Raw genomic sequence first — 57671 nt, forward strand, 5'->3', positions numbered from 1 at the left:
GCGGGCGAATCAGTAGTCGAAGCGATCCACCGCGCGCCGCCGCTCGTTGTCATCGCGCCGGTCATAACTGGCAGTCGTCTGGATATTGGCATGGTGCGCAAGCTTCTGCGCAATCGACAGATCATGCTCTTCGATAACCCGGGTGATGAATGCCCGGCGAAAGTCATGGGGCATGATCTTAACCCCCACCTGGGCACCCCGCTGGCGGGCGATGTAGTAGATCGCATGCTTGGTGATGCGCGCCCGGGTGATGTGGTTGCCGCGGCGGATGCGGTTGAACAGGAACAGGTCATCCGACGCCCCTTCGGGCAGCGACTGCCGGCGCAGGTCCAGCCAGGCCTGCAACTTCTCGAACGCCCAGGCTGGGGCGTACTTGATCAGCTGCCGGTTACCCTTGCCGGTGACCTGCAGGCTGCGCGCCTCGAAGTCGACCTGGCTGAGGTCGATATCCACCGACTCCGACTTGCGCATGCCGGTGCCGTAGAGCAAGGCGATGATCGCCGCATCGCGCACGCCCTGCGGCCGTGGGTCGGCCTCGCACAGGTCCATCAGTTCGCGAATCAGGCTGCGCCGCAGGTTGCGCCCAGGCGGCAGGCGGCTGCCGGACGCCGGCTTCACTTCACGAATACGCAACAGCTGCTCGTGGTCGATCAGGCCCTGGCGCCACGCCTCGTTCATCACCCCGCGCACGGCGTTGACGTAGAGCGAAGAGCTGTTCGGCGCATAACCATCGGCGCGCAATGCCGCCACCAGCGCAATCACATGGCCAGGATCGAGCCGGTGCCACGGCACATCGACGAGGTTGCAATCGACGAAACCGAGCCGGTCGGCGGCGTCCTGGAGGATGTAGCGCATGGTCTGCTGGCTGGAGGGTGCCAGCCGGGCCAGGTATTGCAGCAGTGGATTTTGCGAGAGGTCGGACAAAACGTGAATCCTGAAGCGAATCGAAGCAACGGCGCGCAATGGTACCGTAAACCAGGCGAGTTGATCGAACTCATGCCTTGGCAGGTGATCTGTGGTCTAGAGTGCAGACCAGACATTCACCCGCGAGCGCCCATGGTATTCCACCGCCTGACCCGTACCCACCCCCGTCTGAGCATTGCCGCGCTGGTCGGCCTGCTCGGCGCCTGGCTGATCCCCGCCGACGACATCGTCCAGCGCATCCTCGCGGGCTGGAACCTTGGCGTCTGGCTGTACCTGCTGCTGGTCCTGTGGCTGACCTGGCGCGCCACCCCTGACAAGGTGCGCAAAGTCGCCCGGATCGAGGACGAAAACGCCGGCCTGGTGCTTTTCACCGTCTGTATTGCCGCCATCGCCAGCCTGGCCGCGGTGACCTTGCAACTGGTTTCCAGCCGCGGCCTGCAAGGCAGCGCGCTGGCCCTGCACTACCTGTACACGGGGCTGACGGTGGCCGGCTCGTGGCTGCTGATCGGCTGCATTTTCAGCCTGCACTACGCCCGCCTGTTCTACACCGGCGGGCGCAATGCACCGGCGTTGCGCTTCCCCGACGGTGAGTGCAACCCGGATTATTGGGACTTTCACTACTTCTCGTTCACCATCAGCGTTGCCGTGCAGACCTCCGACGTCGGCGTCGGCGGGCGCGGCATGCGCCGAGTGGTGCTGGCGCACTCACTGGTAGGCTTTGTGTTCAACACGGCGATTCTGGGCTTCACCATCAATATTGCGGCAGGCCTGCTCGGCTAGCACACGCCCGGCACAGGCGGCGATGCGCCGGCAGGCGAGCTCCAGGCGTTCGGCATCGAGCACAAGCCCCATGCGCACATGGCCCGCCGCACTGGGGCCGAAGGCATCACCAGGCAAAACTGATACGCCTTCCTCGAGCAGCAGGCGCTGGGCGAAGGCCTGGGCGCTGAGCCCGGTGGCACGAATATCGAGCATGACGAACATGCCACCTGCCGGCCGATGGGCGAGCAGCCCGGGGCAGCCCGCCAGGGCTGCGCAAACCCTGTCGCGCCGCTGCCGGTAGGCTTCGCGCATCTCGCGCACGGCCGGCAAGTCCTGCTCCAGCGCCACGCAGACAGCGGCCATGACGAACTCCGGCAGGCCGAACAGCATCACCGTGGCAAGCGTGGCCAGGTGTGCAATCAATGGTGGCGGGCCCACCACCCACCCCACGCGCCAGCCGCTCATGGCGTGGGACTTGGACACGCTGTCGATCAGCACGCAGCGCTCGACCATACCCGGCAAACTGAGCGGGTCTGCTGGCTCGCCGTCGAACAGCAGGCCGCTGTACACCTGATCGCACACTAACCACAGGTCATGCGCCCGGCACAGCTGCGCCAGCTGCGCCATGTCCTGCGGCGAAATGGCAGCACCTGTCGGGTTATGCGGGGTATTGAGCAGCAGGCCGCGGGTACGCGAGGTAATTGCCCGGGCCACTGCCATCGGGTCAAGGCGAAAGCCCTGATCCGCGCTGACAGGCACCTGCACGGACTTCGCCCCGCAGGCACCCAGCACGCCTTGATAGGTGACATACATGGGCTCGGCAATGATGACCTCGTCACCGCCTTCGAACAGGCACTGGCAAACCGCGTACAGCGCACACTGGGCACCGGCCAGGACCATCACCTGGTCGGCCGATACCTGCGCACCCGTGCGCCGGGCAATTGCCTGGCGCAGTGCCAGGCTGCCATGTACGTCGCTGTAATGGGTTTCGCCGCGCTGCAGGCTGGCTATCGCGGCATCGACTACCGGCACTGGCGTATCGAAGTCCGGGTCGCCCACCGTCAGCAGCAAGATCTCGCGTCCCTCGCGGCGCATTGCCTGGGCCTGATAGTGAATGTCCCACGCTGTAACGGCTTCGCCGGCGATGCGTTGGGTGAGCATGGAATAGCGCATGACTGTCTCCCTGTCTGCCCAGCTCGCACCGCTCGTCCGAAAACACTGTGCGCCGAATGGGGTCAAAAATAGCAGAGCAAATCAGCAACTCTGCAGGCATCGCGCGGCGTAAACGTTTGCGTGGCCGTTTGCTGCCAAACGGGTGGCACGACAGCGGTGTGATCGCTGTCATGCATTCATATTTTTGTCGTGTTTTACCCCGAACATGGGCGGTGACAGGTGCTATGGTTAGGTTCCCGGCGGCCGAGCGAACGGCTTCCGATCACCGCGTCCAGGCAAGGACAAGGAGGCTGGCATGAACAAGATGACGTTCCCAAACGCCTGCCAGGTGATGCGCTGGCACTTTCATCCGCTGGGCTTTGAAGCCAGCATGGATGCACCACGCAGCATGGTTGCACGGCTGTTCGACCGGGCTACCGGCCAGACCCTGCTGGCCATCGCCGGCATCCCCTGCACGGCGATCATGGCGGCGGCGGATGTCGAACGCATCATCGAGGCTGTGGAGGCCGAGATGGACGCCTTTGCACCGGCCTTCGCCCTGCGCGACGCAGGCTAGACAGCCGCCTCGCTTACTTCGCGCAATGTCTGCAACTTGCCCATGAACTGCTCGGCCGGCACCGGTTGGCCCAGCAGATAGCCCTGCAGCGAGTCACAGCCCAGGCGGGTCAGGAAGTCCTGTTGGCGGTCGGTTTCCACCCCTTCGGCAACGATGCGCAGGCCCAGCGCCTGGCCCAGGGCGACGATTGCCGAGACAATCGCCGCGTCATCGCTGTCCTGCTCCAGGTCACGCACGAAACCGCGGTCGATCTTCAGCTCGTTGGCCGGCAGGCGCTTGAGGTACATCAGGCTCGAGTAGCCAGTACCGAAGTCGTCGATGGACAAGTCCACGCCCATGTCCGAAAGCCGCTGCAGCACCATCAGGCTCGCATCGGCATCGTGCATGGCGGTGGTTTCGGTGATTTCCAGGGTCAGACGGTTGGCCGGCAGGCCGTTCTGCTGCAGGGCACGGGCGACACTGTCGACCAGGCCGGCATGGCAGAACTGGATGGCCGACAGGTTGACCGCCACGCGCCAGTCGCTGTGCCCTTGTTCAAGCCAATGGCGCATCTGCCGGCAGGCTTCATCCAGTACCCATTCGCCGATCGGGATGATCAGGCCGGTTTTTTCCGCCAGGCCGATGAAGCGGTCCGGCAGCATCAGGCCATGGTGTGGGTGCTCCCAGCGCAGCAAGGCTTCGGCGCCTATAGGCGTACAAGCCTGCGCGTCGAATTTGGGCTGGTAGTGCAGGCGGAACTGGCCCTGCTCCAGGGCCGTGCGCAAATCCTGTAACAGCTGCAACTGCTGGCGCGCGTTGCAGTTCATCGAGGCGTCGAAGAAGCTGTAACCGTTCTTGCCGACGCTCTTGGCGTGGTACATGGCGGCGTCGGCGTTGCGCAGCAGTTCAAGCTGGTCCTGGCCGTTGCCGGGGTACAGCACGATACCCAGGCTGGCGGTCAGTTGCAGGTCATGCTCAGCAACCCGGAAAGCGCGCGACACCAGGTTGACCTGCTTGGCCGCCACGTCCATGGCGTCGTCCGGCTCTTCCAGCTCCACCAGCAACACGAACTCGTCACCGCCGATCCGCGCCAGGGTGTCCTGGCTATGCAGGTGGCCGCGCAGGCGCGCCGCCACGGCCTTGAGCAGCAGGTCGCCGACATGGTGGCCAAAGGCGTCGTTGACCGGCTTGAAGCCATCCAGGTCGATGAACATCAGCGCAAAGCAGCCGCCCTGCTCCGCCACCTTGCCAATGGCCTGCTCGATTCGGTCGGACAACAGCGAGCGGTTGGGCAGCCCGGTCAAGGTGTCGTGCAAGGCCAGTTGGGTCAGCTCCTGGTTGGCCAAGGTCAGCGAGTGGGCCAACGCTGCCGTGCGGGCTTCAAGGCGTGCATCCAGCACCGAGGTGAGCAATGCCACGGCCAGCACCGCCAGGGTGGTGATCAGTACCAGGTAGACCAGGCCGTCGCCCCGCAGGCCGCTCATCAGCGCGCCGCAGTAACTGCCTTCGGGGAAGTTCGCCGCGGCCATGCCGGTGTAGTGCATGCCGACGATGGCAACGCCCATCACCATGGCTGCCAGGCCACGGACCTGGCGCACGTATGGCGTTTGCTGACGCAGGCGGAAAGCGATCCACAGGGCGGCGGCCGAAGCGCCTACGGCGATGGCCAGCGAGGCGCCGAACAAGGCCGGGTCATAATCGATGCCGGGCAGCATGCGCATCGCGGCCATGCCGGTGTAGTGCATGCAGGCGATGCCGGTCCCCATGATCAGGGCGCCGAACGCCAGCTGCAGCCGGGGCAGGCTTGGCTGGCTCACCAGCCACAGGGCAAAGCCGGAAGACAGCACGGCAATCAGCAGCGAAAACGCGGTCAGGCCGATGTCGAAGCCCAGGGCGATGGGCAGGCTGAAGGCGAGCATGCCGATGAAGTGCATCGACCAGACGCCGATGCCCATGGCCAGCGCTCCCCCGCCCATCCACAGGTGCACGGCACGGCCCTTGGCCGTCGCGATACGGCCAGTCAGGTCGAGGGCGGTGTAAGAGGCAAGGATGGCTACGCAGAGTGAGATCAGCACCAGCGCGGAGGAGTAACTACCGGTCAGCATGGGAAATCCAGCTCGGGACAGGGGGGCCCGAAAAAACTGACGATTGTACTCAAGCTTTAGCGAAACGCACGGGGTTTGTGCGAATGGGAATGGATCCAACTACTTGCAAACGCCCTCGGAATGCTTGAGTTAGAGCATTTTCATCACTAAATGAAGGCATATTGCCATTTGTCGGCTGACTCGGTCGGTGTAGGAGCGGCCTTGTGTCGCGAAAGGGCTGCAAAGCAGCCCCAGCAATTCATGCTGCGAAGCTGAAAACCTGGGGGCGCTTCGCACCCCTTTCGCGACACAAGGCCGCTCCTACAATGACCGCGCAAGCCTGTTATTCCTGCTGGGCAAACGCCTGCTCGGCATCCCAGCCACCACCCAGCGCGGCAATCAGCTGTACGCTGGCCACCAGGCGACCTTCCAGCAGGGTCAATGCACTGCGCTCGTTGCTCAGTGCGGTGGTCTGCACGTTGACCACATCGAGGTAGCCGATCAGGCCGGCGCGGTACTGGTTCTCGGTCAGGCGCAACGATTCGCGGGCCGCTTCCAGCGCCTCCTGGCGCACCACGGCTTCGTCGGCGTACACCTTCAACTGCACCAGAAAGTTCTCCACTTCCTTGAAGCCATCGAGCACGGTCTGGCGGTACTGCGCCACGGTCTGGTCATACACCGCCCGGGTGCGGTCGACCTCGGCACTGCGCTTGCCAGCGTCGAACAGCGTCATCGCCAGTTGTGGCCCCACCGACCAGTAGCGGTTGGGCAATTCGATCCAGTTGCTGAAGCTGCTGCTGGAATACCCGCCGCTCATGCTCAGGCTCAAGTCCGGGAAGTAAGCGGCGCGGGCCACACCGATATTGGCGTTGGCGGCCATCACGTTGCGCTCGGCCGAGGCAATGTCGGGGCGGCGTTCGAGCAGTTGCGACGGCAGCGTCACCGGGATCTGCGGCAGCGCTGGAATGCGCTTGCTGTCGGCCAGGGAGAAATCGGCCGGCGCCTTGCCCAGCAACACGGCGATGGCGTTCTCGAACTGCGCACGCTGCCAGATCAGGTCAATCAGGTCGGCCTGGGTGGACTTCAGCTGGGTACGTGCCTGGGCCACCGCGTCTGGGCCGGCGACACCGGCGCGGTACTGGTTTTCGTTCATCTGCAGCGAACGCTGGTAGGCAGCGACAGTCGCCTCCAGCAAGCGCTTCTGCTCGTCGATCACCCGCAGCTGCAGGTAGTTCTGCACCAGTTCGGACTGCTGGCTGAGGCGAATCGCGGCCAGGTCGGCGAAGCTGGCCTCGGCACTGGCCTCGTTGGCGTTCAGGGTCTCGCGCAGCTTGCCCCACAGGTCGATTTCCCAACTGACGCCGAGCTGTGTGTTGTAGGTGTTGCGGATACCGCTGCTGTTGTTGGACAGGCTCGAACTGGAACTGCCGGTGCCTTGCGCCGAGCGGTTCTTGCTGGCGCTCAAGTCCAGGCTGGGGAACAGCGACGCACGGCTGCTGCGCACCAAGGCCTGGGCCTGGCGGTATTGGGCTTCGGATTGCGCAACGGTCTGGTTGCTGCGGTTGAGTTCTTCGACCAGTGCGTTCAACCCGGCATCGCCGTAGATTTCCCACCAGGCGCCACGGGCGATGGCATCGGACGGGTTGGCTTGGGACCAGCCTTCAGCCTGCTTGTACTGCGCCGGCGTGCTCAGCTCCGGGCGATGGTAGTCGGGGCTCAGGGTACAGGCACTGAGCATGGCCACGCACAACCCGGCGCCGACCAGGCGTGAGCCACGCCCACGGGTCAGCAGCTGCAGGGCACGGTGAAGTGGAGTCTGGGCGAAGTTCATAGCGGCGTGTCCAGGGCGGCGTCGGTGCGTACACCGCGCCAGTGGTTGAATCGGTGACGCAGGCGGTCCAGGTACAGGTACACCACCGGCGTCGTATAAAGGGTCAGCAGCTGGCTGACGACCAGGCCGCCGATGATGGTCAGGCCCAGCGGCTGGCGCATCTCTGCCCCTTCGGCGCGGCTGAGCAGCAGCGGCAAGGCACCCAGGATGGCTGCCAGGGTGGTCATCAGGATCGGCCGCAGGCGCAACAGGCAGGCGCGGCGGATCGACTCCTCCGGGCTCAGGCCTTGATGGCGCTCCAGCTGCAGGGCCAGGTCGATCATCAGGATGGCGTTCTTCTTCACCACGCCAATCAGCAGGAACAGGCCCAGCAGCGAGATCAGGCTGAACTCGCCGCCGGTGGCGTACAGCGCGAGCAAGCCGCCGACACCGGCCGAGGGCAAGGTCGACAGGATGGTCAGCGGATGGATGTAGCTTTCATAGAGAATGCCCAGCACCAGGTACACCAGCACCAGGGCACCGAGGATCATGAACGGCTGGCCTTCCTGGGTCTTGGCGAACGCACTGGCCGTGCCGCCGAGCTTGGCGATCACTTCCTCGGGCAAGCCCAGCTTGGCCACCTCCCGCTCGACCGCAGCCATGGCCTGGTCGGGGCTGTAGCCTTCGGCAACGTCGAAGGCGATGTCTTCAGAGGCAAACTGGCCTTCGTGGCTGACCCGGTCATTGGCCAGGCTGTTCTCGTAGTGGGCAATGGTCGACAGCGGTACCCGCGCACCGTCAGCGGTGATGACCTGCACCTGTTCCAGCGTGCTCGGGTCCCAGGCATATTTCGGGTTGACCTCCAGCACCACCTGGTACTGGTTGAGGCTGTCGTAGATGGTCGAGATCTGCCGCTGGCTGTAGGCGTTGTTCAACACTGCGGTGACCATGTCCATGTCGATGCCCAGGCGCTTGGCCTGGTCGCGGTCGACCACCAGGGTCACCTGCTGGGTGCCGGAGCCATCACGGGCGTCGATGGCCGTCAGCTCGGGCAACGCACGCAGCGCCGCGACCACCTTCGGGAACCACTGGCGCAAAGCTGCCAGGTCGCCACTTTGCAGGGTATACAGGTACTGCGAAGAAGTCTGGTCGCGGCCACCGCCGCCCAGCTGCAGGTCCTGGTCGGCCATCAGGAACAGCCGCCCGCCCGGCACCTTGGGCATTTCCTTGCGCAGCCGTTCAATGACCTTCTGCGCATCGAGCTTGCGTTCGGCGATCGGTTTCAGGCGTACCAGCACGAAGGCGTTGTTGGTGCCGCTGTTGCCGCCGATGAAACCGGCCACGCTTTCTACCGCGGGGTCGGCGAGCAAGGCGCGGCGATAGGTCTCCATCTTCGGCTGCATCACGTTGAACGACAGGCCATCGTCGCCCCGGATAAAACCCTGCAACTGGCCGGTGTCCTGTTGCGGCATCAGGGTCTTGGGCACTACCACGTACAGGGCAATGTTCAGGCCGATGGTCGCCAGCAGGCTGATCAACGTCAGGCGCTTGTGGCGCAGGGCCCAGCCGAGGCTGCGATCGTAGACATCGACCATGCGCTGGTGCGCCTTGTCGCTCCAGCGTTGCAGGCGTGTCGGCTCGGCGCGGTGAGGCTTGAGCCAACGGGCACAGAGCATCGGTGTAAGGGTCAGCGACACCACCAGCGAGACGATGATCGCCGCCGCCAGGGTGATCGAGAACTCCTGGAACAGGTTGCGCACGATGCCGCCCATGAACAGGATCGAGACGAACACCGCCACCAGCGAGACGTTCATCGACAGCAAGGTGAAACCAACTTCCTTGGCGCCGAGAAACGCCGCACGCATCGGCGGCTGGCCGTCCTCGATGTGCCGGGAGATGTTCTCCAGCACCACGATGGCATCGTCAACCACCAGGCCGGTGGCGAGGATCAGCGCCATCAGCGACAGGTTGTTCAGCGAGAACCCACACAGGTACATCACCGCGAAGGTGCCCACCAGCGACACCGGCACCGCCAGGCTGGGGATCAGCGAGGCACGCAAGCTACCGAGGAACAGGTAGACCACGAGGATCACCAGCACCACGGCAATCAGCAAGGTGTGCTCGGCCTCCTTCAGGGTGGCCTTGATCACTGGCGAACGGTCCATGGCCACGTTCAGTTGCACGTTGGCCGGCAGCAGTGACTGCAGGGCCGGTAGCTGTGCCTTGATCTGGTCGACGGTCTGGATGATGTTGGCGCCGGTCTGGCGGTTGACCACCAGCAACACCGCAGCCTGGTCGTTGAAGAAGCCGCTGTTGTAGCGGTTCTCGACGCCATCGGTGACGGTGGCCACGTCGGACAGGCGCAGGATGGTGCCATTCGACTGGCGGATCACGATCGGCTCGTAGTCCTTGGCCGTTTCCAGCTGGTCGTTGGCCCGCACCTGCCAGTTGCGCTCGGCATCCTCGACAAAGCCCATGGGCCGGCGCTGGTTGGCGTTGGACACTGCCGTGCGCACCTCGTCCAGCGACAGGCTGTACTGGTTGAGCAACTGCGGCTCGACGGCGATGCGCACCGCCGGCAGCGAACTGCCACCGATCTGCACTTCCCCTACCCCGCTGACCTGGGCCAGGCTCTGGGACAGGATGGTGTCGGCCAGGTCGTACAGCTGGCCCTTCTGCAACACGCTGGAGGTCAGCGAGAGCACCATGATCGGCGCCTGGGACGGGTTGATCTTCTTGTAGGTGGGCATGCTGCGCATGCCGCTGGGCAGCAGGTTGCGCGTGGCGTTGATCGCCGCCTGCACCTCGCGCGCGGCACCGTCGATGTCGCGGCCCATCTCGAAGCCGATGATCACCCGCGTCGAGCCCTGGTTGGAGCTGCTGGTCAGGGTGGTGACACCGGCAATGCTGCCGAGCTTGCGCTCCAGCGGCGTGGCCACGGTGGCGGCCATGACCTCGGGGCTGGCGCCGGACAGGTTGGCCTGCACCACGATCACCGGGAAGTCCATCTGCGGCAGCGGTGACACCGGCAGCAGGCCGAAGCTGACGCCGCCGAGCAGCATGATCGCCAGGCTCAGCAGCATGGTCGCCACGGGCCGGCGGATGAAAGGTGCGGACAGGTTCATGCGTCGGCCTGCTGTGCGTCAGCGGCCGGGCGCCAGCGACGCGCCAGGCGGTCGAAATACAGGTAGATGACCGGCGTGGTGAACAACGTCAGCACTTGGCTGACCAGCAGGCCGCCGACCATCACCAGGCCCAGCGGCTGGCGCAGCTCGGCACCGGAGCCGGTGGCCAGCATCAGCGGCACGGCGCCGAACAGCGCGGCCAGGGTGGTCATCAGGATTGGCCGGAAGCGCAGCAGCGCCGCCTGGTAGATCGCATCCTGCGGGCTCATGCCCTGGTGTCGCTCGGCCTCCAGGGCGAAGTCGATCATCATGATCGCGTTCTTCTTGACGATGCCGATCAGCAGGATAATGCCGATGATGGCGATCATGCCCAGGTCGTTGCCACTGAGGATCAGCGCCAGCAAGGCACCGACCGCCGCCGACGGCAAGGTCGAGAGGATGGTCACCGGGTGGACGTAACTCTCGTAGAGCACGCCGAGCACGATGTACATGGTCACCACGGCCGCCAGGATCAGCAGCAAGGTGCTCGACAGCGAGGCCTGGAAGGCTTCGGCGGCGCCCTGGAAGCGGGTCTGCACGCCTAGCGGCATGCCGATGTCCTGCTGCACCTGCTCGATCACCTTGACCGCCTCGCCCAGCGACGCACCCTGGGCCAGGTTGAACGACAGGGTCACCGCCGGGAACTGGCCGATGTGCGAGATGGCCAGCTGCGCCTGGCGCTGCTCGATGCGTGCCAGCGCCGACAGCCGCACCTGGCCACCGTCGGTGGCCTTGACGTGGATCGACTCCAGCGCCGACGGGCCGATGCTCGCCGCGTCTTGCGATTGCAGCACCACGCGGTACTGGCTGGCCTGGGTGTAGATGGTCGAGATCTGCCGCTGGCCGAAGGCGTCGTACAGCGCGTTGGTGATCTGCGCCACGGTGATGCCCAGGCGGCTGGCCATGTCACGGTCGATCACCAGGTACACCTGCAGGCCCTTGTCCTGCAGGTCACTGGCAACGTCCTGCAGCTCCGGGCGTTCCTGCAGGGCATGCACCAGCTTGCCGCTCCACTGCGCCAGCAAGTCGGCATCGGGCGACGACAGGCTGAACTGGTACTGGGTACGGCTGACCCGGTCTTCGATGCTCAGGTCCTGCACCGGCTGCATGAACAGGCGGATGCCGACCAGCTTGTCGAGTTGCGGCTGCAGGCGGCTGATCACTTCACCGGCGGTGACATCACGCTCGCCATGGGGCTTGAGGTTGATCAGCAACCGGCCACTGTTGAGCGTCGCGTTGTCGCCGTCGACACCGATGTAGGACGACAGGCTCTGCACCGCCGGGTCCTGCAGGATAACCTTGCTCAAGGCTTGCTGGCGCTCGCTCATGGCGGCGAACGAGGTCGACTGCGGCGCCTCGGAAATGCCCTGGATTACCCCGGTGTCCTGCACCGGGAAGAAGCCCTTGGGCACCACCATGTACAGCAGCACGGTGAGTGCCAGGGTGGCCACCGCCACCAGCAGGGTCAGCGGCTGGTGCTTGAGCACCCACTGCAGGCCACGGCCGTAGTGCTCGATCAGCCAGTCGATCCAGGCACCGCTGGCGCGGTAAAAGCGGCCCTGCTCTTCTTCCTTGGGCTCGCGCTTGAGCAGGCGGGCGCACATCATCGGTGTCAGGGTCAGTGACACCACCAGGGAAATCAGGATGGCTACCGCCAGGGTGATGGCGAATTCGCGGAACAGGCGGCCGACCACGTCGGCCATGAACAGCAGCGGGATCAGTACGGCAATCAGCGAGAAGGTCAGCGAGATCAGGGTGAAGCCGATCTGCTTCGCGCCCTTGAGTGCCGCCTGCAGCGGCGTCTCGCCCTCCTCGATGTGCCGCGAGATGTTCTCGAGCATGACGATGGCGTCATCGACCACGAAGCCGGTGGCAATGGTCAGTGCCATCAGCGTCAGGTTGTTGACCGAAAAACCGGCCAGGTACATCACGCCGAAGGTGCCGATCAACGACAGCGGTACGGCGATCGAGGGAATGAGGGTGGCGCTGAAGCGGCGCAGGAACACAAAGGTGACCATCACCACCAGCACGATGGCAATCAGCAGCTCATGCTGCACATCCTTGACCGCAGCGCGGATGGTCTGCGTACGGTCGGTGAGCACCGACACGTCGAGGCCGGCCGGCAGGTTGTCGGTGATCGAAGGCAACAATTCCTTGATGCGGTCGACCACCTCGATGACGTTGGCACCCGGCTGGCGCTGGATATTCAGCAGCACGGCCTGGTTCTGGTTGGCCCAGGCGGCCAGGCGCTCGTTCTCTGCACCGTCGACGATCTCGGCGACGTCTTTCAGGCGCAGCGGCGCGCCATTGTTGTAGGCGAGGATGAGGTTGCCGTATTCCTCGGGGGAGCGCAGCTGGTCGTTGGCGTCGAGCATAGACACCCGGGTCGGACCGTCGAAGTTGCCCTTGGGCTGGTTGACGTTGGACGCGCCGATCAGGGTGCGCACGTCGTCGAGGTTGAGACCGTTGGCGGCCAACGCATCGACATTGACTTTGATTCGCACCGCCTGGCGCTGGCCACCGGCGATGCTGACCATGCCGACGCCGCTGATCTGCGCGAGCTTTTGCGCCACGCGGGTGTCGACCAGGTCGTTGAGCTTGGGCAGCGGCAGGGTCTTGCTGGAGATGGCCAAGGTCAGCACCGGGGTGTCGGCCGGGTTGACCTTGTTGTACACCGGCGGCGCCGGCAGGTCGCTGGGCAGCAGGTTGCTGGCGGCGTTGATCGCGGCCTGCACCTGTTGCTCGGCAACGTCCATGTTCATGTCCAGGCTGAAGCGCAGGGTCAGCACCGAGGCGCCACCGGAGCTGGTCGACGCCATCTGCTCAAGGCCCGGCATCTGGCCGAACTGGCGCTCCAGCGGGGCGGTGACCGCGCTGGTCATCACCTGCGGGCTGGCGCCTGGATACAGGGTCATGACCCGGATGGTCGGGTAGTCGACCTGGGGCAAGGCCGACACTGGCAGCAGCTTGTAGGCAATCAGGCCGGCCAGGACAATGGCCAGCATGGTCAGCGTGGTGGCGACCGGGCGGAGGATGAACAGGCGTGACAGGTTCATGCGCCCGCCTTGACTGCCGCTTTGCCGGACGGTGCGTCATCGGCCTGGGCCGAGCCCTTGGCGTCCTGGCCCTGCAGGTGCTGGCCCGGGGTGGTCGGCACTTGCGAGCTGTCTTCGACCACCTCGACCTTGGTGCCTTCACGCAGGCGGTCGGTGCCTTCAAGGACCAGGCGGTCACCGGCCTTGAGGCCGTCGAGAATAACGCTGTTCTGACCGTCGCTGGCGCCGACCTTGAGCTTGCGGATATTCACCGTGCTCTGGTCATTAACCACATAGGCGAAGGTGCCGTCGTTGCCGAACTGCACGGCCGCCGCCGGAGCCAACACCACCTGCTTGAGGGTGTCGGCCAGCAGGTGCACGTTGACGAACTGGTTGGGGAACAGGGCCAGGTCCTTGTTCTCGAAGCGGCCCTTGAACTTCAAGGTGCCGGTGGTAGTGTCGATCTGGTTGTCGATGCTGCCCAGCACACCGGTGGACTGCAGCTTGCTGTCGCTGCGGTCCCAGGCCTCGACCGGCAGGCTGGCGCCGCCGTGGTAGCGGGCGAGCACGGTGTCGAGCTGGGTTTCCGGCAAGGTGAAGGCGACGTTGATCGGCTCGGTCTGGGTGATCACTACCAGGGCGGTGGTGTCGTTGGCCGCCACCAGGTTGCCAAGGTCGAGCTGGCGCAGGCCCGCGCGACCGTTGATCGGTGCGCGTATCTGGGTGAAATCGAGGTTCAGGCGGGCATCGTTGACCTGCGCCTGGTTGGTCTTGACCAACCCCTGGAACTGCGCGACCTGGGCTTCGGCGGTATCGAGGGTCTGTTTGGCGATGCTGTCCTGGGCATACAAGCCTTTATAGCGCGCCAGGTCGACCTGGGCGTTCTTCAGTTGCGCCTGGTTCTGCGCCAGGGTGCCTTCGGCCTGCTGCAGGGCGATGCGGTACGGCCGCGGATCGATTTCGGCGAGCAGGTCGCCGGCCTTGACCTGCTGGCCCTCCTTGAAGTGGATCTTCACCAGTTCGCCCGCCACGCGGCTGCGCACGTTCACCGTGTTGGTCGCGGTGACGGTGCCCAAGGCTTTGTAATAGAGCGGGAAGTCACCCACCCGCACCGGTTCGACACGCACCGGCACCGGGTCGGTGGAGCCGCCGAAGCCCGGCCGGCCGCCCATACCCATGCCCACGCCCTTGCCGCCGCGCCCTCCCCCGGCCGCTTTGTGGGCAGGCGTTGCCGCAGGCCACAGCCACCAGGCCAGCAGGGCCACCAGCAGCAGGATCAGCAGGACGACGAGCCAGCGACGAGGGGATCGAGAATTGGACACTTGCATAGGTTGAACGAACCTTGTTCGGAAATGGCGGCTTGGGAGGATGAACGATAAGCACTGGCATCGTTATAGCAAAGGCTCTTTACCAGAGGTTTACCTTTGCCTGACGTTGCCAAAAGGTTGAACTTTAAACGAAAACGGCCCGGAAAGCGTTCCGGGCCGTTACTGGGTGTTGCCTAGAGAGGGGTCAGGCAGAATTCCTACGCCCTCCCCCGGTCAATCCTTACTTCAGTACAGCCAGGGCTGCATCGTAGTTCGGTTCGTCAGCGATTTCGCCAACCAGCTCGCTGTGCAGGACCTTGTCGTTCTCGTCCAGCACAACGACAGCACGGGCAGCCAGGCCGGCCAGCGGGCCGTCGGCGATGGCAACGCCGTAGTTCTGCAGGAATTCAGCACCACGCAGGGTCGACAGGTTTTTCACGTTTTCAAGGCCTTCGGCACCGCAGAAGCGAGCCTGGGCGAATGGCAGGTCGGCAGAGATGCACAGCACCACGGTGTTGGCCACGTCGTTGGCCTGGGCGTTGAATTTGCGCACGGAAGTGGCGCAGGTCGGCGTGTCGACGCTCGGGAAGATGTTGAGCACCTTGCGCTTGCCGGCGTAGTCCTTCAGCGACTTGTCAGCCAGGCCTTCACCGACCAGGGAAAAAGCCGGTGCCTGAGCGCCGGCCTTTGGCAGCTCGCCATTGACCTGAACCGGGTTGCCTTTGAGAGTCACTTGAGCCATGACGAAATCCTTATGCGGGGTTTGAAAAGGACACTGAGTTAATCATGAAGGCGGCCGGGTGCCTATGGGTACATTGAAATTGTTCTATTGCCAGACAATTTCTGTGGACAAAAAAAAGCCCGGATGGCGACAAACGCTCCGGGCTTCTCTGTTACGGGCAGTGAATCAGCCGATCAGGCCGTACACCACCGAGGTCAGCGCCACCAGGCCCATCACCAGCACGAACACGTTAGACAGCGCACCGCTGTACTTGCGCATCGACGGCACGCGACGAATGGCATACATCGGCATCAGGAACAGCAGCACGGCGAGGATCGGGCCGCCGAGCGATTCGATCATGCCGAGGATGCTCGGGTTGAGGGTGGCGACGATCCAGCAGACCACCAGCATCAGTGCAGCAACCACGCGGTCCAGGGTTTTGGCGCCCGGGCGTGCGCCGGTCTTGGTGATGATGCCCTTGAGGCCTTCACTGGCACCGATGTAGTGGCCCAGGAACGACTTGGCAATGGCAACGAATGCAATCAGCGGCGCGGCAAAGGCAATGGTCGGGTTGCTGAAGTGGTTGGCCAGGTACGACAGGATCGACAGATTCTGCGCCTTGGCTTCGGCCAGCTGGGCACTGCTCAGGGTCAGCACGCAACTGAACACGAAGAACAGCACCATCACCACCATCAGCAGGTGGGCGCGGCGCAGGATCTGGCCGCTGCGCTCGTCGGCGTGCTCGCCGTAGCTGCGCTTCTGGTCGACGGCGAAGGCCGAGATGATCGGCGAATGGTTGAACGAGAACACCATCACCGGAATGGCCAGCCACAGGGTGTGCAGGAAGGCCGAACCCGACGGCACCTGGGCGGCGCTATCGAGGATGCCACCGGTCCAGTGCGGGATCAGGTACAGGCCGAGCAGGCCCAGGGCAACGATGAACGGGTACACCAGCAGGCTCATGACCTTGACTGTGGCCTGCTCGCCGCAGCGCACGATCGCCAGCAGGCCGAGGATCAGCACGAACGACAGGATCGCCCGCGGTGGCGGCGCCATGTGCAGCTGGTGCTCCATGAAGCTGCTGACGGTGTTGGTCAGTGCCACGCTATAGATAAGCAGGATCGGGAAGATCGCGAAGAAGTACAACACGGTGATCAGCGCACCGGCCTTGATGCCGAAATGCTCTTCGACCACTTGGGTGATGTCGCCACCGCTGCGGCCGGACAGCACGAAGCGGGTCAGGCCACGGTGCGAGAAGTAGGTCATCGGGAAGGCCAGCGCGGCGAGGATCAGCAACGGCCAGAAGCCGCCGAGGCCGGCGTTGATCGGCAGGAACAAGGTGCCTGCGCCGATGGCCGTGCCGAACAGGCCCAGCATCCAGGTGGTGTCGTTACGCGACCAGCTGCCGAGGGTGGCGGGGGTCGATTCTGCAAAGCGTTGTTCAACGCTTGGGGCCTGCTCATTCATTCCGGGTGAAGCTCCACTCGCAAGACTGCAACAGGCTGAGAATGGCGAACTAGACGATTCGCCCAACTCAACCGGGGAAGAGGGGCGCGATTGTGCACGGAAAGGTTGCACTTGCGAAGCCCCTTTCCGAGGAGCGGTTGCACTTGTCTTTACAAGTGAAACGTGCCAGATGGAGGCTGTTTTGCTGCCTGAACAATGCGCAAGGCCGCGCCTGCGCAATGCGGGAGCGGCCTTGTGTCGCAGCGGGGCCGCCATGTGGCCCGCTGCGGTATTACTTCTGTACGGCGGCGAAGGCTTCGGCAACCCGTTGCAGGTTGGCCGGACGCAGGCCGGACATGCACACCCGGCCGCTGTCGATCAGGTACACGCCGAACTCGTCACGCAGGCGACGCACCTGCTCGACGCTGAAGCCGGTGTAGCTGAACATGCCGCGCTGGCGCAGGAAGAACTGGAAGTCCTGGCCCGGCAGCAGCACCGCCAGGGCATCGACCAGCGCCTGGCGCATGTCGAGGATACGCTTGCGCATCACTTCCACCTCTGCCGCCCACTGGGCGTTGAGTTCAGCATCGCCAAGCACGCCAGCCACCAGCTGGGCACCGAAATTGGGCGGGCTGGAGTAGTTGCGACGCACGGTGGCCTTGAGCTGGCCGAGCACGCTCTGGGTGGTGGCTTCGTCGTCGCAGACCACCGACAGGCCCCCTACCCGCTCGCCGTACAGCGAGAAGATCTTGGAGAACGAGTTGCTGACCAGGCACGGCACGCCGGCACGGGCCATTTCACGGATGGCATAGGCGTCTTCCACCAGGCCTTCGCCGAAGCCTTGGTAGGCGATGTCGAGAAACGGGATCAGCTGGCGCGCCTTGACCACTTCCACCACGTGTTGCCACTGGGCCGGCTCGAGGTCGGCACCGGTGGGGTTGTGGCAGCACGGGTGCAGCAGCACGATGCTGTTGGCCGGCAGGCCCTGCAGGGCCTGCAGCATGCCGTCGAAGTCGACGCCACGGCTGGCCGGGTCGAAGTACGGGTAGGTGTGCACCTTGAACCCGGCACCTTCGAAGATAGCGCGGTGGTTATCCCAGGTCGGGTTGCTGACCCAGACTTCCGACTGCGGGAAGTAGCGCTTGAGGAAGTCGGCACCGACTTTCAGCGCGCCGGAGCCGCCAACGGTCTGCACGGTGGCCACGCGCTTGCCGGCCACGGCCGGGTGATCGGTACCGAACAGCAGCGCCTGGATCGCCTGGCGGTAGCTGGCCAGGCCTTCCATCGGCAGATACAGCGAGGCTTCATGGGCCTGGCCGGCAATGCGCTTTTCCACCGCATCCACCGCTTCGAGCTGCGGCACCACACCGGCCTCATCGTAATACAGGCCGATGCTCAGGTTGACCTTGTCGGCGCGCGGGTCGGCCTTGAAGGTTTCCATCAACGAGAGGATCGGGTCGCCGGCATAGGCATCGACATGTTTGAACACAGCGTGCAGCTCCTTGGATCAGGACAGTTCGGAAAGACTGCCCTGAGGATACCCGGAGTCGGGCCCAAGGAACATCACATAAGTGCAAGGTTGTCTATGCAACTTTGCACAATGGCTTAGCCCAGCAGTGCCTGCAGGCCCTGCAGCTCCTGTTCGGTCAGCGCCACCCCTTGGCGCTCGGCCTGTTCCCGCTCGCGGTAGCGGCGCTCGCCCGGCATCCGCGACAACCCTGCTGCCTGCATGTGCTCGACCAGTTCGCGGCTGCGCTGGGCAAACCGGCCACCCTCGGCCTTGCTCGGATCGATGACGATGATCAGTTGCCCGGTCCATGGCGTTTTCGCGCCCGGGTGCCCCGACCAGTCGAACTCCCAGGAGAAATGCCCGCCGGTCAGCGCTGCCGCCAGCAACTCGACCATCATCGACAGCGCCGAACCTTTGTGCCCGCCAAACGGCAACAGCGCGCCGCCTTCGAGAATGGCCTTGGGGTCGGTGGTCGGCTGGCCCTGGGCATCCACGCCCATGCCTTCGGGCAACTGCTGGCCAGCACGTGCGGCGATCTGCACGTCGCCGTGGGCCATGGCGCTGGAGGCCATGTCGAAGACGATCGGGTCATGCCCCGCGCACGGCGCGGCGAAGGCAATCGGGTTGGTGCCGAATAGCGGTTTGCGCGCACCGTGGGGCACCACGCAGGTCATGCTGTTTACCACGCTCAGCGCCACCAGGCCTTCATCGGCAAAGGGTTCGACATCCGGCCACAGCGCGGCGAAATGGTGCGAGTTGTGGATTGCCAGCACGGCGATGCCGGCGCTGCGGGCCTTCTCCACCAGCAAGCCACGCGCCGCAGCCAGGGCCGGCTGAGCGAAGCCACCGGCGGCGTCTACTCGGACATAACCTGATGCCACATCGCTCACCTGAGGCGTGGCACGCCCATCGACCCAGCCACTGGCCAGGGTCGAAACATAGCCGGGAATACGAAACACACCGTGGCTGTGGGCGCCATCGCGCTGGGCACTGGTGCAGTTGTGGGCCAGCACGGTGGCCACCGTTTCGCTGCAGCCATGGCGCTGGAAGATCGCTTGCAACAGCCCTTGCAGCTCAGCGAAGGGCACGCGCACGAGCGGGCTGGTGGAAGGTGCGGACATCTGTAGCTCCTTTCTTGGAATTGGAATGGCAACAGCGTGTGCAACGACAAAAACTTTCCGTTAAGTGACAGCTATCTGTCAAATGTTGACGTTATGACAGAAAACAGCCATTTTCTATTCCACGCCTCACCTGGAGCAGCGGCATGAGCCAACCGATCAAGCAACGCCTGGAAAACAGCCTGCAAGGGGCCGCAGCCTCGGGCCGCAAGATCGCCAGTTACATGCTCGCCAACCTGCACGAACTGCCGTTCCAGACCTCGGCCAGCATTGCCGCCAAGCTGGGTGTCAGCGAATCCAGCGTCGGCCGTTTCTGCCGCTCCCTCGGTTATGCCCATCTCAAAGCGCTCAAGCAAGACCTGCAGAGCGACCTGGGCGACGGGCCGTGGCTGATGGGCGATCGCCTGCAAGAATATCGCCAAAACCAGGACGTCAGCGACAACGCCGGTAGCCTGGAACTGGAAATGGCAGCCTTGGTGCGCGTGCACGAATACCGCCAGAGCGACGCCTGGCACGCCGTGGCCCAGCGCCTGGCAGAAAAGCCACGGGTGTGTATCGCCGGCTTCCAGACCGAACGTGGCATCGCCATGTGCATGAGCCACCTGCTGCAATACCTGCGCGACGGCGTGCAACTGGTCGATGGCAGCGCCGGGCACTTCGGCGAGGTGCTGCTCGGCTGCAGCGAGGCCACCACGCTGGTGGTGTTCGAGGCCCGCCGCTATTCGCGCCATGCCCTGCAGCTGTGCCAGAAGGCACGCGCTGCCGGCATTCCGGTCACCTTGGTGACCGATACCTTCTGCGACTGGGCCGATGCCCATGCCGACGAAGTGTTCCGCATCCCCACCGAATTCAATCTGTTCTGGGAATCCACCGCGACCATGCTGTCGTGGGTACACCTGATGGTCAACGAGGTCTGCAAGAAGCTCGGGCCTGATGTTGAAAAACGCTTGGAAGCGACTGCCGCTCTACATAACGAGTTCGTCGGCTACACCTCGTGGCCCGCGAACAAACAACAATAGCAAGAGTGCAAGAGGTGCGAGATGAACAAGACCATGGCTATGCTGGGTGCGTGTGCCCTGCTGCTGGCGGGCAACGCCAGCGCCGAGACCCTGCGCTTCGCCACCGAAGGTGCCTACCCGCCCTTCAACTATGTCGATGCCGATAACCAGCTGCACGGTTTCGACATCGACATCACCCACGCCCTGTGCGAACAGATGAAAGTCCAGTGCACCCTGGTTGCCCAGGACTGGGAAGGCATCATCCCGGCGCTGATGGCGCGCAAGTACGATGCCGTTGTGGCGTCGATGATCGACACCGAGGAGCGGCGCAAGAAAATCGCCTTCACCGACCATTACTACCGCACCCCGCTGACCGTCGCCGTGGCCAAGGACAGCAAGATCAGCGACGCCCAGAGCACATTCGACGGCTACACGGTTGGCGCCCAGTCGTCCTCGACCCAGGCCATCTATGCCGAAGACGTGTATGCCAAGGCCGGCGCCGACGTGAAGCTGTACCCGACCATGGACGAGGCCAACGCCGACCTCGCCGCCGGCCGCCTGGACGGGGTGATCGCCGACAAGTTCCCGCTGCACGAGTGGATGAACAAGAACGGCAAGGACTGCTGCAAGATCCTCGGCGACGTTGCCGACACCAAGGCCGATGCCGCGATTGCCGTGCGCAAGGACGACGAGGCCCTGCGCCAGCGGCTGAACACCGCACTGGCCGAAATCGTCGCCAACGGCACCTACCAGAAGATCGCCAGCAAGTACTTTGCCTTCGATATCTACAACTGATCTTCGGAAAACTGCGCAATTTCTGTAGGAGCGGCCTTGTGCCGCGAAAGGGCTGCGCAGCGGCCCCAACAATGTGTGTCGCGGCATAAATCCAGGGGCTGCTGCGCAGCCCTTTCGCGACGCAAGGCCACTCCTACACAGAGGCCGCATTACCCGTCAAAGGGGTTCGTCATGCTCGATCAATTGTCCTTGCTGTCCTTCGCCAGTGGTGGCTGGGGCCAGGCGCTGCTGGCCGGCGCCCTGGTCACCGTGTCGCTGGCCCTCGCCTGCCTGCCCATCGGCCTGCCGCTGGGCCTGGCCGTAGCCCTGGCGGCGCGTTCGCGCAAACGCCTGCCACGGGCCTGGGCGACCACGTTTTCCATCGTGTTCCGCGGCCTGCCCGAGCTGCTGACCTTGCTGATCATCTATTACGGCTGCCAGATCGCCGCGCAGAAGCTGCTGGCGGCCATGGGTTATGAAGGCGAATTCCTGATCAACACCTTCCTGGCCGCGATGATCGCCTTCAGCCTGGTCTTTGCGGCGTTCTCCAGCGAAATCTGGCTGGCAGCCTTCAAGACCCTGCCCAAGGGCCAACTGGAGGCCTGCTCGGCGCTGGGCCTGAGCAAACGCACCGGCTTCTTCAAGGTGGTGCTGCCGCAACTCACCCGCATCGCCCTGCCGGGCCTGTCGAACAACTGGCTGTCGCTGCTCAAGGATACCTCGCTGGTGTCGACCATCTCGCTGGTCGACCTGATGCGCCAGACCAACCTGGCGGTCAGCGTGACCAAGGAGCCGATGTTCTTCTATGGCGTCGCCTGCCTGGGTTACCTGCTGTTCTCGGCCGCCTCCGGACGGGTGTTCGCTTATATCGAGCGCCGCAGCAACCGCCACCTGCAAGGAGCACGCGCATGAGTGCCGAACAACTGCTGAGCCTGGTGCTGGACCCAGACCTGCTGGAGCGCTACGGCCCACGCTTCGTCGATGGCCTGCTGGTGACCGCCAAGCTGGTGGCGATCTCCTTCTGCCTGGGCGCCGTGCTCGGCCTGCTGCTGGCCCTGGCGCGCCTGTCACACCATCGGCTGCTGCAGCGCATGGCGGCCGGCTACATTTATTTCTTCCGCGGCTCACCGCTGCTGGCCCAGCTGTTCCTGCTGTATTACGGCCTGGGCTCGCTCAAAGGCTTTTGGCAGGACGTCGGCCTCTGGTGGTTCTTTCGTGAAGCCTGGTTCTGCACCTTGCTGGCCTTCACGCTGAATACAGCCGCCTACCAGGCCGAAATCTTCCGCGGCAGCCTGATGGCCGTCGCGCCAGGCCAGTACGAAGCGGCACGGGCGCTTAACCTGAAACGCTCGACCACCTTCTTCAAGGTGATCCTGCCGCAATCGTTGCTGGTAGCCATCGGCCCGCTGGGCAACGAGCTGATCCTGATGATCAAGGCCAGCGCCATCGCTTCGCTGGTGACGATCTACGACCTGATGGGCGTGACCAAACTGGCGTTCTCGCGCAGCTTCGACTTCCAGATCTACTTGTGGGCCGCGGTGCTCTACCTGGTGATCGTCGAATTGGTGCGGCGCTTGCTCAAACACCTGGAAGCCCGCCTGGGCCGCCACCTGAACTGACCGAAGGATACATCCATGCATTGCCAGACCCTTGTTCTTGGCGCCGGCATCGTCGGCGTCAGTACCGCACTGCACCTGCAGGCCCGCGGGCGTCAGGTGATCCTGATCGACCGCGACGACCCCGGCAGCGGCACCAGCCATGGCAACGCCGGGCTGATCGAGCGTTCCAGCGTGATCCCCTATGCCTTCCCTCGGCAGTTCGGCGCCTTGCTGCGCTATGGCCTGAACCGCCAGCCAGACGTGCGCTACAGCCTGTTGCACCTGCCCAAGGCGGCGCCGTGGCTGCTGCGCTATTGGCAACAGTCGGCGCCTGGGCGCCTGGCTGGGGCGGCGGCCGACATGCTGCCGCTGGTACAGCGCAGCGTCGAGGAGCACGACGCGCTGATCAACGCGGCCGGCCTGGAAGGGCTGATCCAGGCCAAAGGCTGGATCGAGGTGTATCGCGACCCGGCGCTGTTCGAACAGGCCAAGGCCGAGCTCAAGGGCCTGGCCCGTTACGGCTTGCAGTACGAAATTCTCGAACGCGGCCAGCTGCAGGCACGCGAGCACCAGCTCGACAGCACGGTGGTCGGCGGCATCCACTGGCTCGACCCGAAGACCGTCACCAACCCGGGCGCCCTCACCCGTGGCTACGCCGCGCTGTTCGTGCAGCGTGGCGGGCAGTTCGTGCATGGCGATGCGCGCAGCCTGCGTCAAGCTGGCAGCCAATGGCAGGTGGACAGCCAGCGCGGGCCGATCAGCGCCGACGAGGTGGTCGCCTGCCTCGGCCCGCAGTCGGGCGACCTGTTCGAGCGCCTGGGCTACCGGATTCCGCTGGGCATCAAGCGTGGCTACCACATGCACTACGGCACCCGCGACGGTGCGCAGCTGCAGCATTCGATATGCGACACCCAGGGCGGTTACGTACTGGCGCCCATGGCCCGCGGTGTGCGCCTGACCACGGGCATCGAGTTCGCCGCCAGCGGTGCGCCGGGCAACGAAATCCAGCTCAAACGCTGCGAAGCCCTCGCCCGCAAGCTCTTCCCTGCCCTGGGCGAGCGCCTCGATGACAGACCCTGGCTCGGCCGCCGGCCGTGCCTGCCCGACATGCGCCCGGTTATCGGCCCAGCGCCCCGGCACAAAGGCCTGTGGTTCAACTTCGGCCACGCCCACCATGGCCTCACCCTCGGCCCGGTCAGCGGCCGCCTGGTGGCTGAGCTGCTTACCGGCGAGCGCCCTTTTACCGACCCTGCGCCCTACAGCGCGGCACGTTTTAACTGACACCCAGCGGGAGAACAACAACATGACCGCCCCCATGAGCGTTGCCAGCCTTGCCCCCGAACCTGACCCACGCCCGGAACTGATCCGCATCGAGGGCCTGAACAAGCACTATGGCGCCTTCCATGTACTGCGCGACATCGACCTGCAGGTGCGCGAAGGCGAGCGCATTGTCCTGTGCGGCCCCTCCGGCTCGGGTAAATCGACGCTGATCCGCTGCATCAATCGCCTGGAAATCGCCCAGCAAGGCAGCATCCAGGTGGCCGGCACCGACCTTGCGGCCAACACCCGCCAGGCGGCCCAAGTGCGCAGCGAGATCGGCATGGTGTTCCAGCACTTCAACCTGTTCCCGCACATGAGCGTGCTCGACAACTGCCTGCTCGCCCCCACCAGCGTGCGTGGCCTGTCGCGCAAGGACGCCGAGGAACGGGCGCGCATGTACCTGAGCAAGGTGGGTATCGAAAGCCAGGCGCACAAGTACCCCAGCCAGTTGTCCGGCGGCCAGCAGCAGCGCGTGGCGATTGCCCGGGCGCTGTGCATGAAGCCGCGCATCATGCTGTTCGACGAGCCGACCTCGGCGCTCGACCCGGAAATGGTCGCCGAGGTGCTGGACGTGCTGGTGCAACTGGCCGGCACCGGCATGACCATGCTTTGCGTCACCCATGAAATGGGCTTTGCCCGGCAAGTGGCGGAACGGGTGCTGTTCCTCGAAGGCGGGCAGATCATCGAGGACAGCCCGCCCCAGGTGTTCTTCAACCAGCCGCGCACCGCGCGGGCCAAGGCTTTCCTGGCGCAGATACTGCACTGAGGCGTCGATCATTGCAGCGCTGCAATGATCCAACTGCGTCGTTAAATATAATTGACCTTCCCCCCTGCCAAACCCTTGCCGGCTCAGGCTCGCAAGGGTTCAGCCCCCGTAATTCGGCGCCTTAACCGCTTTTTGCTCGTTTGACATATCGAACGGCTCTGGCAAGCTATCTACAAGCCCCGACCGGAATCGTCCAGTGATGAGCCGGCAGTGCTCGGGACTTCAGGTAGCACAACAAGGCCACGGGCCGTGCACCTGCACAACAACGACAGGCAGAGCCCTGTCATAAGGTGACATATGTCCAACAGCAACATTGGCAACAAGCAACCTTCCCTGCGCAAACCCGTCGTCCTGATGACCATGGGCAGCCAAGAGCGCAAAGGCCATGACTATCAGGTCATGACCCACAAATACATCACCCCGCTGGTCGACTTCGCCGATTGCGTCCCGGTCCTGGTGCCCACCTGCTGTGGCATCGAAGACCTCGAGACCTATCTGGACATGGCCGACGGCGTGTACCTGACCGGTGCCGGCAGCAACATCGACCCGACCCTGTACGGTCAGGAGAACGAAACGCCGGGCAAGGGCCAGGACAAGAACCGCGACCTGTTCGACATCCCGCTGGTCAAGGCGGCGCTCAAGCGCGGCCTGCCCATCTTCGGCATCTGCCGTGGCATGCAGGAAATCAACGTTGCCCTGGGCGGCGACATCTACCAGAAGGTTTACGCCGAGCCTGGCTTCAACGACCACCGGGAAAACCCGGAAGATCCGGTCGATGTGCAGTACGCCCAGGTGCATGGCGTGAAGATCAAGGCGGGCAGCTGGCTGCGTGAAACCCTGGGCACCGACGAGATCCGCGTGAACTCGTTGCACGGCCAGGGCCTGCGCAACCTCGGTGCCGGCATCGAGCCGATCGCCGTCGCCGAAGACGGCCTGGTCGAGGCGATCCACGCTCCGAGCCTCTCGCCTTTCCTGTTTGCCGTGCAGTGGCACCCGGAATGGCAGGCGGCGAAGAACCCTGATTCGATCAAGATCTTCCAGGCCTTCGGCGATGCCTGCCGCGCCCAGGTGCGCAAAAGCCAGATCAAGCGCCAACAGGCCGCCTGATACTCGGTTTCAGCTTCGTTAGCTTTGATCGCGGGGCGGCGCAAGGTCGCCCCCGCTTCCCCGGTCACCCTCTGCTGGTCCCAGAACACTTCCCGTGGAAGCGGGCGGCGGGCTTGTGCCTGTCTCCGCGATCGTTTTTTTCTTTTCCCCTTTAGAGATACGATGACTGTTAGGGAATAACCTGAACTCCAGGTTGCCCTTCAAGTCTTCTGCTGCCTGCTCTGGCCTCTTCGCGGGTGAACCCGCTCCCACAAGTACTACGCACTCTTCAGACTTGGCGCTATCCCTGTGGGAGGGGTTTCACCCGCGAAAGCGATCGGCCCAAGCATTTCTCCCTCCCTCTAACACGGCGCACAAAAAATTATGCAAGGAGGACTAGTCATCGCACAGGTTGTACGATAACTTACCTCCACCGCAAAACAACACCCTACACCCCAAGCGCCACAGGATGCCTACAACAATGAATCCACAAGAACTGAAATCCATCCTCTCCCACGGCCTGCTGTCTTTCCCGGTCACCGACTTCAATGCCCAGGGCGACTTCAACCAGGCTGGCTACATCAAGCGCCTGGAGTGGCTCGCCCCATATGGCGCCAGTGCGCTGTTCGCCGCCGGTGGCACCGGTGAGTTCTTCTCCCTGGCCGCCAGCGAATACAGCCAGGTAATCAAGACCGCCGTCGACACCTGCGCCACGTCGGTGCCCATCCTCGCCGGGGTTGGCGGCTCCACCCGCCAGGCGATCGAATACGCCCAGGAAGCCGAGCGCCTGGGCGCCAAGGGCCTGCTGCTGCTGCCGCACTACCTCACCGAAGCCAGCCAGGACGGTGTTGCCGCCCACGTCGAAGCGGTGTGCAAATCGGTCAACATCGGTGTGGTGGTGTACAACCGCAACGTCTGCCGCCTGAACGCCAACCTGCTGGAGCAACTGGCCGAGCGCTGCCCGAACCTGATCGGCTACAAGGACGGCCTGGGTGACATCGAGCTGATGGTGTCGATCCGTCGCCGCATGGGTGACCGCTTCAGCTACCTGGGTGGTTTGCCGACCGCCGAAGTGTATGCTGCGGCCTACAAGGCACTGGGTGTACCGGTTTACTCGTCGGCGGTGTTCAACTTCATCCCGAAGACCGCGATGGACTTCTACCACGCCATCGCGCGTGACGATCACGCCACCGTGGCCAAGATCATCGACGATTTCTTCCTGCCGTACCTGGACATCCGCAACCGCAAGGCCGGCTACGCCGTGAGCATCGTCAAGGCCGGCGCCAAGATCGCCGGTTACGACGCAGGTCCCGTGCGTACCCCGCTGACCGACCTGACCGCCGAAGAGTACGAAATGCTCGCAGCGCTGATGGACAAGATGGGTCCGCAATAAGCGCACCCCGCGGCCTGCCAATGCCGCCACCGGAGTGGGCCTGCCCCGCTCCGGCTACAAGACGTGAGCCCGCACAAAAATAACTAGTGGGAGAATTACCAGCATGCAAGCGACTAAAAAGACGCATGTGCGCTACCTGATCCTGTTCATGCTGTTTCTGGTGACCACGATCAACTACGCAGACCGAGCAACCATTGCCATCGCAGGCTCCAGCCTGCAGAAAGACCTCGGCATCGACGCCGTTACCCTTGGTTATATTTTCTCCGCCTTCGGATGGGCTTACGTGGCCGGGCAGATCCCCGGTGGCTGGCTGCTGGACCGCTTCGGCTCGAAGAATGTCTACGCCTTCAGCATCTTCACCTGGTCGCTGTTCACCCTGCTGCAGGGCTTTGTCGGTGGCCTGCCGGTGGCCTGGGCGGTGGTGACCCTGTTCACCCTGCGCTTCCTGGTCGGCTTCGCCGAAGCCCCGTCGTTCCCGGGCAACGCCCGTATCGTCGCGGCCTGGTTCCCGACCCAGGAACGTGGCACCGCCTCGGCGATTTTCAACTCGGCGCAGTACTTCGCCACTGCACTGTTCGCCCCGATCATGGGCTGGATCGTGTTCAGCTTCGGCTGGGAGCATGTGTTCGTTGTCATGGGCGCACTGGGTATCGTGTTCTCCATGGTGTGGCTGAAGACCATCCACAACCCGCGCCAGCACCCGCGCATCAGCCAACGCGAACTCGAGCACATCGAGCAGAACGGCGGCCTGGTCGACATGGACCAGAAGCGTGGCAACGACGGCCCGAAATGGGGCTACATCAAGCAACTGCTGACCAGCCGCATGCTACTGGGCGTTTACCTGGGCCAGTACTGCATCAACGCCATCACCTACTTCTTCCTCACCTGGTTCCCGGTGTACCTGGTGCAGGAACGGGGCATGACCATCCTCAAGGCCGGTTTCATCGCCTCGCTGCCAGCAGTGTGCGGCTTCATCGGTGGTGTACTCGGTGGGGTGATCTCGGACTGGCTGCTGCGCCGCGGCAACTCGCTGACCTTCTCGCGCAAGCTGCCGATCGTCTGCGGCCTGTTGCTGTCGACCACCATGGTCTTCTGCAACTATGTCGACGCCGAATGGATGGTGGTCGGTTTCATGACCCTGGCCTTCTTCGGCAAAGGCATCGGCGCGCTGGGCTGGGCCGTGGTGGCAGACACCTCACCCAAGCAGATCGCCGGGTTGTCCGGTGGCCTGTTCAACACCTTCGGCAACATCGCCTCGATCACCACGCCCATTGTCATCGGCTACATCATCAGCGCCACCGGCTCGTTCAAATGGGCCCTGGTGTACGTAGGTGCCAACGCCCTGGTGGCAGTGTTCAGCTACCTGGTGATCGTCGGCCCGATCAAACGTATCGAGCTGCGCGAAGACGCCCCAAAGCCACAACCTGAGCCAGCCGCCAACGGTGAACTGGCCAGCTCGCGGCACTGAGTGAACACGCCCGCACCGGCCTGAGCCTGCGCGGGCGGATGTACAAAAAGCCTGAGAACCTGACAAGTAGGGCCCAAACATGCAGTTGATCGAACATTCCGACTCGCCCCGCTACGTCCGCCTGCACGAAGACGACAATGTCGTGGTGGTGGTCAACGACGGTGGCCTGGGCGAAGGCGCCCGTTTCGCCGATGGCCTGACCTTGGTCGAAGGCGTGCCACAGAGCCACAAGGTGGCCACCGTGCTGATCGCCAAGGGCGAGCCGGTGCGCCGCTACGGGCAGATCATCGGTTATGCGCTGGAAGACCTGCGCCAGGGCAGCTGGGTGCAGGAAAGCCAGCTGGCCATGCCGGCCGCCCCCGCGCTGGACAGCCTGCCGCGCTGCGATGCGGTGCCCGATGCCCTGCCACCGCTGGACGGTTTCACCTTCGAAGGCTACCGCAACGCCGACGGCACCGTCGGCACCCGCAACATCCTCGGCATCACCACCACCGTGCAATGCGTGACCGGCGTGCTGGAGCACGCGGTCAAGCGTATCCGCAGCGAACTGCTGCCCAAATACCCCAACGTCGATGATGTAGTCGCCCTCACCCACAGCTACGGCTGCGGTGTGGCGATCAACGCCCGTGACGCCTATATCCCGATCCGCACCGTGCGCAACCTGGCGCGCAACCCCAACCTGGGTGGCGAAGCGCTGGTGATCAGCCTGGGTTGCGAAAAGCTCCAGGCCGGCCAGGTGATGCACGACAACGACCCATCGGTGGACCTCAGCGAGCCTTGGCTGTATCGCCTGCAGGACGCCAGCCTCGGCTTCGGTGAAATGATCGAGCAGATCATGAGCCTGGCCGAAACCCGCCTGAAGAAGCTCGACCAGCGCCGCCGCGAAACCGTGCCGGCCAGCGAGCTGATCCTCGGCATGCAGTGCGGCGGCAGTGACGCGTTCTCCGGCATCACCGCCAACCCGGCACTGGGCTACGCCGCCGACCTGCTGGTGCGCGCCGGCGCCACCGTGCTGTTCTCGGAAGTGACCGAAGTGCGCGATGCCATCTACATGCTCACCTCCCGTGCCGAAAGCCAGGACGTCGCCGATGCCCTGGTGCGCGAGATGGACTGGTACGACCGCTACCTGCAGCAAGGTGCGGCAGACCGCAGCGCCAACACCACGCCGGGCAACAAGAAAGGCGGCCTGTCGAACATCGTCGAGAAGTCCCTCGGTTCGATCGTCAAGTCTGGCAGCGGCGCTATTCAGGGCGTGCTCGGCCCGGGCGAGCGGGTCAACCGCAAAGGCCTGATCTTCTGTGCCACACCGGCCAGCGACTTCGTCTGCGGCACCCTGCAACTGGCCGCCGGCATGAACCTGCACGTGTTCACCACCGGCCGCGGCACGCCGTATGGCCTGGCCATGGCACCGGTGGTCAAGGTCTGCACCCGTACCGAGCTGGCCCAGCGCTGGCCGGACCTGATCGACATCGACGCCGGGCGCATCGCCAGTGGCCGTTCGACCATCGAAGCGCTGGGCTGGGAGCTGTTCCACTACTACCTGGACGTGGCCAGCGGCCGCAAGCAGACCTGGGCCGAACAGCACCGCCTGCACAACGACATCACCCTGTTCAATCCGGCACCGATTACCTGATGGCAAGGCTTGCGCGCTTTCCCTGTGGGAGCGGGCGTGCCCGCGAAGCAGCCAACGCGGTGCATGGCACCGGCTTCGCCGGTGTTCGCGGGCTTGCCCGCTCCCACAGGGGCAAGCAAGCCCGGCAGTCACGGTTTTTCCTTCACCTATCTACAGGAGCACCCCATGCCTGAGATCCTCGGCCATAACTTCATCGCCGGCCAGCGCAGCGCCGCTGGCGCGCAACGCCTGCAGAGCCTGGACGCCACCACCGGCGAGGCCCTGCCGTACAGCTTTGCCCAAGCTACCGAAAACGAAGTGGACCAGGCCGCCAAGGCTGCCGCCGCCGCGTTCGTCGAATTCCGCAACCTGAAACCTGCACGCCGCGCCGAGTTCCTCGACGCCATCGCTGCCGAACTGGATGAACTGGACGACGCCTTCGTCGCCATCGTCTGCCGTGAAACCGCCCTGCCCGCCGCCCGTATCCAGGGCGAGCGCGGCCGCACCAGCGGGCAGATGCGCCTGTTCGCCCAGGTGCTGCGCCGTGGTGATTTCCTCGGTGCGCGCATCGACCTGGCCCTGCCCGAGCGCCAGCCGCTGCCACGCGTGGACCTGCGCCAGATGCGCATCGGCGTCGGCCCGGTCGCCGTATTCGGTGCCAGCAACTTCCCGCTGGCCTTCTCCACCGCCGGTGGTGACACCGCCGCCGCCCTGGCCGCCGGTTGCCCGGTGGTGTTCAAGGCGCACAGCGGCCACATGGCTACCGCCGACCTGGTCGGCTGCGCCATCCAGCGCGCCGCCGAGCGCACCGGCATGCCCAAGGGCGTGTTCAACATGGTCTTCGGCGCTGGCGTCGGCGAGCCGCTGGTCAAGCACCCAGCCATCCAGGCCGTAGGCTTCACCGGTTCGCTCAAGGGCGGCGACGCCCTGTGCCGCATGGCAGCCGAGCGCCCACAACCGATCCCGGTGTTCGCCGAGATGTCCAGCATCAACCCAGTGATCATCCTGCCGGGCGCCCTGGCCAAGCGTGGCGAGGCCATCGCCCGTGAACTGGCCGGTTCCGTGTGCATGGGTGCCGGGCAGTTCTGCACCAACCCGGGTCTGGTCATCGGCCTGCAGTCACCGCAGTACAGTCAGTTGCTCATCGACCTCGGCCAGCACTTGGACCAGCAAGCCGGGCAGACCATGCTCAACGCCGGTGGCCTGCGCAGCTATGTCGGCGGCCTGGAACACCTGCACGCCCACGCCGGTATCGAGCACCTGGCCGGCCAGGCCCAGGAAGGCAGCCAGGCCCGTGCCCAGCTGTTCAAGGCCGATGCCCGCCTGCTGGTCGAGGCCGACCCGCTGCTGCAGGAAGAAGTGTTCGGCCCGACCACCGTGGCGGTCGAGGTCAAGGACAACGGGCAGCTGCGTGAAGCCTTGCTTGGGTTGCGTGGCCAGCTGACCGCGACCCTGATCGGCGAGCCGGAGGACTTCGAGGCCTTCGCATGGCTAGTACCGCTGCTGGAAGAGAAAGTCGGCCGCATCCTGGTCAATGGTTACCCGACCGGGGTGGAAGTGTGCGAGGCGATGGTCCACGGCGGGCCTTACCCGGCTACGTCCGATGCCCGCGGCACCTCGGTCGGCACCTTGGCCATCGACCGCTTCCTGCGCCCGGTGTGCTACCAGAACTACCCGCAGGCACTGCTGCCGGAGGCACTGCGTGATGGCAACCCGCTGGGGCTGCGTCGCTTGGTCAACGGGCAGTGGAGTGAAGGCGCTATCTGAGTGGCCTGAAACAGGAAAGCCCCGCATTTGCGGGGCTTTTCTTTATCGCCTGTCCTGGCTTCTTTGCGGGTGAACCCACTCCCACAAGTACTGCACAGCCTTCAGGCTTGGTGCTATCCCTGTGGGAGCGGGTTCACCCGCGAATGGGCAAGGACAGGTTATGGACGACTCAGGCCCCTTGGGCCTCGGCCTCTTCATGAGCCTGGCGCAGTCGCTCGCGGCTGTTGCTCAGGTGCATGCGCATGGCCATCTTCGCCCCTTCGCTATCGCGCCGGGCGATGGCTTCGTAGATGGCTTCATGCTCGTGCATCAGCCGGCTCATGTAATGCGCCTGGTCATCATGGGCCAACCGCGCCGAATTCAACCGGGTACGCGGAATGATGCTGGTCCCCAGGTGGTTGATGATATCGGCGAAATAATGGTTGCCGCTGGCCTGGGCAATGCGCAGGTGGAACTGGAAGTCCGCCGACACCGCGTCAGTGGCATGTGCAGCCCCCTCGTTGAGTTCGTCCAGCGCCGCACGCATGCCAGCCAGCTCGTCGTCACTGCGCCGTTGCGCTGCCAGGCCGGCCGACTCGATTTCCAGGGCGATGCGCAGCTCCAGCACCGCCAGCACCTCGCGCAACGTGACCACGGTCGCCGGGTCGATACGGAAGCCTCCGGTCGCCGGTGCATCCAGCACGAAGGTACCGATGCCATGGCGCGTCTCGACCTGCCCGGCCGCTTGCAGCCGGGAGATCGCCTCACGCACCACGGTGCGGCTGACGCCCTCCTCGGCCATGATCTGCGATTCGGTCGGCAGCTTCTCGCCGCGCTTGATCTGGCCGCTGCGGATGCGCTCGGTCAGCACCGTGACCAGTTCCTGGGCCAGACTGCGCGGCTTGCGCCGGGTCCTTGCCTGTACCTGCTGCTCTGTCATGCCCTGTATTTCACCTTGAAAGACAGCCGTCATGATAGCGCATGAGTTGTACGATCACATACACCCGACGCGGTATTTCATCAAAGCACTGCGCCAGGTGCACGCCCAAGATCACGGGCATTGCTCAGGTGTGTTGTACGCGGTGAACTCGCCCCCAGCACTGATAAACTGCCCATTGGTGCATTTGACGGGGCTGACGGAAGGCATGAACGAAACGCGATACGCCGTGGTGGCCAAGCACTTGATGGAAGGCATTGCCAGTGGCCGCTATCCGGTGGGCAGCCTGCTGCCTACCGAATTCGAACTGTGCGACCTGTATCAGGTGAGCCGGCATACCGTGCGATCGGCGATCAACCAGTTGCTCAGTCAAGGGCTGGTGTCACGTCGCAAGCGGGTCGGCACCCGGGTCGAGGCCAGCAGCCCGCGCGGCGGTTATTCGCAGTCGCTGGCAACGGTGGCGGAGCTTGCGCACCTGGCGCAAACCGAGCAGCGAGAGATCCAGGACGTGCGCCACTTCGTCGCCGACCTGAGTGAAGCGGCGCGCCTGGGACTGGTACCGGGTGAGCATTACTTCTGCGTGTCGAGCATCCGTGTCGATCGCCAGCACACTGCCGCACCGCTGTGCTGGACCGATGTCTACGCCCAGCGCGACTACGCCGAGGTCATCGACCTGGCCCGCGAGCATCCCGGGCAGCTGATCGCAGCGTTGATCGAACAGCACCATGGGCGGGCGATCGCCGTCGTTGACCAGCAAGTACGGGCCGTGTTGCTGACGGCAGAGATGGCCCGTGACCTGAAGGCCGAAACGGGCTCCCTGGGGCTGAAGATCATCCGCCATTACCGCGAAAAGAACGGCGACCTGATGGCCGTTTCAGAGACCGTGCACCCGGATGACCGGTTCACCCTGGTGACCCAGATGCGCCGGGACACGCAGGGCTGAAGCCGTTACAGTAGGTGCTTTCCATGGAAGGAAGTCGCGCATGAAACCTCTCGACCGAGCCCTGCTCGCCTGTGGCCTGCTCATCCCGTTCTGGCTGATGATCGGCGTCTGGCTGACCGCCCAGGCCTACCCTGGCTATGACCACCTGCAACAGGCCATGAGCCAGCTCGGCGCCCAAGGTTCCCCGACCCAGCGCTGGTCGCCCCTGGCCAACAACTTTCCCCTTGCCCTGCTGTTCGCCCTGTTTGCCTGGGGCCTTGCCCGCCACTGGCGTTCCTCGAAACTGGCGCTACTGAGCGCTGCTCTGGTCCTGCTGCACGGCCTGGGCAGCCTCGGCACCGGCCTGTTCCCCTGCGACCAGGGCTGTGCGCCCGCCGAGCCATCCAGCTCGCATCAACTGCACAACCTTTGCGGCCTGGTGATGTTTCTCTCGCTGACCCTGGCCAGCGCGCTGTGGGCCTGGCTCGGCAAGCGCCTGGCCGGCTCAAAGGCCTTGGGCTGGTTTTCGCTGACGTGCCTGATTGCCGCAGTTGTCACCGTTGTGCTCATGGCTCAGGCCGCCAAGAGTGGCCAGTTGTTCGGGCTGTACCAGCGGCTGAACTATGGTGTATCGGTGGTATGGATCGCCGGCCTGGCGCTGAGCAGTCTGCGCCCGGCGCTGGCAAATCGCTCTCGCATCGCCACTACCTGATTCGAAAATACTGGCCCCCAGGCATCTGAAGCGAAGGCAAACTCCGTTCATCTTCAGATGCTTAGGACAGCAACATGCGAGTATTTCTAGCAACGATGGCCGGCTGCCTGCTGGCCACTGCCGCCTTTGGCGCCCAGGCCAAAGCGCTTAGCCAGAACGACCGCCAAACCTGTGGATGGGGCTCGCAGATCGCCGCCGAGGCGCAGCAGGCCAAGCTTTCCGGCGTTACCCTGTACGCCACGCGCAAGAAGCTGCAGGTGCGCCGGTTCGCCAAACCCTGGATGCGCATGACCGCCATGGGCATTACCGAACAGACCTACAACAGCCGTTCACAACTCAAGCCAGCGGCGATCAAGAAGACCTACTACGAGCAGTGTGTGCAACACACGCTTGCGAGAAGATAGGCTTGAAAAGCAATGAGTTATAACTAAAAGCTAATCTGATCTATTTAATATTGAACGGATGTCTTCAGCAGCCACTGAGCGCCACCTGGCGGCGTTCGCCGGCAAAGAACAGTGGGCGCAGGCGCACGCCAATCAGGTTGCCGGCATAGGCGGCGATCAGCCACAGCCAACCGTGCACGCTACCCGAAGCGATACCGCTGAAGTAGGCGCCGATGTTACAGCCATACGCCAGGCGCGAACCGTAGCCCAGTAGGAGGCCGCCGATAACGGCGGCAACCAGCGATGGCAACGGGATCTTCAGGCTGGGCGCGAAGCGGCCAGCCAGCCCCGCGGCCAACAGCGCGCCGAGCACGATGCCGATGTCCATCACTGTGGTGATGTCCTGCCACAGCGGCGCGGCCAGGGCCTTGGCATTGGCCGGGGCCTGCCAGAACACCCAGCTGCCAACGTCGACACCGAAGCTGGACAGGGTTTTCGCCCCCCACAGGGCAAACGCCGACGTGATGCCCCACGGGCGCCCGGCCAGGGCCAGGGTGGCGTAGTTGAGCAAGGCCAGGGCAATCGCCCCCCACAGCAGTGGCCACGGCCCACGCAGGAACCGGCGCAGGCCGTGATGCTCGCTGCTTGCCGGCGCTTCCAGGGCGCCATGGCGACGCTTTTCCATCACCACCGTGGCCCAGGCGATCAGTGCAAATACGGCAACGCTGACCACCAGCGCTGGCACCACGCCCCAGGCCTGGACGATCGAAGTGGCCGGGAACGATGGCAGCGCGAACCACCAGTCTGCATGGTGCGTGGCAGTAACCGAACCGATGATGAAGAACAGCAGGGTCACCAACATCCGCGCATTACCGCCACCCACGGTGAACAGCGTGCCCGAGGCACAGCCGCCGCCCAGTTGCATGCCGATACCAAAGATGAACGCACCGAACACCACCGACACGCCAGCCGGTGCGACCAGGCCGGTGACCGGGGTGCCGAACAGGCTGCCGGCCGACAGCGCCGGGAAGAACAGCAGTACGGCCAGGGTCAGCATGACCATCTGTGCGCGCAGGCCGGCACCCCGCCGTTCGTTGATGAACACACGCCACGCCGAAGTGAAGCCGAAAGCGGCATGATAGAGCGTCAGGCCCAGTGCAGCGCCGACCATCAGCAGCAGCATTTGCTTGAAACCGGCGTTGAGGTTGAGGAACCAGGCGCCGGCCAACAGCATGGCCAGGGCGATCATGGGCGCACCGAGGCGGCGCGGTTCAGGTGTGGCGGTTGCGGAAAGACCCATTGGAATACTCGGATTACAGTGAAACGGGGGGCGAGTATACCCCCCTGGGTGTCTTGTGTGGTCTGTACAAGCCCGCGAGCAGGCCAATACATCTGATAGGCTGATGATCAACTACCAAAGCAGACCTAAGCATTCGCCCCATGGATGAACTGCGCAAGATCGACCTCAACCTGCTGCTCACCCTGCACGCGCTGCTCAGCGAAAGGCACGTGACCCGCGCCGCCCTGCGCCTGCACCGCAGCCAGCCCGCCGTCAGCCACGCCCTGGCGCAGCTACGTGCGCACTTCGACGACCCGTTGCTGATCCGCCAGCACGGTCAGATGGCCCTGACCGCCCGCGCCCAAGCCCTGGCCAAACCGCTGCAAGATGCCCTCGGCAGCCTCAACGGCCTGCTGGCGGCGCCGCAGTTCGACCCCGCCCAGGCCCACCGCCGCTTCAGGCTATCGCTGTCGGACTATTCCTCACGCATCATCCTGCCGCCACTGGTCCGCCACCTGCGCCAGGTCGCCCCCGGCATCGACCTGGCCATCAGCCAGGCCAGCCGCGAAACCATGCTCGCGCAGCTGCTCGATGGCGAACTCGACCTTGCCTTGGGCATCTTCCCAGCGCTGCCAGCCGGCATCACCGCCCAGACCCTGTTCGAAGACCGCTTCATCAGCGTCGCCGATCGCCAGGTGCTGCCCGCCAAGGCGGGGCTCACGCTGGAGGACTGGCTGACGCGCCCGCACGTGCTTATGGCCATGCACCCTGATGCCCACGATGAGATCGAGCGGGCCTTGGCTGAACAGGGCCTGCGCCGGCATATTGCCCTGGCGCTGCCACATTGGAGCGCAGCGGTCGAGGTGCTCGCGGGCACCGACCTGATCCTCACCGTGGCCAGGCGTGCGGTTGGCCCGATGCGCCAGCACCCGTCACTTCGCCCGTTCACGCCGCCGCTGCCGATCCCCGCCCTCGCCTATCAACAGGCCTGGCATGCGCGCAAGGACAGCGACCCCGGCCATCGCTGGCTGCGTGAAGCTGTCTGGGCGTGCAGCCAGCCCGGGCATTGATCAGCGCCCGATCACGGCCTGGCCGGACGACGGGGTCGAAGTCCACCCGCCCTGGACCAGCAACACGCCGCCAAGGATCAACAGCACGCCGGCTACCCTGACCAGGTTCACCGGTTTGCTGGCAACGCCCATCAAGCCGAAGTGATCGACGATCACCGAGGTCAGAATCTGCCCGGCCACCACCAGCACCAGAAATCCCGCCGTGCCCAATTTGGGTGTCAATGCCGCAGCACCGGCCACATAGAGGGCGCCCAGCACGCCACCGATCCACAGCCACCAAGGGCCTTGCAGCGCCCTGCCCAGATCAGGCATGGGCACCCGCAGGATAAGCAACGCCGAAACCACCACGACCGAACTGACCATCAACGAGGTGAAGGCGCCCCACAACCAGTGGCCCAGCACACGGCCGACGGCAGCGTTGCTGGCGGCCTGATAAGGCAGCACGAAGCCCGCAATCAGCGCCATCATTACAGGAAGGAGTCCAACGAGCAGTGTCTTGTAGGGCATGGTAGGTCTCATCTGAAGGCAAGATGAGACCATGATCCGCAATCGACGTAGCTTATGGAAATTGAAAGGGTGCACCTCTGGTATTCGTCTGGTGCATATCAGCCAATTGCGGGCCGGCCAAAGCCTGGCCCGCTGGCCGATATCAACGCCAGGTATCGACGCGCAGCACTTCGGTGTAGATCGCATCAACGGTCTGGCCGACCTTGAGGTTCTTCATGCGCGCCTGCAGGTCAGGATTTTCGACCTTGACCACCTGCAGCTTGCCTTCCGGTGGCAGCAGGCTGACTTCGTGTTTCTTCAAGTCGATCTTCTTGATCTGCGAGGTCACCCGGACCTGCCGGAAGGCCTCGCCGCCGGGGTTAGGGTTGTCCTTGGTAGCGCGGATGGTGCCGGATTCTTCGGTAGCCTTCGGCGCGCCGCCCACCTCACTGTTGAGCACATAGGCCACCGCGCGAGTGACATAGATATCAACGTTGTCACCGACTTTCAGATTGGGCAGCGCCTTGGCTTTTTCCGTCAGTTGCAGGGTCACATCCTTGTCGTGCGGCCCCTTTACCGTGACTTGGCGGTTTGCCAGGTCGATGGCGGTGACCTGGGTTTTGACATGGCTCTCAAATGCCTCGCTGCCGATTGGAATCTCGGCGGCTTGCACCGTAAAGGTGGCAGCGGACATCAGGGTGGCGAGGGCAATAGCGCGAGCGAGTGTGCAAATAGGATTCATAGGCCTGCTTCCATGTGATCTAGACCGGGTTTGCGCGTGATAGACATACGCGCAAACAAGCATAGCCATTACCCATCACTCTGCAGGCAAACGCCCGGACTTCGGCATCTATCAACCCCTTTGCATCAATGCCCAGGCGTTTGCGCTCGCCTTAGTTGCGCGTCACTCGCCACACGGTGTTGGCCAGGTCATCAGCGATGATCAACGCGCCGCGCGGGTCGACCGTTACTCCCACCGGTCGGCCGCGGGTCTTGCCATCTTCTCCGCGGAAGCCCGTGGCAAAGTCGATCGGTTCACCGGCTGGCTTGCCCCCCTTGAACGGCACGAAGATCACTTTGTAACCCACCGGGTTCGGGCGATTCCAGCTGCCGTGCTCACCCACGAACACTCCGTCGGCAAAGCGTTCGCCCATGGCCGGGATGGAGAAGTCCACGCCCAGCGCGGCAACGTGCGAACCCAGGCTGTAATCCGGCTTGAGCGCAGCGGCCACCTTGTCCGGATTCTGCGGCCTCACCCGCTCATCGACGTTCTGCCCCCAGTAGCTGTAGGGCCAGCCATAGAAGCCGCCCTCTCGCACCGAGGTGAGGTAGTCCGGCACCAGGTCCGGGCCCAGTTCGTCACGCTCGTTGACCACGGTCCATAGCTGCCCAGTGTCCGGCTGGATGGTCAGCGCCGTCGGATTGCGTAAACCGGTAGCGTACGGCCTGTGCGCGCCGGTCACGGCATCGATCTGCCAGACCATGGCGCGGTCGATCTCAACCTCCAAGCCGCGCTCGGTGATGTTGCTGTTCGAGCCGATGCCCACGTACAGGTAGCGGCCATCGGGGCTGATGGTCAGCGCTTTGGTCCAGTGGTGGTTGATTTCGGCCGGCAGGTCAGTGACCTTGGTTGGCGGGCCACCCGCCTTGGTCTGGCCATCCTGGTAATCGAAACGCACCAGCGCATCCTGGTTGGCCACATACAGCTTGCCGTCAGCAAAGGCCAGGCCGTAGGGCGCATTGAGCCCCTCGGCGAATACCGTCTGTACCTCGTATTTGCCATCGCCATCGGCATCGCGCAGCAGGGTCAGGCGGTTGCCGCCCTTGACCTGGGTGTTGCCCTTGGCCTTGATCTGGCTGGCGATCACGTCCTTGGGCTTGAGCTTGGCAGCACTGCCGCCGCGCCCTTCGGCGACCAGGATATCGCCATTGGGCAGCACCAGGCTCTGGCGCGGGATCTTCAGGTCGGTGGCAATGGCAGTGACGCTGTAGCCCTCAGGCACTGTGGGCTTCTGCTCGCCCCACTGCGCCGGCTGCGCGATCTTCATGCTCGGCAGCAGGCCACGCTCGGGGGCCGGCAGTTTCGGGTCGGGGCCCAAGGCCTGGGTCGGCTCGCCGTCACCGCCACAGGCGGCCAGCAGCAGCGCCACGCTCAACAACGACCATCCATGCAACGGCTTCATACCTCACCTCCCGAATGCAGGTTGCTCATGCCCAGCCAGGCGGCCACGCAGGCCAGTACGGTGACGATCACCGACAGCACCAGGCCCGCCGGCATCACCGCCCAGGCGTCCTTGGCATGTTCAAAGGCATTGATCAGCCCCAGCACCCAGGTCACCAGCAGCAACAGGAAATACAGCGTCGGCCGCCCGCCCTTGCGCGGCGCGCGAACCAGGTTGGCGAGGGCGAACAACAGCGCCAGCCCGCAGAACAGCAGCCCACCGGCAATCAGCCAGGCGGCGAAGTTGCTCCACTGGATCTGGTAGCTCTTGAAGTAGGCAATGTCGCTCAGCAGCGCGCCGAGAAACAGCGGGACCGTGCCGGCCAGCAAGATCGCGTGCAGCGGGCTGGGCGTGCATCGGTAGAGAGGTTGCTCGGTAACGGTCACGGCGCCTCCTTATCAGTCGGTGACCTGGGGCTGACAGACTGGCGTGGGGCCTGGTCCATCAGGCGTGCGCAGGGTGCGCTTAAGAAGGGATCACCTTGACGTTCGGATAGTTCACCGCTTGGCTTGAGAGAAATATCCTGAAAGACTTGATGCGTCGGAATGAGGGATACCATGAACACTTGCAGCACACGTCCTTACGCGTACTGGGCCGCGCATGCCTTTCTGGCCATCAGCCTGGCAGTCGGTGCCGGGTGCTCGAGCAAAAACAGCAAGGCGCGCTACTACGCCGCAGCGCCTGGCGCCAACTGCTACGCCAAGGCGCTGCCAAGCACCGGCGAAGGCGGCCTGGCCTGGGGTAACACACTGGGTATTGCCAAACAGAAGTCGCTGAACAACTGCATCCGCTATGCCGGCCGCTCCGGTGGCACGCCAAACACTTGCCAAGTGGTGCTGGCCAAGTGCAAGAACTGACGTAGGTTCGGGCGTTCGATTGCGCGGCAGGTGGCGCTACAGGGGGGCTGCTTTACAGCCCCCCTGGATGCATCAGGCAAACTTGGCCCGTGCAGCGTGCAGCTTCTTGTAGCTCTCGATCAGGCGCAGGTGGCGGTCCAGCCCTTCGAGCTTCATGCTGGTCGGCGTCAGCCCGTGGAAGCGCACGCTACCGTCCACCGAACCCAGCACTGCGTCCATCCGCGGGTTGCCGAACATGCGGCGGAAGTTGGCCTCGTAGTCGGCCAGCTCCAGCTCCTCGTCCAGCTGCACTTCCAGCACCACGTTCAGCGCCTGGTAGAACAGGCCGCGCTCGACGGTGTTGTCGTTGAACTGCAGGAACGCCTCGACCAGTTCCTTGGCGTCCTCGAAACGCTTGAGCGCCAGGCAGATCAGCAGCTTCAGTTCAAGAATGGTCAATTGGCCCCACACCGTGTTCTCGTCGAACTCGACACCGATCAGGGTGGTGATGGTGGTGTAGTCATCCACCTCGCACTTGTCCAGGCGCCGGCGCAGCGCGCGCAAGGCGCGATCATCAAGGCTGTGCAGGTTGAGGATGTCGGCACGGAAGTCCAGGGCGCGGTTGGTGTTGTCCCAGATCAGGTCCTCGACCGGGTAGATCTCGGAATAACCCGGCACCAGGATGCGGCAGGCGGTGGCGCCGAGGTTGTCGTACACGGCCATGTACACCTCTTTGCCGAGGTCTTCGAGGATGCCGAACAGGGTCGCGGCTTCCTGGGTGTTGGAGTCCTCGCCATGGCCGGAGAAGTCCCACTCGACGAACTCGAAATCGGCCTTGGCGCTGAAGAAGCGCCACGACACCACACCGCTGGAGTCGATGAAGTGCTCGACGAAGTTGTTCGGCTCGGTCAGTGCATGGCTTTCGAACGTCGGTTGCGGCAGGTCGTTGAGGCCCTCGAAGCTACGGCCCTGCAGCAGTTCGGTGAGGCTGCGCTCCAGTGCCACTTCAAAGCTTGGGTGGGCGCCGAACGAGGCGAACACACCGCCCGTGCGCGGGTTCATCAAGGTCACGCACATCACCGGGAATTCACCGCCCAGCGAGGCATCCTTGACCAGTACCGGGAAGCCCTGCTCTTCCAGGCCCTGGATGCCGGCGAGGATACCCGGATACTTGGCCAGCACCTCCTGCGGAACGTCCGGCAGGGCCAGCTCGCCTTCGAGGATTTCGCGCTTGACTGCGCGCTCGAAAATCTCCGACAGGCATTGGACCTGGGCTTCGGCCAGGGTGTTGCCGGCGCTCATGCCGTTGCTCAGGAACAAGTTTTCGATCAGGTTGGACGGGAAGTACACCACCTGCTGGTCGGACTGGCGCACGAACGGCAGCGAACAGATACCGCGCTCGGTGTTGCCCGAGTTGGTGTCGTACAGGTGCGAACCGCGCAGCTCGCCGTCCGCGTTATAGATCTCCAGGCAGTTTTCGTCGAGGATTTGCGCTGGCAGCTCATCCTTCGGCCCTGGCTTGAACCACTGCTCGTTCGGGTAATGCACGAACGGCGCGTTGGCGATGTCTTCGCCCCAGAACTGGTCGTTGTAGAAGAAGTTGCAGTTCAATCGCTCGATGAACTCACCCAGCGCCGAGGCCAGTGCGGCCTCCTTGGTCGAGCCCTTGCCGTTGGTGAAGCACATCGGCGACTGCGCATCGCGCACATGCAGCGACCAGACGTTGGGCACGATGTTGCGCCACGAGGCGATCTCGATCTTCATGCCAAGGCCGGCAAGGATGCCGGACATGTTGGCAATGGTCTGCTCCAGCGGCAGGTCCTTGCCGGGGATGTAGGTGGTGGTGTCGGCCACCGGCATCAGCAGGCCCTGGGCATCGGCGTCGAGGTTGTCGACTTCTTCGATGATGAACTCGGGGCCGGTCTGCACCACCTTTTTCACGGTGCAGCGGTCGATGGAACGCAGGATGCCCTGGCGATCCTTCTCGGAAATGTCCTCGGGCAGCTCGACCTGGATCTTGAAGATCTGGTTGTAGCGGTTTTCCGGGTCGACGATGTTGTTCTGCGACAGGCGGATATTCTCGGTGGGGATATCGCGAGTCTGGCAGTACAGCTTGACGAAGTACGCCGCGCACAGGGCCGACGAGGCCAGGAAATAGTCGAACGGGCCCGGGGCCGAACCATCGCCCTTGTAGCGGATCGGCTGGTCGGCGATCACCGTGAAGTCGTCGAACTTGGCTTCAAGACGAAGGTTGTCGAGAAAATTGACCTTGATTTCCATGCGGGGATTACCGTGATTTAAGCGTGCAAAACGAAATTGGCCGGCATTATCCGGGTTTTCCGCGCGCAAGTCCTCCCCCGCGTCCATGTGCGCCTACACAATCCAGCGGATTGCTTGCCTGATCCTCCTGACCTGCGCCCGCCTCGGAACCAGCGGTCATACCACTGTGCTAGCGTTTATGGATTGGGGAACAACGTATTCCCCAACAGACAGTAAACGCCATCAACCGTTGATCAGCAGGTGAGCCATGGAACTTCGTATCAACCAGCAGACCTACCAGGTCGACACCGATGCCGACACGCCCCTGCTCTGGGTGCTGCGTGACGACCTGGGCATGACCGGCACCAAGTACGGCTGTGGCCTGGCCCAGTGCGGCGCCTGCTCGGTGCTGGTGGACGGCAACGTCGTGCGCGCCTGTGTCACGCCTGTGGCCGGCGTGGTCGGGCGCGAGGTGACCACCATTGAAGCGGTGGAGGCCGACGCGGTGGGCAAGCGCGTGGTGGCGGCCTGGGTCGAACACCAGGTGGCGCAGTGCGGATATTGCCAGTCCGGCCAGGTGATGGCGGCCACGGCGCTGCTCAAGCACACCCCCAAGCCCAGTGACGAGCAGATCAGCGCGGCGATGGTCAACCTCTGCCGCTGCGGCACCTACAACGCCATCCATGCCGCCGTGCATGCCTTGGCCCAAGGGGAGCAAGCCTGATGAACACGCCCGTCGATACCCCCGCAGAACTGCTCAGGCTGCAGCTGGGCGAAACCGTCAACCTGTCGCGCCGACGCTTTCTGGCCGGCACCGCAGTAGGTGCCTTGGTGCTGGGTTTCGGCCTGCCGATGGGCTCGCCCCGGGTGCAGGCCGCCGCGCCAGCCTCCCCGGAGCGCGGCACCCAGGTGCCGGCGTTCCTGGAAATCCGCCCGGACGGCAAGGTGCGCCTGCTCAGCCCGTTCATGGAGGGCGGCCAAGGCCCGTTCACCGCCATGGCGCAGATCGTCGGTGAAGAACTGGACGTCGACCCGGCCAACTTCCTGGTCGAAAGCGCGCCACCCGGTGAAGCATATGTGGTGATGGAAAACGGCCTGCGTATCACCGGTGGCAGCATGTCGGTGCGCATGAGCTACCCGACCATGCGCCGCCTCGGCGGCCTGGCCCGGGCCATGCTGCTGCAGGCTGCGGCAGAACAATGGGGCGTGCCGGTCGGCGAACTCACCACCGAGCCTGGCAAGGTCATTCATGCGACTTCTGGCCGCTCGGTGGCCTATGGCGAACTGGCCGGCCGTGCCATGGACCTGCCGGTGCCGGACCCGGCCAGCATCAAGCTGCGCGACCCCAGCCAGTTCCGCTGGATCGGCAAGCCGGTGCGGCGCCTGGACGCCTACGACAAATCCACCGGCAAGGCTCAGTACTGCATCGACATCAAGGTCGACGGCATGCTTCACGCCGCCGTGCAGCACGCGCCACGCCTGGGCATGACCGTGGGCAGCCTGCGCAACGAAGCGCAGGTCAAGGCCATGAAAGGCGTGCATTCGGTGCACACGTTGCCGGGCGCCGTGGCCGTGGTCGCCGAACGCTGGTGGCACGCCAAACGTGCGGTCGAGGCGATTCAGGTGGACTGGCAAGAACCGGGCGCCGACAGCAAGGTGCGGCCGATGCCGGCAGACTTTTCCAGCGACGGCTGGCGTGAGCACCTGGCCAGCGTTGAAGGACCGGCCCGTGACGAGGAAAACCAAGGTGATATCGCCGGCGCCCTGGCGAACGCCAAGACCAAGGTCGAGGCCAGCTACCACAACCAGTACCTCAACCATGCTCAGCTGGAGCCACCGTCCGCCCTCGCCCGCTTCAACCCTGACGGCACCCTGGACGTCTGGCTGCCCAACCAGGCGCCTGACATGTTCCGCGACGACATCGCCAAGCGCACCGGCCTGGACGCAGCGCAGATCAACCTGCACTCGCCGCTGCTTGGCGGCTTCTTCGGCCGCCATTTCCTGTATGACTCGGCCAACCCGTACCCCCAGGCCATCGCCCTGGCGAAGGCCGTCGGGCGCCCGGTCAAGCTGATCTGGAGCCGCGAGGAAGAGTTCCTGCGCGACGTGTTGCGCCCGGTCGCCGTGGTCAAGTTCCGCGCCGGGCTGGATGCCGACGGGCTGCCGGTGGCCATCGAAGCGGTCAGCGCCACCGAGGGCCCGACCGAAGCCCTGGCCGGCAGGCAAGGCGACAAGATCGACCCCACGGCCCTCGAAGGCCTGTCGGGCAAGTCCTACGCCATTGCCAACAAACGGATCGCCCAGATCTACGTCAAGGGCCCGGCCATGCTCGGCTACTGGCGCTCGGTGGGCAATTCGCTGAACGACTTCTTCTACGAGTCGTTCCTCGACGAACTGGCCGACAAGGGCGGCAAGGACCCTTACGAACTGCGCCTGCACCTGCTGCGCGACAATCAGCGCCTGACCAACCTGCTGCACGCGGTGGCCGAGTTGTCCGGCGGCTGGAAACGCGGGCCGTTCACCGCAGAAGACGGCAGCAAGCGCGCCCGAGGTATTGCCATGGCTTCACCCTTTGGCTCGGAAGCTGCGGCAATCGCCGAGGTGTCGATCGAAAACGGCCAGGTCAAGGTGCATGACATCTGGCAGGCGATCGACCCGGGCAGCATCGTCAACCCGGCGATCATCGAGCACCAGGTCAACGGCGCCGTGGCCCTGGGCCTGTCGCAGACACTGGTGGAAGAAGCGGTGTTCATCGATGGCAAGCCGCGCGCCCGCAACTACGACCTGTACCCGATCCTGCCGCCTTCGCGCATGGCCCGGGTGCACGTGCGTATTGTCGAGAGCGGGGCAAAAATGGGCGGTATCGGCGAACCGCCGTTGCCGGCGGTGGCGCCTGCCGTGGCCAACGCCGTGGCCCAGCTCACCGGCCAGCGGGTGCGTAGCCTGCCGCTTAGCCGCCACACCTTCAGCTGACCGGACAAGGACTGCCCCATGACCCACAGCCGTTTCGCCCGCACCGCGGGCTGGCTGGCCGTACCGTGCCTGGTCGCGGCCGGCCTGCTGGCCTGGTACGTGACCCGTGAGCCCGCCTCGCCTTTTGCCGTCGCAGCCACCGAAAACTTCGACCCCGCGCGGGTCAGCCGGGGCGAATATGTCGCCCGGCTCAGCGACTGCGTAGCCTGCCACAGCCTGCCCGCCGGCAAGCCCTTTGCCGGAGGCCTGGCAATGGCCACGCCGCTCGGTACGATCCACGCCACCAACGTCACGCCAGACCGCGAGACCGGTATTGGCAACTACAGCCTGGCCGACTTCGACCGCGCCGTGCGCCACGGCGTCGCGCCAGGTGGCCGGCGGTTGTACCCGGCCATGCCCTATCCTTCGTACGCCAAGCTCAGCGATGACGATGTACAGGCGCTGTACGCGTTCTTCATGAAAGGTGTGCAGCCCGTTCAGCAGGCGAACATCCCCAGCGATATCCCATGGCCGTTGAACCTGCGTTGGCCCATCGCAATGTGGAACGGCCTGTTCGCCGCCGATACGCCGTACGCGGCCAAGCCTGGGCAGGATGTGCTGTGGAACCGCGGCGCCTATATCGTCCAGGGGCCCGGCCACTGCGGCAGTTGCCATACGCCACGCGGCCTGGCCTTCAACGAGAAGGCCCTGGATGAAACCGGTGCACCCTTCCTCGCCGGCGCCCTGCTCGATGGCTGGTACGCGCCCAGCCTGCGCAGCGACCACAACACCGGGCTCGGCCGCTGGAGCGAGGCCGAGATCGTCCAGTTCCTCAAGACCGGGCGCAACCGGCATGCCGTGGTGTATGGGTCGATGACCGAGGCGTTCAACAACTCGACGCAATTCATGAGTGATGAGGATCTGGGTGCCATCGCCCGCTACCTCAAGTCGCTGCCCGGGGACCCACAGCGTGACGGGGCGCCCTGGCAATACCAGGCGGTTTCCGCCGACACGCCACTGGACAGCCCGGGCGCCCACACTTATGTCACCCGCTGCGCCAGCTGTCACGGTCTGGACGGCAAGGGCCAGGCCGAGTGGATGCCACCGCTGGCCGGTGCGACTTCGGCATTGGCCCGGGAAAATGCCTCGGCGATCAACATCACCCTCAATGGCTCGCAACGTATCGTCGCTGCCGGCATACCGGACGCCTACCGCATGCCGGCGTTCCGCGAGCAGCTGTCGGACCAGGAAATCGCTGATGTCCTGAGTTACGTGCGCAGCACCTGGGGCAACGCGGGCGGCGCGGTGGATGCACAGGCGGTGGGCAAGCTGCGCGGGCACACCGACCCGGCCAGCAGTAGCCCGATCATCTTGCACATGCGCTGAATGATGTTGTCTGCACTGGCCTCTTCGCGGGCACGCCCGCTCCCACACCGAATGCACAACATTTCAGATGGGTGCGATACCTGTGGGAGCGGGCGTGCCCGCGAAGAGGCCAGCACAGGTACTTACTTTTCAAGAGAGGTCCCCATGGAAAGCATCGATCTGCTGGTCTTGCGCACCGCTCGCGACTGGCTGTTGGCCGGCGAACGCGTGCTACTGGCCACCGTAGCCCGTACCTGGGGTTCATCGCCGCGGCCTGTGGGTTCGATGATGGCCCTGCGCGGTGATGGCCGGGTGGTTGGCAGCGTCTCCGGCGGCTGCATCGAGGATGACCTCATCCACCGCTATACCACTGCCTACCAAGGCGAAGGCATGCCGCAACGTCTGCCGCACGTGGTGCGTTACGGCGTCAGCGCCGATGAAGCGCAGCGCTTCGGCCTGCCCTGCGGCGGCACCCTTGAGCTGATCCTCGAATTCGACCCGGCGCTGGCAAGCCTTGAACAACTGCTGCCACTGCTGGACAGCGGCAACCTGGTGCGCCGTGAACTGGACCTGGATAACGGCCAGGTCCAACTGACCACCACCGGCGCACCGGAGCAGTTCGGCTTCGATGGCCGGCACATGCTCAATACCCTGGGCCCCGGTTATCGCATGCTGCTGATCGGTGCCGGGGTGCTGGCCGAGTACCTGGCGACCATGGCGCTGTTCAACGGCTTCAAGGTGGCGGTCTGCGACCCGCGCCCTGAATACATGGATGGCTGGAACGTGGCTGGCGTAGAGAAGATCGTCGGCATGCCGGATGACGTGGTGCGCGCGTTCGCCCCGGACCTGCGCAGCTGTATCGTCGGTCTCAGTCACGACCCGAAGCTGGACGATCTGGCCCTGCTCGAAGCCTTACGCAGCCCAGCGTTCTACATTGGCGTGATCGGTTCGCGGCGCAATAACCAGTCGCGTCGGGAACGCCTGATCGAGCATTTCGGGGAGAGCGAGGCCTCGCTGCAGCGGCTGCATGGGCCGATTGGCATCTATATCGGCAGCAAGACACCGGCAGAGATTGCCGTCAGTGTCATGGCCGAGATCCTGGCCACCAAAAACGGCGTCGCTTTGCCGGGTGAGGTCAAGGTGAGCGAAGCCAAGCGGGCGCTGGAGGTTGATGGATAGTCAATGCCTTTCAAGGCTGCCCTTGCGCCTGCTGCCGCCGCCATAATTCCAGATTATTCTCCACCAGTTGCTCCGGCACCGGCCCGGCAACCAGCTCTTCCATCTTCCGCGCCAACCGCTCGCGAAGCTCTGGACGATTGCACTTCGACTGATGCGACAGCGCCAGGTACAGGCCCTCGCTGGACACCGGCGGGTCGAGCACCTTCAGTTGCGCATCCCAACCCTGCGTCCGTGCCAGTGCCATGCCGGGGTACTGCTCATAGATCAGGTAGTCGTTGCGCTTGTGCAGCAGTTTTTCGAAGGCTTGCGTGGCGCCGGGCACCGCTTCGAGCTGGAGGTTGGCCTTGGCATAGTCGTCGAACTGCTGCCCGTGGCTATTGCTGACCAGCGTCCCGCCGTTGCGGCCCTTGAGATCCGCCCACCCACGATAGGCAAACGCACCGTCCTGGCGGACCCAGACCACGCTGCGGGTACGCAGGAACGGCGGGTTGATGAAGTCCATCTGCTGCTGGCGCTCCTGGGTCAGGAAGTACCCCGCCATCAGGTCGATACGCCCGGTGCGCACCTCTTCCTGTGCCCTCGACCATGGCCCGCCATACAGCACCTTCACCTCCAGCCCAAGTGCCTTGCCGACTTCCTTGAGCAAGTCGGCGTTGGCCCCGATCAGTTGCTCAGGGTTTTGCGGGTCACGCCAGAGATACGGTGGGTATTCCGGATTACCGGTCGCGGTGAGTTGGCCGCACAGTGCCTCTGCTGCCGCAAATCCGGGCAACAGAAGCATGAAGAGTGACAGCAGCAGGGACCGGCAGCGACAAGGCTCGATCATCTACACCCCTCGGAAGCTGTGGCATTCGGCGGCCGCGTGGTTCCAATAGTCTGGCCCAGGTTTGGCCATGCGCCAGCCTGTCATGCGCCGTTTGCGCGCCAACCGGCACTTAATCGCTGTGCTGGAAAACGCACACCCGGCCGCGCTGACGCTTGGCCTCGTACATCGCCTGATCGGCCGCCTTGACCAGTGCATCGACTTCGCTGGCATGGGCAGGCGCAAGGGCCAGGCCGATACTCGGGGTGACGAAATCAATGGCCACCCCGCTGACGCTGACCGGTTCCGCCAGGAGCTTGAGCAAGCGCGCGGCCAGGGCAGTGGCGTCCTGGAAGCGGGTGGCCGGCACGATCACGGTAAACTCGTCTCCCCCCAGGCGATAGGCCTTGTCCGGCTGGCGCAGGGCATTGCCCAGGCGCTCGGCCGTGCACACCAGCAAGGCATCACCGACATCGTGGCCGAAGCGGTCGTTGACCTGCTTGAAGCGGTCCAGGTCGAGGAAGATCAGTGCCAGCGGCATGGCGCCGCCTTGCAGGTGACGGGCAAGGTCTTCATGGAACGCCTTGCGATTGCCCAACCCGGTCAGGGTGTCCTGGTAGGCCAGGTTGAACAGCTGGCGCTGGTGCTGCACGTGCTCGCTGACATCATGCAGGATGCCGCGATAGCCGATCAGCTGGCCGCCGGCGTTGTGCCGCCTGGAAATCTGGGTTTCGAAGTGGCCAATGCTGCCGTCGGCGCGCCGCAGCCGAGCCGAGAGCGGCGCGCCGGGCTCGGTTTCGGCGATCACTGGCGCTTCTGTTGCGGGGGGCGCTTGCGTTTCCTGCAGCGAGGCGAAGGTACGGCCGAGCAGCTGACCCGCCGGGTAACCCAGCAACCGGCAGAACGCCGGGTTGACCGATTCGATCCTGGCCAGTTCGTCGAGCTCGAAATAGCCATCTTCCATGGCCTCGAGAATCGCCCGGTCGCGGGCTTCGCTCTGCTCCAGGCGGTCCAGTGCGCGGTTCGCTTCGCGCGCCAGCTTGCCCAGTTCATCGCGCCCGTCATCGGTCAGGCGCCGTCCTGCCGCAGTGGGGCCAATGGCCAGAAGCTCCCGATGCAACCGGGCAATGCGCCGCAGCAAGGTGACCTCCAGCGCCAGGTAGATCAGCAGCCAGGCCAGGCCGATCAGCCCCCCTGTCACGCCAAGGAACACCATGAGTTGCTGCTCGCCTTCCAGATACAGATGGCGCTCGCGGGTCAATTGCAGGCGCAGCTGTGGCTCGCCCAGGCTGTCCTGAAACAGCAGGTCGATACTCTGGTGGCGGTCATCAACCACCTGGCGATTACCGATACTCATGAGTTCTGCCTGCAACACCGGCCGCTGCTGATCGGTGGTCGATGGCAGCCAGGTGAGCTCACCGCCCAACTGTTGCTGCAGCGAGGCGATGCGCTTGCTGTCCAGGAACGTCCCCGCCAGCAGCACGCCGCCAGCGCTTTCGGCGCTTTCGCCGCTGCGCGCGGTGTCCACCGCTACCAGAATCAGCGGCACCTTGAGTACAGCCAGCAATTGCGCAGGTGGCGCCACATCCTGTGGCTGCAGCAGTCGCGCCAATTGTGCTGCGACGCCCTCATGCAGCGCCTGCAGGCTCAGGGGTTGGGCGCCGGCCGGGCGCTCCAGCGCCGCCAGGTCCAGCGGCCGCCAACTCACCCGCTGCTCACCGTTGGCGAAGTAAAGAATGAAGTCGAAGCCGCTGCGGCCCAGCGTGGCGGCGTCGAGCGGGAACGCCGAAGGCACCGCACCTGGAATCGCCTGTGCCCATTGCCGCAGGCGGTTGGCGTCACGCTCGAAGCTGTTGCCCAGCAACGCGCGCAGACGTTCGGCCTCGGCGATCAGCAGGCGCTCGTCCTGCTTGTCCAGGCGCGCCAGCAACATGCCCTGGGCCGCAAAATAGACCAGCAGCAACACCAGCAGCAGCGGCGGTACGAACAGCCAGAGCAATCTCATGCGTAACTTCATGCGCGCTCTCCGTACCCTTGTTCAGCCGCTTCATGTGGTTGGGCACGGCCTGCCTGGCGCCGCGGTTGCCCGCACGGCCTCGGCCAGCTTGCGCAGGTTGGCTTGGTGCGCGTTGACCAGGTTGTTGATGCTGTTGTCGGTGGCGGTCTGCACCGCCGTGCGGCAAGTCAGTTCGGGCTCGCCCGGCCGTTTCAGGCGCCAGAGGGTATCGAGCGAGGCGTACTGCCCGGGCACGCTGTCGAAGCGCTGCACATCGACCCTCAATACACTGCTGGGGCCGGCCACCGGGCCGCCCAGCATGTCTTGCAGGGCGCTGCGGAACTCATCGACCAGGTTGGCGCCCCACCACTCCGTTTCCAGAATTGCCAGGCCACTGCTGCCCTGGCGCACTACCAGTTGCGGGCGATCCACCTGCGGCGGCAGGCTGACCCGGCTCACCTGCACGTGCTGACTGCCACTTTGCACCGGCTGGGCCGGGACCAAGGTGTGGTAGTTGTTCGGGGTACTGCTGCAGCCGCTCAGCCAGATCAGCAGGCCGGCCCCACACAGGTTGCGCACTCGATGCATCAGCTCACACTCCTTTGGCCCTTTCACTTTCAAGGTCTCAAGTCTTGCGCACCGGCCGCCTTCGGCCGGCCTTTAATCAGCGACTCGGGGTGGCGCCCGAGGTAGTCGGTCAGGTCGCGCAGCGAGCGCGACATGCGCTCCAGCTCGTCCAGCGTTTCACCCAGCCGTTCGCGCTCGGGGGAGTCGTCGGCAATGGTGGCGTTGGCGGTCTTCAAGGTCTTCTGCATGTCGTCGAGGGTGGCTTTCACCCCTGGCAACGTCTGGCTGTTGAAGGTCTTGAGGTTGGCACGCAGGTCACGCAGGGTACCGTCGAGGTTGTTGGCAATGCTCTCCAGCGGCAACTTGCCGATGCGCTCGACGAAATGCTGCAGCTGCTCCTGCAGCATCTCCAGGCTGCCCGGCATGGTCGGTATGACGATCGGATTGGCCTCCCGGTCGAACGCGACCTTGGGCGCGCCGGGGTAGAAGTCCAGGGAAATGAACATCTGCCCAGTGATCAGATTGCCGCTGCGCGCTTGTGCCCGCAGGCCATGTTCGACAAAGGTGCCGATCAGCTGCCGTGCACCGTTCAGGTCACCCTCGGTGTGCTTGAACACCGCCAGCATCTTCTGATGCACAGGGCCCAGACGCTGCGGGTAGATCACCGCATCCACCACCACCGGGAAAATCTGTTTCACCGGGTCGTAATCCAGTTTGATCGAAGTGACCCTGCCAAACTCCACACCCTTGAATTCTACCGGGGCGCCCACCGACAGCCCGCGCATGGACTGGTCGAAACGCAGCTGCAGGTACTGCCCCTTGCCGTGAGGCGGTGCCAGCGCAGCTTCACGGTCGGCAAACAGCTGGAAGTGCGCCTGGTCCGCTGCTGGCTGGACATCTGCGGTAAAGTCAGGAGAGCCGAAAGCCAGCCCGCCGATCAGGATGGACGACAAGGACTCGGTATCGATCTTCAGGCCATTGGCGCCGATCTGCATGTCCACGCCACTGGCATTCCAGAAACGGGTGTCACCGGTGACGAAGTTATCGTAGGGCGATTGCACGAAGATGCCGATCTCCACCCCCTTGCCATCGTCCTGCAAGGCATAGGACACCACTTCACCCACGGGGATCTTGCGGTAATAGATGGATGCGCCGATATCCAGCGAACCGAGGTCTTCGGCGCTGAGCACAAAGCGCTTGCCCTTCTCGCCATAAGTGATCGCCGGCGGCAGCTCCAGGCCGGTGAAGTTCTTTTCAGCGCTTTTCGATTCACCGGCATCGGCGCCAATGAAGCTACCGGACAGCAAGGTATCGACGCCGGACACACCGCCCGCGCCGATCCGCGGCCGTACCACCCAGAAGCGTGCGCCCTCGGTAGCGAACGAGCGGGCATCATTGGCCAGTTGCACTTTGACGACGACGCTGTTGTGGTCCTCGGCGAGGTCCACGGTGGTCACTTCGCCAATCACCACGCTGCGGTACTTCACCTGCGTCTTGTGCGCCACCAATCCTTCGCCGGAACGAAAGGAAATCGAAATCACCGGCCCCTGCTGCATCCAGTTGCGCACCACCAGCGAAGCCCCCACCAGGATCGCCAGGATCGGCACGATCCACACCAGTGAAACATTCCAGCGCCGGGTGCGTACCTCTGCCTGCCCGGCCCCATTTCGCGCATCACTTGCTTGCGCCATCAGTGCGGCCTCCATTATCGCCAGGGTGATCCCAGATCAAGCGTGGATCGAAGCTCATCGCCGAAAACATGGTCAGCACCACGACCATGCCGAAAAACAGGATGCCCGGGCGCGGTTCGATGGTGCCCAAGCCGCGCAGCTGCACCAAGGCGGCCACCAGCGCAACGACGATCACGTCGAGCATGGACCAGTAACCGATCAGCTCCACGCAACGAAACAGCTGCGCGCGCTGCCGTCGCGCCCAGTTCGAGCGACGCTGGGCGGTGTACAGCAGCAAACCGAGGGAAAAGAACTTGATCGCAGGCACGCCCATGCTGGCGATGAAAATGATCAGGGCGATGTCCCAGGCGCCGTGTTCCCAGAACTCCACCACGCCGCCACCGATGGTGCTGTCGCTGCCACTGCCAAGCATTTCGGTGTGCATCACCGGCAGCAGGTTGGCGGGGACGTAGAACACCAGCGCAGCCACCAGAAAGGCCCAGCCCCGAGCAATGGCGTTGGTCTTGCGCCGGTGCACGGGCGCGCCGCAACGCTCGCAGGCATGCACATGGCTGCCCAGCTCGCAGGCATGGCCACAGCCGTGGCACAGGCACAGGCCCATCTCGTCTGCCAGCACGGGCGTACTCATACCTGCTCCCACAGGTCGCGGATATCGCGCCCGGCAATGTAGATAATCAGCATGCTCAGCGCTGCGAGGGCCACCAGGCCGATACCGGGGATCACCTCCAGCAGGCCCGCCAGCTTGATCACGGCCACCAGAGCGCCCAGCAGGCAGACCTCCAGCATGCTCCAAGGACGCAGGCCTTCCAGGCAGCGCATGCTCATGGCAAACCCTGGCGCCCGACGCCCGGCCACGGCGAAGCTGAGCACCCAACAGAGCAAGGCAATCTGCAGCACCGGCGCAAAGATGATGGCCAGGGCCATGACCAAGGCAATGAAAGTGATACTGCCGCTGCTCAGGATCAGCACCGAATCCCATAACGTCGCAGAGTTGCTCAACCCCTGCATGCCAATGGTCATCACCGGATAGGCATTGGCAAAGATCAGCAATACCGCGCCCGTGACACTCAGTGCCAGGCGCTGCTGGATGGACAGGCTTTTATGGCGATACAACACGCCGCCACAACGAACGCACAGTGCCTGTTGGTGTTTATGCAACGGCGTACGCTGGTACACCGCGTCGCAATACTCACAGATGACCAGTGTCTGGCTCTGGCTCATGGTCTCCCCCAAAGGACCGCCTCAATCCATGGCGGCACTCGACGCCAATACTCAATGCGCCCGATACATGAAGTTTCGGCATCAGCGCCAGTCAGTAAAGTCGATAAACGGCTACTGCGCTTGTCTTCGCGGGAAGGGAAAAGAACGTTCTGAACGGTCGGCCTTTGCGGCATACCCATTTGACGAAAAGCAGTTATTCGCGCGTTACCGCCAACTTTCGCGACAATGCTTTGAAAACATGAAGTTAACGAGTTACATGAGGCATTAGCGATAAAGCTATATCCCTCGAGTCGCGTTTTCGCCGGTTGCCGCTCTCCATTGCAAAGAGCGGCAAGCTATTAACGCTACTTACCTGCACATGCGCTTGATAGCACGTTCCCCCGCGCCCTGAAACACGCGGCGCAGAGCTTCCAGTTGTTCCGGCGAGAACACCTTGGCACAGGTCAGCCCTTGTAGAAAACCGGTCCCCCAGCCTTTAGCTTCAGCCAGTTCCTGGCGGTTCTCGGCGTCGGCGATATCACCCAGATGCAGGGCGGCAGGATGTTCGTAGCGGTCTTCCAGCGCCAGCTTGCGCAGCTCCTCCAGAGCCACCTTGAACTCGGCAGCGGCAGCATCGTCCAGGCCCAGGTGCTCGTACTGCAGCAGGCTCAGACGGTCGGTGGCGGTCATTTTCGAATCTCCGTTTCACAGTAAATGGAGCGGGTGCAAGTCAATCACCATCCCGCCGCGACGCATCCGGGCGCCAGCAAAGGTGGTGTCGTTACTGAGTTGTATACCACAACTGAGGCCTCTCTCCCTAGTGGGCAGGCGCCATTGGGGTGCAACGCGGCAATACCTTCTGTCGCCGGCAGCTCGCGAGCATTAAATTTAAATTGAATTTAATTTGAAACTGTCTCACGCTGCCTGCCATCGCATCAAATCGAGAGCACCGCATCATGGCCATCACACCGCGCGAACCCCGCAAGGACGGCGAAGCGACACGCACGCGCATCCTCCAGGCTGCTGGCGAACTGTTCGCCGCCGTGGGTTATGCCGAAGCCAGCAACAAAGCCGTCGCCGCCAAGGCTGAAGTCGACCTGGCGTCGATCAACTATCACTTCGGCAGCCGCAACGGCTTGTACCTGGCCGTACTCGACGAAGCACGGCGGCGCTTTCTGGACATCACCGACCTGCAGCGGATCGCCCTCGGCGAGCAGCCGGCGGCAGAAAAACTGCAGGCCTTGGTCGAACTGGTGGTGCGCAAGGCCACGCAAAGCCGCGACAACTGGCACCTGCGCGTGCTGGCCGCTGAAATCCTCGCGCCCAGCCCGCATGGCCAGGCACACATGCAGGCCGAAGCACCGCTGAGGCTGTCGCTGCTCAAGGGCCTGTTCAGCGAAATCACCGCCATCCCGCGAGACGACGCGGCACTGACCCGCTGCATCCTCTGCGTCACCGCGCCCTGGGCGATGCTGTTGATCGGCCCGCGCGGCTCCACCGGGACGCTGCACGAGATCCTCGGCATGCCGGCCGAAGACGTGTCTGCCCACCTGTACAGCTTCGCCCTGGCCGGCTTGCAGGAAGCCGGCCGCCAGTACGCCCGGGGCAAAGGCTGCTGACCATACATGGACGCTCAATCGCACCCACAGGCTCGAGGCAACCCCATGCAACCGACTTCCGTTGACGCGCCCTCCTCCACACAGGCCTCGATCCCGCTGCTGCTCGGCGCCTTGATGCTGGTGATGTTCCTCGCCGCCCTGGACCAGACCATCGTTTCTACCGCGCTGCCGACCATCGTCAGTGACCTCGGCGGCCTGCGCTGGCTGTCCTGGGTGGTCACCGCCTACCTGCTGGCTTCCACCGTGGTCGTGCCGCTGTACGGCAAGTTCGGCGACCTCTACGGGCGCAAGCGCGTCCTGCAGATTGCCATCGCCCTGTTCCTGCTCGGCTCGGCGCTGTGCGGGCTGGCCCAGGACATGACCCAGCTGATCCTGTTCCGCACGTTGCAGGGCCTGGGCGGCGGCGGCCTGATGGTGGTCGCCATGGCGGCCATCGGCGACGTCATTGCGCCTGCCGAACGCGGCCGCTACCAGGGCCTGTTTGGGGGCGTGTTCGGCCTGGCCACCGTGGTGGGCCCGTTGATTGGCGGTTTTCTGGTCGAACATCTGTCATGGCACTGGATCTTCTTCATCAACCTGCCGCTGGGCCTGCTGGCGGTCGTGGTGATCGGCAGCGTGTTCCGCCCACATGTGGCACCGGTCAAGCATGTGGTCGACTATATTGGCGCGTTTTTCCTGACCATCACCCTGGGCGCCCTGGTGCTGATCACCAGCCTGGGCGGCAGCCTGCTGCCTTGGGCCTCGCTGGATGTGCTGTGCCTGGCGCTGTTCGCCATCATCGGCCTGGTCGGCTTCGTCTTCGAACAACGCCGCGCGGCCGAGCCGATCATGCCGCTGCACCTGT

General features: G+C 64.2%; 49 protein-coding genes (1 of these 49 running past the window's edge). 24 read left to right on the plus strand and 25 right to left on the minus strand.

Features of this window, described 5'->3' with window-relative positions; genetic code table 11:
• Positions 1–9: 9 nt before the first annotated feature.
• Entirely contained in the window at positions 10–924 is a 915-nt protein-coding gene (gene xerC / locus APH28_RS23715; RefSeq protein WP_060512908.1) for a tyrosine recombinase XerC, read from the minus strand.
• 132 nt (positions 925–1056) lie between these two features.
• Between xerC and APH28_RS23720 the strand changes: the two genes are divergently transcribed.
• Positions 1057–1704, plus strand: coding sequence for a DUF1345 domain-containing protein (locus tag APH28_RS23720; protein ID WP_060512909.1), 648 nt, complete (start codon positions 1057–1059; stop codon positions 1702–1704).
• Here APH28_RS23720 and APH28_RS23725 read toward each other — a convergent pair.
• On the minus strand, positions 1630–2859 hold the full coding sequence (locus APH28_RS23725; protein ID WP_060512910.1) for a pyridoxal phosphate-dependent aminotransferase: 1230 nt from the start codon (positions 2857–2859) through the stop codon (positions 1630–1632). The genes APH28_RS23720 and APH28_RS23725 overlap by 75 nt on opposite strands.
• 295 nt (positions 2860–3154) lie before the next feature.
• On the opposite strand from APH28_RS23725, the gene APH28_RS23730 reads away from it, so the two are divergent.
• Complete coding sequence (locus APH28_RS23730; RefSeq protein WP_060512911.1) at positions 3155–3415, plus strand: DUF1652 domain-containing protein; 261 nt, start codon at positions 3155–3157, stop codon at positions 3413–3415.
• Here the strand turns inward: APH28_RS23730 and APH28_RS23735 are convergent.
• The 9 genes from APH28_RS23735 to APH28_RS23775 form a co-directional block, all read right to left on the minus strand.
• Positions 3412–5499, minus strand: coding sequence for a bifunctional diguanylate cyclase/phosphodiesterase (locus APH28_RS23735; RefSeq protein WP_060512912.1), 2088 nt, complete (start codon positions 5497–5499; stop codon positions 3412–3414). The genes APH28_RS23730 and APH28_RS23735 overlap by 4 nt on opposite strands.
• Positions 5500–5821: 322 nt before the next feature.
• Positions 5822–7309, minus strand: a complete 1488-nt coding sequence (locus APH28_RS23740; protein WP_060512913.1) for an efflux transporter outer membrane subunit — start codon at positions 7307–7309, stop codon at positions 5822–5824.
• Positions 7306–10413, minus strand: coding sequence for an efflux RND transporter permease subunit (locus APH28_RS23745; protein WP_060512914.1), 3108 nt, complete (start codon positions 10411–10413; stop codon positions 7306–7308). Before APH28_RS23745 ends, APH28_RS23740 begins: the two co-directional genes overlap by 4 nt.
• Complete coding sequence (locus APH28_RS23750) at positions 10410–13508, minus strand: MdtB/MuxB family multidrug efflux RND transporter permease subunit (protein ID WP_060512915.1); 3099 nt, start codon at positions 13506–13508, stop codon at positions 10410–10412. Before APH28_RS23750 ends, APH28_RS23745 begins: the two co-directional genes overlap by 4 nt.
• The gene (locus APH28_RS23755) at positions 13505–14815 is read right to left on the minus strand and encodes an MdtA/MuxA family multidrug efflux RND transporter periplasmic adaptor subunit (RefSeq protein WP_060512916.1); all 1311 of its coding nucleotides are present in this window, start codon (positions 14813–14815) and stop codon (positions 13505–13507) included. The genes APH28_RS23750 and APH28_RS23755 overlap by 4 nt, the downstream gene beginning before the upstream one ends.
• A gap of 220 nt (positions 14816–15035) precedes the next feature.
• Positions 15036–15536, minus strand: coding sequence for a thiol peroxidase (tpx, locus tag APH28_RS23760; protein ID WP_060512917.1), 501 nt, complete (start codon positions 15534–15536; stop codon positions 15036–15038).
• Positions 15537–15701: 165 nt separating this feature from the next.
• Positions 15702–16982, minus strand: coding sequence for a serine/threonine transporter (locus APH28_RS23765; RefSeq protein WP_060512918.1), 1281 nt, complete (start codon positions 16980–16982; stop codon positions 15702–15704).
• A 271-nt stretch (positions 16983–17253) separates the two neighbouring features.
• Positions 17254–18450 (minus strand): amino acid aminotransferase, encoded by a 1197-nt coding sequence (locus APH28_RS23770; protein WP_060512919.1) that lies wholly within the window; start codon positions 18448–18450, stop codon positions 17254–17256.
• 116 nt (positions 18451–18566) lie between these two features.
• Positions 18567–19592, minus strand: coding sequence for an Ldh family oxidoreductase (locus tag APH28_RS23775; protein ID WP_060512920.1), 1026 nt, complete (start codon positions 19590–19592; stop codon positions 18567–18569).
• A gap of 143 nt (positions 19593–19735) precedes the next feature.
• On the opposite strand from APH28_RS23775, the gene APH28_RS23780 reads away from it, so the two are divergent.
• The 11 genes from APH28_RS23780 to APH28_RS23830 all read left to right on the plus strand — a co-directional run bounded on the left by APH28_RS23780 (position 19736) and on the right by APH28_RS23830 (position 32371).
• Positions 19736–20608, plus strand: a complete 873-nt coding sequence (locus tag APH28_RS23780) for a MurR/RpiR family transcriptional regulator (protein WP_060512921.1) — start codon at positions 19736–19738, stop codon at positions 20606–20608.
• 21 nt (positions 20609–20629) lie between these two features.
• The gene (locus tag APH28_RS23785; RefSeq protein ID WP_060512922.1) at positions 20630–21382 is read left to right on the plus strand and encodes a transporter substrate-binding domain-containing protein; all 753 of its coding nucleotides are present in this window, start codon (positions 20630–20632) and stop codon (positions 21380–21382) included.
• A gap of 171 nt (positions 21383–21553) precedes the next feature.
• Positions 21554–22273 (plus strand): ABC transporter permease, encoded by a 720-nt coding sequence (locus APH28_RS23790; protein ID WP_060512923.1) that lies wholly within the window; start codon positions 21554–21556, stop codon positions 22271–22273.
• Entirely contained in the window at positions 22270–22980 is a 711-nt protein-coding gene (locus tag APH28_RS23795; protein WP_060512924.1) for an ABC transporter permease, read from the plus strand. Before APH28_RS23790 ends, APH28_RS23795 begins: the two co-directional genes overlap by 4 nt.
• A gap of 15 nt (positions 22981–22995) precedes the next feature.
• On the plus strand, positions 22996–24240 hold the full coding sequence (locus tag APH28_RS23800) for an FAD-binding oxidoreductase (protein WP_060512925.1): 1245 nt from the start codon (positions 22996–22998) through the stop codon (positions 24238–24240).
• Positions 24241–24262: 22 nt separating this feature from the next.
• A complete protein-coding gene (locus tag APH28_RS23805) occupies positions 24263–25045 on the plus strand; it encodes an amino acid ABC transporter ATP-binding protein (protein WP_060512926.1) in 783 nt (260 codons plus the stop codon).
• A gap of 297 nt (positions 25046–25342) precedes the next feature.
• Complete coding sequence (locus APH28_RS23810) at positions 25343–26152, plus strand: gamma-glutamyl-gamma-aminobutyrate hydrolase family protein (RefSeq protein ID WP_060512927.1); 810 nt, start codon at positions 25343–25345, stop codon at positions 26150–26152.
• Positions 26153–26612: 460 nt separating this feature from the next.
• Positions 26613–27524, plus strand: coding sequence for a 5-dehydro-4-deoxyglucarate dehydratase (gene kdgD, locus APH28_RS23815; protein WP_060512928.1), 912 nt, complete (start codon positions 26613–26615; stop codon positions 27522–27524).
• Positions 27525–27627: 103 nt separating this feature from the next.
• Entirely contained in the window at positions 27628–28992 is a 1365-nt protein-coding gene (locus APH28_RS23820) for an MFS transporter (protein ID WP_060512929.1), read from the plus strand.
• A gap of 79 nt (positions 28993–29071) precedes the next feature.
• Positions 29072–30625 carry a galactarate dehydratase gene (gene garD, locus APH28_RS23825; protein ID WP_060512930.1) on the plus strand — a complete coding sequence of 518 codons (1554 nt, stop codon included), beginning with the start codon at positions 29072–29074 and terminating at the stop codon, positions 30623–30625.
• A gap of 165 nt (positions 30626–30790) precedes the next feature.
• The gene (locus APH28_RS23830) at positions 30791–32371 is read left to right on the plus strand and encodes an aldehyde dehydrogenase (NADP(+)) (RefSeq protein WP_060512931.1); all 1581 of its coding nucleotides are present in this window, start codon (positions 30791–30793) and stop codon (positions 32369–32371) included.
• 169 nt (positions 32372–32540) lie between these two features.
• Here the strand turns inward: APH28_RS23830 and APH28_RS23835 are convergent, their stop codons facing one another.
• Positions 32541–33290, minus strand: coding sequence for a FadR/GntR family transcriptional regulator (locus APH28_RS23835; protein WP_060512932.1), 750 nt, complete (start codon positions 33288–33290; stop codon positions 32541–32543).
• A gap of 205 nt (positions 33291–33495) precedes the next feature.
• On the opposite strand from APH28_RS23835, the gene APH28_RS23840 reads away from it, so the two are divergent.
• From APH28_RS23840 to APH28_RS23850, 3 genes are all read left to right on the plus strand, one after another.
• Positions 33496–34230 (plus strand): GntR family transcriptional regulator, encoded by a 735-nt coding sequence (locus APH28_RS23840; RefSeq protein ID WP_060512933.1) that lies wholly within the window; start codon positions 33496–33498, stop codon positions 34228–34230.
• A 40-nt stretch (positions 34231–34270) separates the two neighbouring features.
• Positions 34271–34921: a DUF998 domain-containing protein gene (locus tag APH28_RS23845; RefSeq protein ID WP_060512934.1), complete on the plus strand. Its 651-nt coding sequence runs from the start codon at positions 34271–34273 to the stop codon at positions 34919–34921.
• A gap of 74 nt (positions 34922–34995) precedes the next feature.
• On the plus strand, positions 34996–35325 hold the full coding sequence (locus APH28_RS23850; RefSeq protein ID WP_060512935.1) for a hypothetical protein: 330 nt from the start codon (positions 34996–34998) through the stop codon (positions 35323–35325).
• 64 nt (positions 35326–35389) lie between these two features.
• Here the strand turns inward: APH28_RS23850 and APH28_RS23855 are convergent, their stop codons facing one another.
• A complete protein-coding gene (locus tag APH28_RS23855) occupies positions 35390–36604 on the minus strand; it encodes a YeeE/YedE family protein (protein WP_060512936.1) in 1215 nt (404 codons plus the stop codon).
• Positions 36605–36744: 140 nt separating this feature from the next.
• Between APH28_RS23855 and APH28_RS23860 the strand changes: the two genes are divergently transcribed.
• Complete coding sequence (locus APH28_RS23860; protein ID WP_060512937.1) at positions 36745–37653, plus strand: LysR family transcriptional regulator; 909 nt, start codon at positions 36745–36747, stop codon at positions 37651–37653.
• Here the strand turns inward: APH28_RS23860 and APH28_RS23865 are convergent, their stop codons facing one another.
• The 4 genes from APH28_RS23865 to APH28_RS23880 all read right to left on the minus strand — a co-directional run bounded on the left by APH28_RS23865 (position 37654) and on the right by APH28_RS23880 (position 40747).
• Positions 37654–38160: a DMT family transporter gene (locus APH28_RS23865; protein ID WP_060512938.1), complete on the minus strand. Its 507-nt coding sequence runs from the start codon at positions 38158–38160 to the stop codon at positions 37654–37656.
• A 142-nt stretch (positions 38161–38302) separates the two neighbouring features.
• Complete coding sequence (locus tag APH28_RS23870) at positions 38303–38881, minus strand: hypothetical protein (protein WP_060512939.1); 579 nt, start codon at positions 38879–38881, stop codon at positions 38303–38305.
• Between the two features lie 151 nt (positions 38882–39032).
• A complete protein-coding gene (locus tag APH28_RS23875; protein ID WP_060512940.1) occupies positions 39033–40322 on the minus strand; it encodes a sorbosone dehydrogenase family protein in 1290 nt (429 codons plus the stop codon).
• Positions 40319–40747 (minus strand): DUF2231 domain-containing protein, encoded by a 429-nt coding sequence (locus APH28_RS23880; protein WP_060512941.1) that lies wholly within the window; start codon positions 40745–40747, stop codon positions 40319–40321. The genes APH28_RS23875 and APH28_RS23880 overlap by 4 nt, the downstream gene beginning before the upstream one ends.
• Positions 40748–40918: 171 nt before the next feature.
• On the opposite strand from APH28_RS23880, the gene APH28_RS23885 reads away from it, so the two are divergent.
• The gene (locus tag APH28_RS23885) at positions 40919–41218 is read left to right on the plus strand and encodes a hypothetical protein (protein ID WP_060512942.1); all 300 of its coding nucleotides are present in this window, start codon (positions 40919–40921) and stop codon (positions 41216–41218) included.
• 72 nt (positions 41219–41290) lie between these two features.
• Here APH28_RS23885 and APH28_RS23890 read toward each other — a convergent pair whose 3' ends face one another.
• Entirely contained in the window at positions 41291–43477 is a 2187-nt protein-coding gene (locus tag APH28_RS23890; protein ID WP_060512943.1) for an OsmC domain/YcaO domain-containing protein, read from the minus strand.
• Positions 43478–43724: 247 nt separating this feature from the next.
• On the opposite strand from APH28_RS23890, the gene APH28_RS23895 reads away from it, so the two are divergent.
• The 4 genes from APH28_RS23895 to APH28_RS23910 all read left to right on the plus strand — a co-directional run bounded on the left by APH28_RS23895 (position 43725) and on the right by APH28_RS23910 (position 48952).
• Positions 43725–44180 carry a (2Fe-2S)-binding protein gene (locus APH28_RS23895; RefSeq protein WP_060512944.1) on the plus strand — a complete coding sequence of 152 codons (456 nt, stop codon included), beginning with the start codon at positions 43725–43727 and terminating at the stop codon, positions 44178–44180.
• Positions 44180–46429, plus strand: coding sequence for a molybdopterin cofactor-binding domain-containing protein (locus APH28_RS23900; protein WP_060512945.1), 2250 nt, complete (start codon positions 44180–44182; stop codon positions 46427–46429). The genes APH28_RS23895 and APH28_RS23900 overlap by 1 nt, the downstream gene beginning before the upstream one ends.
• 18 nt (positions 46430–46447) lie before the next feature.
• Complete coding sequence (locus APH28_RS23905; RefSeq protein ID WP_060512946.1) at positions 46448–47794, plus strand: cytochrome c; 1347 nt, start codon at positions 46448–46450, stop codon at positions 47792–47794.
• A 144-nt stretch (positions 47795–47938) separates the two neighbouring features.
• Complete coding sequence (locus APH28_RS23910) at positions 47939–48952, plus strand: XdhC family protein (RefSeq protein ID WP_060512947.1); 1014 nt, start codon at positions 47939–47941, stop codon at positions 48950–48952.
• 10 nt (positions 48953–48962) lie between these two features.
• On the opposite strand, the gene APH28_RS23915 is transcribed toward APH28_RS23910, so the two are convergent.
• From APH28_RS23915 to APH28_RS23945, 7 genes are all read right to left on the minus strand, one after another.
• Entirely contained in the window at positions 48963–49778 is an 816-nt protein-coding gene (locus tag APH28_RS23915) for an ABC transporter substrate-binding protein (RefSeq protein WP_060512948.1), read from the minus strand.
• Positions 49779–49887: 109 nt separating this feature from the next.
• The gene (locus APH28_RS23920; RefSeq protein ID WP_060512949.1) at positions 49888–51759 is read right to left on the minus strand and encodes a diguanylate cyclase domain-containing protein; all 1872 of its coding nucleotides are present in this window, start codon (positions 51757–51759) and stop codon (positions 49888–49890) included.
• Positions 51760–51801: 42 nt separating this feature from the next.
• Positions 51802–52338 carry a membrane integrity-associated transporter subunit PqiC gene (locus APH28_RS23925; RefSeq protein WP_060512950.1) on the minus strand — a complete coding sequence of 179 codons (537 nt, stop codon included), beginning with the start codon at positions 52336–52338 and terminating at the stop codon, positions 51802–51804.
• A gap of 29 nt (positions 52339–52367) precedes the next feature.
• Entirely contained in the window at positions 52368–54008 is a 1641-nt protein-coding gene (locus APH28_RS23930) for an intermembrane transport protein PqiB (protein ID WP_060512951.1), read from the minus strand.
• Positions 53992–54636, minus strand: coding sequence for a paraquat-inducible protein A (locus APH28_RS23935; RefSeq protein WP_060512952.1), 645 nt, complete (start codon positions 54634–54636; stop codon positions 53992–53994). Before APH28_RS23935 ends, APH28_RS23930 begins: the two co-directional genes overlap by 17 nt.
• Complete coding sequence (locus tag APH28_RS23940; RefSeq protein WP_060512953.1) at positions 54633–55229, minus strand: paraquat-inducible protein A; 597 nt, start codon at positions 55227–55229, stop codon at positions 54633–54635. The genes APH28_RS23935 and APH28_RS23940 overlap by 4 nt, the downstream gene beginning before the upstream one ends.
• 348 nt (positions 55230–55577) lie before the next feature.
• Positions 55578–55898, minus strand: coding sequence for a hypothetical protein (locus tag APH28_RS23945; protein ID WP_060512954.1), 321 nt, complete (start codon positions 55896–55898; stop codon positions 55578–55580).
• Between the two features lie 266 nt (positions 55899–56164).
• Here APH28_RS23945 and APH28_RS23950 point away from each other — a divergent pair, with 266 nt between their 5' ends.
• Both APH28_RS23950 and APH28_RS23955 read left to right on the plus strand, forming a co-directional pair.
• Positions 56165–56827, plus strand: a complete 663-nt coding sequence (locus APH28_RS23950; protein ID WP_060512955.1) for a TetR/AcrR family transcriptional regulator — start codon at positions 56165–56167, stop codon at positions 56825–56827.
• A 45-nt stretch (positions 56828–56872) separates the two neighbouring features.
• Positions 56873–57671, plus strand: the 5' portion of a protein-coding gene (locus tag APH28_RS23955; RefSeq protein ID WP_060512956.1) for an MDR family MFS transporter. It continues 701 nt past the right edge of the window; 799 of the gene's 1500 nt are visible here — the first part of the coding sequence; it begins with the start codon at positions 56873–56875; its stop codon lies off the right edge, out of view.

This window comes from Pseudomonas sp. NBRC 111124, assembly GCF_001320245.1.
GTDB lineage: Bacteria > Pseudomonadota > Gammaproteobacteria > Pseudomonadales > Pseudomonadaceae > Aquipseudomonas.

Bases quoted from the DNA above. Each gene is read 5' to 3' on its own strand.
- APH28_RS23720 (WP_060512909.1), top strand. From the start codon at position 1,057: ATGGTATTCCACCGCCTGACCCGTACCCACCCCCGTCTGAGCATTGCC.
- APH28_RS23725 (WP_060512910.1), bottom strand. From the start codon at position 2,859: ATGCGCTATTCCATGCTCACCCAACGCATCGCCGGCGAAGCCGTTACA.
- APH28_RS23730 (WP_060512911.1), top strand. From the start codon at position 3,155: ATGAACAAGATGACGTTCCCAAACGCCTGCCAGGTGATGCGCTGGCAC.
- APH28_RS23735 (WP_060512912.1), bottom strand. From the start codon at position 5,499: ATGCTGACCGGTAGTTACTCCTCCGCGCTGGTGCTGATCTCACTCTGC.
- APH28_RS23740 (WP_060512913.1), bottom strand. From the start codon at position 7,309: ATGAACTTCGCCCAGACTCCACTTCACCGTGCCCTGCAGCTGCTGACC.
- APH28_RS23745 (WP_060512914.1), bottom strand. From the start codon at position 10,413: ATGAACCTGTCCGCACCTTTCATCCGCCGGCCCGTGGCGACCATGCTG.
- APH28_RS23750 (WP_060512915.1), bottom strand. From the start codon at position 13,508: ATGAACCTGTCACGCCTGTTCATCCTCCGCCCGGTCGCCACCACGCTG.
- APH28_RS23755 (WP_060512916.1), bottom strand. From the start codon at position 14,815: ATGCAAGTGTCCAATTCTCGATCCCCTCGTCGCTGGCTCGTCGTCCTG.
- tpx (WP_060512917.1), bottom strand. From the start codon at position 15,536: ATGGCTCAAGTGACTCTCAAAGGCAACCCGGTTCAGGTCAATGGCGAG.
- APH28_RS23765 (WP_060512918.1), bottom strand. From the start codon at position 16,982: ATGAATGAGCAGGCCCCAAGCGTTGAACAACGCTTTGCAGAATCGACC.
- APH28_RS23775 (WP_060512920.1), bottom strand. From the start codon at position 19,592: ATGTCCGCACCTTCCACCAGCCCGCTCGTGCGCGTGCCCTTCGCTGAG.
- APH28_RS23780 (WP_060512921.1), top strand. From the start codon at position 19,736: ATGAGCCAACCGATCAAGCAACGCCTGGAAAACAGCCTGCAAGGGGCC.
- APH28_RS23785 (WP_060512922.1), top strand. From the start codon at position 20,630: ATGAACAAGACCATGGCTATGCTGGGTGCGTGTGCCCTGCTGCTGGCG.
- APH28_RS23790 (WP_060512923.1), top strand. From the start codon at position 21,554: ATGCTCGATCAATTGTCCTTGCTGTCCTTCGCCAGTGGTGGCTGGGGC.
- APH28_RS23795 (WP_060512924.1), top strand. From the start codon at position 22,270: ATGAGTGCCGAACAACTGCTGAGCCTGGTGCTGGACCCAGACCTGCTG.
- APH28_RS23800 (WP_060512925.1), top strand. From the start codon at position 22,996: ATGCATTGCCAGACCCTTGTTCTTGGCGCCGGCATCGTCGGCGTCAGT.
- APH28_RS23805 (WP_060512926.1), top strand. From the start codon at position 24,263: ATGACCGCCCCCATGAGCGTTGCCAGCCTTGCCCCCGAACCTGACCCA.
- APH28_RS23810 (WP_060512927.1), top strand. From the start codon at position 25,343: ATGTCCAACAGCAACATTGGCAACAAGCAACCTTCCCTGCGCAAACCC.
- kdgD (WP_060512928.1), top strand. From the start codon at position 26,613: ATGAATCCACAAGAACTGAAATCCATCCTCTCCCACGGCCTGCTGTCT.
- APH28_RS23820 (WP_060512929.1), top strand. From the start codon at position 27,628: ATGCAAGCGACTAAAAAGACGCATGTGCGCTACCTGATCCTGTTCATG.
- garD (WP_060512930.1), top strand. From the start codon at position 29,072: ATGCAGTTGATCGAACATTCCGACTCGCCCCGCTACGTCCGCCTGCAC.
- APH28_RS23830 (WP_060512931.1), top strand. From the start codon at position 30,791: ATGCCTGAGATCCTCGGCCATAACTTCATCGCCGGCCAGCGCAGCGCC.
- APH28_RS23835 (WP_060512932.1), bottom strand. From the start codon at position 33,290: ATGACAGAGCAGCAGGTACAGGCAAGGACCCGGCGCAAGCCGCGCAGT.
- APH28_RS23840 (WP_060512933.1), top strand. From the start codon at position 33,496: ATGAACGAAACGCGATACGCCGTGGTGGCCAAGCACTTGATGGAAGGC.
- APH28_RS23845 (WP_060512934.1), top strand. From the start codon at position 34,271: ATGAAACCTCTCGACCGAGCCCTGCTCGCCTGTGGCCTGCTCATCCCG.
- APH28_RS23850 (WP_060512935.1), top strand. From the start codon at position 34,996: ATGCGAGTATTTCTAGCAACGATGGCCGGCTGCCTGCTGGCCACTGCC.
- APH28_RS23855 (WP_060512936.1), bottom strand. From the start codon at position 36,604: ATGGGTCTTTCCGCAACCGCCACACCTGAACCGCGCCGCCTCGGTGCG.
- APH28_RS23860 (WP_060512937.1), top strand. From the start codon at position 36,745: ATGGATGAACTGCGCAAGATCGACCTCAACCTGCTGCTCACCCTGCAC.
- APH28_RS23865 (WP_060512938.1), bottom strand. From the start codon at position 38,160: ATGCCCTACAAGACACTGCTCGTTGGACTCCTTCCTGTAATGATGGCG.
- APH28_RS23870 (WP_060512939.1), bottom strand. From the start codon at position 38,881: ATGAATCCTATTTGCACACTCGCTCGCGCTATTGCCCTCGCCACCCTG.
- APH28_RS23875 (WP_060512940.1), bottom strand. From the start codon at position 40,322: ATGAAGCCGTTGCATGGATGGTCGTTGTTGAGCGTGGCGCTGCTGCTG.
- APH28_RS23885 (WP_060512942.1), top strand. From the start codon at position 40,919: ATGAACACTTGCAGCACACGTCCTTACGCGTACTGGGCCGCGCATGCC.
- APH28_RS23890 (WP_060512943.1), bottom strand. From the start codon at position 43,477: ATGGAAATCAAGGTCAATTTTCTCGACAACCTTCGTCTTGAAGCCAAG.
- APH28_RS23895 (WP_060512944.1), top strand. From the start codon at position 43,725: ATGGAACTTCGTATCAACCAGCAGACCTACCAGGTCGACACCGATGCC.
- APH28_RS23900 (WP_060512945.1), top strand. From the start codon at position 44,180: ATGAACACGCCCGTCGATACCCCCGCAGAACTGCTCAGGCTGCAGCTG.
- APH28_RS23905 (WP_060512946.1), top strand. From the start codon at position 46,448: ATGACCCACAGCCGTTTCGCCCGCACCGCGGGCTGGCTGGCCGTACCG.
- APH28_RS23910 (WP_060512947.1), top strand. From the start codon at position 47,939: ATGGAAAGCATCGATCTGCTGGTCTTGCGCACCGCTCGCGACTGGCTG.
- APH28_RS23915 (WP_060512948.1), bottom strand. From the start codon at position 49,778: ATGATCGAGCCTTGTCGCTGCCGGTCCCTGCTGCTGTCACTCTTCATG.
- APH28_RS23920 (WP_060512949.1), bottom strand. From the start codon at position 51,759: ATGAGATTGCTCTGGCTGTTCGTACCGCCGCTGCTGCTGGTGTTGCTG.
- APH28_RS23925 (WP_060512950.1), bottom strand. From the start codon at position 52,338: ATGCATCGAGTGCGCAACCTGTGTGGGGCCGGCCTGCTGATCTGGCTG.
- APH28_RS23930 (WP_060512951.1), bottom strand. From the start codon at position 54,008: ATGGCGCAAGCAAGTGATGCGCGAAATGGGGCCGGGCAGGCAGAGGTA.
- APH28_RS23935 (WP_060512952.1), bottom strand. From the start codon at position 54,636: ATGAGTACGCCCGTGCTGGCAGACGAGATGGGCCTGTGCCTGTGCCAC.
- APH28_RS23940 (WP_060512953.1), bottom strand. From the start codon at position 55,229: ATGAGCCAGAGCCAGACACTGGTCATCTGTGAGTATTGCGACGCGGTG.
- APH28_RS23945 (WP_060512954.1), bottom strand. From the start codon at position 55,898: ATGACCGCCACCGACCGTCTGAGCCTGCTGCAGTACGAGCACCTGGGC.
- APH28_RS23950 (WP_060512955.1), top strand. From the start codon at position 56,165: ATGGCCATCACACCGCGCGAACCCCGCAAGGACGGCGAAGCGACACGC.